At 42.9% G+C, this 57,671-nt stretch carries 53 protein-coding genes, 1 tRNA gene, 5 pseudogenes and 1 CRISPR repeat array (1 of these 60 only partly in view); of the genes and pseudogenes, 29 read left to right on the top strand and 30 right to left on the bottom strand.

The window, feature by feature from the left end; genetic code table 11:
- On the bottom strand, positions 1–230 hold the 5' portion of the coding sequence (locus tag NSTCB13_RS30905; RefSeq protein ID WP_448274848.1) for a hypothetical protein. 775 nt of this gene lie to the left of the window's left edge; the window shows 230 of its 1,005 coding nt (coding positions 1–230); it begins with the start codon at positions 228–230; its stop codon lies off the left edge, out of view.
- Positions 231–717: 487 nt separating this feature from the next.
- Entirely contained in the window at positions 718–2,334 is a 1,617-nt protein-coding gene (locus NSTCB13_RS30900; protein WP_448274847.1) for an ArnT family glycosyltransferase, read from the bottom strand.
- Between the two features lie 758 nt (positions 2,335–3,092).
- On the opposite strand from NSTCB13_RS30900, the gene NSTCB13_RS30895 reads away from it, so the two are divergent.
- Positions 3,093–4,262 carry a hypothetical protein gene (locus NSTCB13_RS30895; protein WP_448274846.1) on the top strand — a complete coding sequence of 390 codons (1,170 nt, stop codon included), beginning with the start codon at positions 3,093–3,095 and terminating at the stop codon, positions 4,260–4,262.
- A gap of 13 nt (positions 4,263–4,275) precedes the next feature.
- Here NSTCB13_RS30895 and NSTCB13_RS30890 read toward each other — a convergent pair whose 3' ends face one another.
- Complete coding sequence (locus tag NSTCB13_RS30890; RefSeq protein ID WP_448274845.1) at positions 4,276–5,583, bottom strand: recombinase family protein; 1,308 nt, start codon at positions 5,581–5,583, stop codon at positions 4,276–4,278.
- Between the two features lie 314 nt (positions 5,584–5,897).
- On the opposite strand from NSTCB13_RS30890, the gene NSTCB13_RS30885 reads away from it, so the two are divergent.
- The 4 genes from NSTCB13_RS30885 to NSTCB13_RS30870 all read left to right on the top strand — a co-directional run bounded on the left by NSTCB13_RS30885 (position 5,898) and on the right by NSTCB13_RS30870 (position 9,218).
- Complete coding sequence (locus NSTCB13_RS30885; RefSeq protein ID WP_448274844.1) at positions 5,898–6,386, top strand: helix-turn-helix domain-containing protein; 489 nt, start codon at positions 5,898–5,900, stop codon at positions 6,384–6,386.
- 397 nt (positions 6,387–6,783) lie between these two features.
- Positions 6,784–7,863, top strand: a complete 1,080-nt coding sequence (locus NSTCB13_RS30880; protein WP_448274843.1) for a Mu transposase C-terminal domain-containing protein — start codon at positions 6,784–6,786, stop codon at positions 7,861–7,863.
- Positions 7,864–7,866: 3 nt separating this feature from the next.
- A complete protein-coding gene (locus NSTCB13_RS30875; RefSeq protein ID WP_448274842.1) occupies positions 7,867–8,673 on the top strand; it encodes a TniB family NTP-binding protein in 807 nt (268 codons plus the stop codon).
- Between the two features lie 29 nt (positions 8,674–8,702).
- Complete coding sequence (locus tag NSTCB13_RS30870) at positions 8,703–9,218, top strand: TniQ family protein (RefSeq protein ID WP_448274841.1); 516 nt, start codon at positions 8,703–8,705, stop codon at positions 9,216–9,218.
- 114 nt (positions 9,219–9,332) lie between these two features.
- Here NSTCB13_RS30870 and NSTCB13_RS30865 read toward each other — a convergent pair whose 3' ends face one another.
- Positions 9,333–9,635, bottom strand: a complete 303-nt coding sequence (locus NSTCB13_RS30865) for a hypothetical protein (RefSeq protein WP_448274840.1) — start codon at positions 9,633–9,635, stop codon at positions 9,333–9,335.
- Between NSTCB13_RS30865 and NSTCB13_RS30860 the strand changes: the two genes are divergently transcribed.
- A complete protein-coding gene (locus NSTCB13_RS30860) occupies positions 9,636–9,761 on the top strand; it encodes a hypothetical protein (protein WP_448274839.1) in 126 nt (41 codons plus the stop codon). It abuts the gene before it with no gap.
- A 94-nt stretch (positions 9,762–9,855) separates the two neighbouring features.
- Positions 9,856–10,116 carry a helix-turn-helix domain-containing protein gene (locus NSTCB13_RS30855; RefSeq protein WP_448274838.1) on the top strand — a complete coding sequence of 87 codons (261 nt, stop codon included), beginning with the start codon at positions 9,856–9,858 and terminating at the stop codon, positions 10,114–10,116.
- Positions 10,117–10,159: 43 nt separating this feature from the next.
- Here NSTCB13_RS30855 and drmC read toward each other — a convergent pair.
- The 10 genes and pseudogenes from drmC to NSTCB13_RS30805 form a co-directional block, all read right to left on the bottom strand.
- Positions 10,160–10,651: pseudogene (gene drmC / locus NSTCB13_RS30850) on the bottom strand (DISARM system phospholipase D-like protein DrmC); the annotation flags it as partial.
- Positions 10,652–10,675: 24 nt separating this feature from the next.
- The gene (locus NSTCB13_RS30845) at positions 10,676–11,215 is read right to left on the bottom strand and encodes a transposase (protein ID WP_448274837.1); all 540 of its coding nucleotides are present in this window, start codon (positions 11,213–11,215) and stop codon (positions 10,676–10,678) included.
- A 71-nt stretch (positions 11,216–11,286) separates the two neighbouring features.
- Positions 11,287–11,727 carry a helix-turn-helix domain-containing protein gene (locus NSTCB13_RS30840; RefSeq protein ID WP_448274836.1) on the bottom strand — a complete coding sequence of 147 codons (441 nt, stop codon included), beginning with the start codon at positions 11,725–11,727 and terminating at the stop codon, positions 11,287–11,289.
- A gap of 230 nt (positions 11,728–11,957) precedes the next feature.
- A pseudogene (locus NSTCB13_RS30835) lies at positions 11,958–12,514 on the bottom strand (ISKra4 family transposase); the annotation flags it as partial.
- A gap of 219 nt (positions 12,515–12,733) precedes the next feature.
- Positions 12,734–12,877 (bottom strand): hypothetical protein, encoded by a 144-nt coding sequence (locus tag NSTCB13_RS30830; protein WP_448274835.1) that lies wholly within the window; start codon positions 12,875–12,877, stop codon positions 12,734–12,736.
- 81 nt (positions 12,878–12,958) lie between these two features.
- Complete coding sequence (locus NSTCB13_RS30825; RefSeq protein WP_334720347.1) at positions 12,959–14,047, bottom strand: glycosyltransferase family 4 protein; 1,089 nt, start codon at positions 14,045–14,047, stop codon at positions 12,959–12,961.
- A gap of 230 nt (positions 14,048–14,277) precedes the next feature.
- Positions 14,278–14,661, bottom strand: a complete 384-nt coding sequence (locus NSTCB13_RS30820) for a response regulator (protein ID WP_448275043.1) — start codon at positions 14,659–14,661, stop codon at positions 14,278–14,280.
- 49 nt (positions 14,662–14,710) lie between these two features.
- A complete protein-coding gene (locus tag NSTCB13_RS30815) occupies positions 14,711–19,747 on the bottom strand; it encodes a PAS domain S-box protein (RefSeq protein WP_448274834.1) in 5,037 nt (1,678 codons plus the stop codon).
- Between the two features lie 51 nt (positions 19,748–19,798).
- Positions 19,799–20,038, bottom strand: coding sequence for a response regulator (locus tag NSTCB13_RS30810; RefSeq protein ID WP_448274833.1), 240 nt, complete (start codon positions 20,036–20,038; stop codon positions 19,799–19,801).
- Entirely contained in the window at positions 20,016–21,767 is a 1,752-nt protein-coding gene (locus NSTCB13_RS30805) for a response regulator (RefSeq protein WP_448274832.1), read from the bottom strand. Before NSTCB13_RS30805 ends, NSTCB13_RS30810 begins: the two co-directional genes overlap by 23 nt.
- A gap of 630 nt (positions 21,768–22,397) precedes the next feature.
- Between NSTCB13_RS30805 and NSTCB13_RS30800 the strand changes: the two genes are divergently transcribed.
- From NSTCB13_RS30800 to NSTCB13_RS30780, 5 genes are all read left to right on the top strand, one after another.
- Entirely contained in the window at positions 22,398–23,465 is a 1,068-nt protein-coding gene (locus NSTCB13_RS30800) for an AI-2E family transporter (protein WP_448274831.1), read from the top strand.
- A gap of 23 nt (positions 23,466–23,488) precedes the next feature.
- On the top strand, positions 23,489–24,364 hold the full coding sequence (locus tag NSTCB13_RS30795) for a potassium channel family protein (RefSeq protein WP_448265644.1): 876 nt from the start codon (positions 23,489–23,491) through the stop codon (positions 24,362–24,364).
- A 68-nt stretch (positions 24,365–24,432) separates the two neighbouring features.
- Positions 24,433–24,693: a hypothetical protein gene (locus NSTCB13_RS30790; protein ID WP_448274830.1), complete on the top strand. Its 261-nt coding sequence runs from the start codon at positions 24,433–24,435 to the stop codon at positions 24,691–24,693.
- 134 nt (positions 24,694–24,827) lie between these two features.
- Entirely contained in the window at positions 24,828–24,956 is a 129-nt protein-coding gene (locus tag NSTCB13_RS30785) for a hypothetical protein (RefSeq protein WP_448274829.1), read from the top strand.
- Between the two features lie 244 nt (positions 24,957–25,200).
- Entirely contained in the window at positions 25,201–25,404 is a 204-nt protein-coding gene (locus NSTCB13_RS30780; protein ID WP_448274828.1) for a hypothetical protein, read from the top strand.
- A gap of 20 nt (positions 25,405–25,424) precedes the next feature.
- On the opposite strand, the gene NSTCB13_RS30775 is transcribed toward NSTCB13_RS30780, so the two are convergent.
- From NSTCB13_RS30775 to NSTCB13_RS30760, 4 genes are all read right to left on the bottom strand, one after another.
- The gene (locus NSTCB13_RS30775) at positions 25,425–25,670 is read right to left on the bottom strand and encodes a DUF7219 family protein (protein WP_448265647.1); all 246 of its coding nucleotides are present in this window, start codon (positions 25,668–25,670) and stop codon (positions 25,425–25,427) included.
- A gap of 154 nt (positions 25,671–25,824) precedes the next feature.
- Positions 25,825–26,016: a hypothetical protein gene (locus NSTCB13_RS30770; protein ID WP_448265648.1), complete on the bottom strand. Its 192-nt coding sequence runs from the start codon at positions 26,014–26,016 to the stop codon at positions 25,825–25,827.
- Positions 26,017–26,271: 255 nt separating this feature from the next.
- The gene (locus NSTCB13_RS30765; protein ID WP_448274827.1) at positions 26,272–27,390 is read right to left on the bottom strand and encodes a tetratricopeptide repeat protein; all 1,119 of its coding nucleotides are present in this window, start codon (positions 27,388–27,390) and stop codon (positions 26,272–26,274) included.
- 127 nt (positions 27,391–27,517) lie between these two features.
- Positions 27,518–27,769 carry a hypothetical protein gene (locus NSTCB13_RS30760; RefSeq protein WP_448265650.1) on the bottom strand — a complete coding sequence of 84 codons (252 nt, stop codon included), beginning with the start codon at positions 27,767–27,769 and terminating at the stop codon, positions 27,518–27,520.
- 280 nt (positions 27,770–28,049) lie between these two features.
- Between NSTCB13_RS30760 and NSTCB13_RS30755 the strand changes: the two genes are divergently transcribed.
- The 3 genes from NSTCB13_RS30755 to NSTCB13_RS30745 all read left to right on the top strand — a co-directional run bounded on the left by NSTCB13_RS30755 (position 28,050) and on the right by NSTCB13_RS30745 (position 30,687).
- Positions 28,050–28,616: a type 1 glutamine amidotransferase domain-containing protein gene (locus NSTCB13_RS30755; protein WP_448274826.1), complete on the top strand. Its 567-nt coding sequence runs from the start codon at positions 28,050–28,052 to the stop codon at positions 28,614–28,616.
- Positions 28,617–29,014: 398 nt separating this feature from the next.
- The gene (locus NSTCB13_RS30750) at positions 29,015–29,509 is read left to right on the top strand and encodes an SRPBCC family protein (protein WP_448265652.1); all 495 of its coding nucleotides are present in this window, start codon (positions 29,015–29,017) and stop codon (positions 29,507–29,509) included.
- A gap of 5 nt (positions 29,510–29,514) precedes the next feature.
- Positions 29,515–30,687 carry a zinc-dependent alcohol dehydrogenase gene (locus NSTCB13_RS30745; RefSeq protein ID WP_448274825.1) on the top strand — a complete coding sequence of 391 codons (1,173 nt, stop codon included), beginning with the start codon at positions 29,515–29,517 and terminating at the stop codon, positions 30,685–30,687.
- A 170-nt stretch (positions 30,688–30,857) separates the two neighbouring features.
- Here NSTCB13_RS30745 and NSTCB13_RS30740 read toward each other — a convergent pair whose 3' ends face one another.
- Entirely contained in the window at positions 30,858–31,271 is a 414-nt protein-coding gene (locus NSTCB13_RS30740; RefSeq protein ID WP_448274824.1) for a response regulator, read from the bottom strand.
- 410 nt (positions 31,272–31,681) lie between these two features.
- Here NSTCB13_RS30740 and NSTCB13_RS30735 point away from each other — a divergent pair, with 410 nt between their 5' ends.
- On the top strand, positions 31,682–32,860 hold the full coding sequence (locus tag NSTCB13_RS30735; RefSeq protein ID WP_448274823.1) for a zinc-dependent alcohol dehydrogenase: 1,179 nt from the start codon (positions 31,682–31,684) through the stop codon (positions 32,858–32,860).
- A 262-nt stretch (positions 32,861–33,122) separates the two neighbouring features.
- On the opposite strand, the pseudogene NSTCB13_RS30730 reads toward NSTCB13_RS30735, so the two are convergent.
- Positions 33,123–33,338 (bottom strand): annotated as a pseudogene (locus tag NSTCB13_RS30730) (hypothetical protein); the annotation flags it as partial.
- A gap of 3 nt (positions 33,339–33,341) precedes the next feature.
- Positions 33,342–34,142: pseudogene (locus NSTCB13_RS30725) on the bottom strand (helicase-related protein); the annotation flags it as partial.
- Positions 34,143–34,342: 200 nt separating this feature from the next.
- Here NSTCB13_RS30725 and NSTCB13_RS30720 point away from each other — a divergent pair.
- Genes NSTCB13_RS30720 through NSTCB13_RS30710 form a run of 3 tightly spaced genes read left to right on the top strand, consistent with a single transcriptional unit; the run spans position 34,343 to position 37,171 of the window.
- A complete protein-coding gene (locus NSTCB13_RS30720; protein ID WP_448274822.1) occupies positions 34,343–36,244 on the top strand; it encodes a Mu transposase C-terminal domain-containing protein in 1,902 nt (633 codons plus the stop codon).
- 5 nt (positions 36,245–36,249) lie between these two features.
- On the top strand, positions 36,250–36,420 hold the full coding sequence (locus NSTCB13_RS30715; protein WP_448274821.1) for a hypothetical protein: 171 nt from the start codon (positions 36,250–36,252) through the stop codon (positions 36,418–36,420).
- Positions 36,413–37,171, top strand: coding sequence for an AAA family ATPase (locus NSTCB13_RS30710; protein ID WP_448274820.1), 759 nt, complete (start codon positions 36,413–36,415; stop codon positions 37,169–37,171). Before NSTCB13_RS30715 ends, NSTCB13_RS30710 begins: the two co-directional genes overlap by 8 nt.
- A gap of 157 nt (positions 37,172–37,328) precedes the next feature.
- Here the strand turns inward: NSTCB13_RS30710 and NSTCB13_RS30705 are convergent, their stop codons facing one another.
- From NSTCB13_RS30705 to NSTCB13_RS30695, 3 genes are all read right to left on the bottom strand, one after another.
- Positions 37,329–38,504, bottom strand: a complete 1,176-nt coding sequence (locus NSTCB13_RS30705; RefSeq protein WP_448274819.1) for a hypothetical protein — start codon at positions 38,502–38,504, stop codon at positions 37,329–37,331.
- 182 nt (positions 38,505–38,686) lie between these two features.
- The gene (locus NSTCB13_RS30700) at positions 38,687–38,971 is read right to left on the bottom strand and encodes a helix-turn-helix domain-containing protein (protein ID WP_190945738.1); all 285 of its coding nucleotides are present in this window, start codon (positions 38,969–38,971) and stop codon (positions 38,687–38,689) included.
- A complete protein-coding gene (locus NSTCB13_RS30695; protein WP_448274818.1) occupies positions 38,964–39,275 on the bottom strand; it encodes a hypothetical protein in 312 nt (103 codons plus the stop codon). Before NSTCB13_RS30695 ends, NSTCB13_RS30700 begins: the two co-directional genes overlap by 8 nt.
- A gap of 514 nt (positions 39,276–39,789) precedes the next feature.
- Between NSTCB13_RS30695 and NSTCB13_RS30690 the strand changes: the two genes are divergently transcribed.
- The 4 genes from NSTCB13_RS30690 (at position 39,790) to NSTCB13_RS30675 (ending at position 43,477) form a co-directional block, all read left to right on the top strand.
- Entirely contained in the window at positions 39,790–40,302 is a 513-nt protein-coding gene (locus NSTCB13_RS30690; RefSeq protein ID WP_448274817.1) for a TniQ family protein, read from the top strand.
- 331 nt (positions 40,303–40,633) lie between these two features.
- Positions 40,634–42,217, top strand: a complete 1,584-nt coding sequence (locus NSTCB13_RS30685; protein WP_448274816.1) for a type I restriction-modification system subunit M — start codon at positions 40,634–40,636, stop codon at positions 42,215–42,217.
- 2 nt (positions 42,218–42,219) lie between these two features.
- A complete protein-coding gene (locus tag NSTCB13_RS30680) occupies positions 42,220–43,329 on the top strand; it encodes a hypothetical protein (protein WP_448274815.1) in 1,110 nt (369 codons plus the stop codon).
- On the top strand, positions 43,322–43,477 hold the full coding sequence (locus NSTCB13_RS30675) for a hypothetical protein (protein WP_448274814.1): 156 nt from the start codon (positions 43,322–43,324) through the stop codon (positions 43,475–43,477). The genes NSTCB13_RS30680 and NSTCB13_RS30675 overlap by 8 nt, the downstream gene beginning before the upstream one ends.
- 15 nt (positions 43,478–43,492) lie before the next feature.
- Here NSTCB13_RS30675 and NSTCB13_RS30670 read toward each other — a convergent pair.
- Positions 43,493–44,307 (bottom strand): IS5 family transposase gene (locus NSTCB13_RS30670; protein WP_448273099.1). Its coding sequence is split into 2 segments (ribosomal slippage): positions 43,493–43,941 and positions 43,941–44,307, totalling 816 coding nucleotides; the frame shifts between segments, so codons are not numbered across the junction.
- A 189-nt stretch (positions 44,308–44,496) separates the two neighbouring features.
- On the opposite strand from NSTCB13_RS30670, the gene NSTCB13_RS30665 reads away from it, so the two are divergent.
- Genes NSTCB13_RS30665 through NSTCB13_RS30650 form a run of 4 tightly spaced genes read left to right on the top strand, consistent with a single transcriptional unit; the run spans position 44,497 to position 49,188 of the window.
- Positions 44,497–45,141, top strand: coding sequence for a restriction endonuclease subunit S (locus NSTCB13_RS30665; RefSeq protein ID WP_448274813.1), 645 nt, complete (start codon positions 44,497–44,499; stop codon positions 45,139–45,141).
- Between the two features lie 18 nt (positions 45,142–45,159).
- Positions 45,160–45,438, top strand: coding sequence for a hypothetical protein (locus NSTCB13_RS30660; protein WP_448274812.1), 279 nt, complete (start codon positions 45,160–45,162; stop codon positions 45,436–45,438).
- Positions 45,395–48,499: a type I restriction endonuclease subunit R gene (locus NSTCB13_RS30655; protein ID WP_448275041.1), complete on the top strand. Its 3,105-nt coding sequence runs from the start codon at positions 45,395–45,397 to the stop codon at positions 48,497–48,499. The genes NSTCB13_RS30660 and NSTCB13_RS30655 overlap by 44 nt, the downstream gene beginning before the upstream one ends.
- On the top strand, positions 48,496–49,188 hold the full coding sequence (locus tag NSTCB13_RS30650; protein WP_448274811.1) for a M48 family metallopeptidase: 693 nt from the start codon (positions 48,496–48,498) through the stop codon (positions 49,186–49,188). The genes NSTCB13_RS30655 and NSTCB13_RS30650 overlap by 4 nt, the downstream gene beginning before the upstream one ends.
- A 52-nt stretch (positions 49,189–49,240) precedes the next feature.
- Here NSTCB13_RS30650 and NSTCB13_RS30645 read toward each other — a convergent pair whose 3' ends face one another.
- The gene (locus NSTCB13_RS30645) at positions 49,241–49,444 is read right to left on the bottom strand and encodes a ribbon-helix-helix domain-containing protein (RefSeq protein WP_208766708.1); all 204 of its coding nucleotides are present in this window, start codon (positions 49,442–49,444) and stop codon (positions 49,241–49,243) included.
- A gap of 212 nt (positions 49,445–49,656) precedes the next feature.
- Between NSTCB13_RS30645 and cas12k the strand changes: the two genes are divergently transcribed.
- Entirely contained in the window at positions 49,657–51,654 is a 1,998-nt protein-coding gene (cas12k, locus tag NSTCB13_RS30640) for a type V CRISPR-associated protein Cas12k (RefSeq protein WP_448274810.1), read from the top strand.
- 821 nt (positions 51,655–52,475) lie between these two features.
- Positions 52,476–52,805: a CRISPR direct-repeat array (repeat unit 37 nt; unit sequence GTTTCCAAAGCCCTCTCGTTAGGTGGTGGGTTGAAAG).
- Between the two features lie 427 nt (positions 52,806–53,232).
- Here the strand turns inward: cas12k and NSTCB13_RS30635 are convergent.
- The 3 genes and pseudogenes from NSTCB13_RS30635 to NSTCB13_RS30625 form a co-directional block, all read right to left on the bottom strand.
- A tRNA-Ala gene (locus NSTCB13_RS30635) sits at positions 53,233–53,305 on the bottom strand.
- Positions 53,306–53,370: 65 nt separating this feature from the next.
- Positions 53,371–54,100: pseudogene (locus NSTCB13_RS30630) on the bottom strand (HAD family hydrolase).
- Positions 54,097–54,984 (bottom strand): class I SAM-dependent methyltransferase, encoded by an 888-nt coding sequence (locus NSTCB13_RS30625; RefSeq protein ID WP_448274809.1) that lies wholly within the window; start codon positions 54,982–54,984, stop codon positions 54,097–54,099. Before NSTCB13_RS30625 ends, NSTCB13_RS30630 begins: the two are co-directional and overlap by 4 nt.
- Positions 54,985–55,295: 311 nt before the next feature.
- On the opposite strand from NSTCB13_RS30625, the gene NSTCB13_RS30620 reads away from it, so the two are divergent.
- Positions 55,296–56,477, top strand: coding sequence for an RtcB family protein (locus NSTCB13_RS30620; protein ID WP_445626714.1), 1,182 nt, complete (start codon positions 55,296–55,298; stop codon positions 56,475–56,477).
- 303 nt (positions 56,478–56,780) lie between these two features.
- Here the strand turns inward: NSTCB13_RS30620 and NSTCB13_RS30615 are convergent, their stop codons facing one another.
- A complete protein-coding gene (locus NSTCB13_RS30615) occupies positions 56,781–57,395 on the bottom strand; it encodes a hypothetical protein (protein ID WP_445626715.1) in 615 nt (204 codons plus the stop codon).
- Positions 57,396–57,671 lie beyond the last annotated feature (276 nt).

Genomic DNA, 57,671 nt, shown 5'->3' with positions numbered 1-57,671 from the left:
AAAAGCGCTTCTGTTCTTCCCCACGCTTGAAGACTTGTGGTTCGCAGTGCCTGCGTTAACGTTTTTGCAACCTCATTTGCAATTTCACTGACCTTGAGAACTTCGATGCGATTGTCCTGTTCAGCTAAATTTCGCAAATACTTCTTCGCCCACGCTTCTGAAAATGGTTGATTTGCTTCTATCTCAATCCTTCTGATTGGTTCTGGTAACGATGAAAGATTTTGCGGCACTATAAACACCCAATTGCTAAATTTAATGAATGAAATATTTCGTAATAAATATTTCAAGCATAGAGAAATCAATCTCGCCAGCAAAACCGCAAAATTACGCAGTTTATCATTTCTTCAAAGTAAGTCGCAGGTTTTTTACACTTTTTGGAAGAACGCGATCGCTATAAGACGATCGTTACCTTTTGGGCAACGATCTGATTTTTTCCTGATAAAGAGACAAGCAGGGGAGCAGGGGAGCATACTTCGACTCATTTCGGCTACGCTCAATGACCAACGCTCAGTAACCGGGGGGGCAGGGAGATGTGGTTCGACTGCGCTCACCAACCGGGAGTGAGGGAGTGAGGGGACAAGGAGATAAACAAAACTCTTAACTCTTGTACAGACGCGATTAATCGCGTCTCTACTGTTAACTCCTAACTCAGCACTGGCTCAACGCCGAGCTTCGCTAACAGCACTCCTAACGCCCTGTTTGCCCCATGCCCCATACTTACAATCTATTGATATCTTTTGTGACTAATTTCCAACCTTCAGCTTGGTCAATTAGCTTCATCGACTCTAGTTGAAGATTGTTGAAATCAGATAGATTCAGCAGGAAGTAGGGTTGGCCGTTGTAGTGCCAATAATATTCTAGTTCACCAACAGAAGCGGGAATGATGGTGCGATCGCTATAATAATCCAACGAGGGACGATGGTAAGGAAAAGATGTGTAAATCTTCCTCGTTGCTGGATTTGCCCGAACAATCATGGCGGCGACTGGTTTAACTGGATAAGCCTCAGATAATTCCCAAACCCAGTAGTTAGATTTCATTAACAGCAGCAGCGAAATATAACTTCCCCAAAACAAAATCTTCAGAAATTGTCCGTCGCCTCGTTCTGCCAAAATAGCTGCTAAGGTCATAGTTAAAGCTACAGCGGCAAAAATCAGTTGTAAGTCTGTTTTTGGTGTTGTACCCGAACTAAAATAAATACTACCAGCAGAAGCAGCCACAGCAAGTATTGCCAAACCAGCAACCCAAGCACGGGGATAAGATGAGAGTAAAGGCGAATTTTCCGTATCTGATAACTGGATACCAAAAGCTAAAGCTAAACTAGGGTAAATCGGGAATAGATACCAGGGAACTTTGGTAATCATCAAGGAAATTACCAGTAGATAAACCCCACTCCATGCCATTACTAGTTTTGCCCAGCTAAGGTTGCGATTTTCCCAGGTTAAGCGGACAGTTTGTGGTAAGAATAATAACCACGGCCATGTGTATTTGAGAAGTTCAATTACATAGTACCAAGGTGGTTCATAATTACCTTCTACAACTGAGCCTCGGCCTAGTGATGGGTTGGCAATACCAATTTGGGCGAAAGTATAACCATAGTGAATTAGTTGGGCACCATACCAACCAGCCACAGGTAGAATGCCAATTAAAATTGCGATCCAGAGATAGTAACAAGTGAGCAATCGTGGCGTATCCCAAAATAGAAATACAATTGCGATCGCACCGAGTAATACGCCTAGCAGTCCTTGAGTTAAACAAATAAACCCAAAGCTAATGCCAACACCAAGACAATAACGTAAATCTCGGCGCGATCGCAACACGCACAACATCATCACCATCAAAAAACTTACAATCGCCCCATCCAACATTGCCAGCCGCCCATGACGCACCACAGGTAGCATTGTTAGATAAATCAAGGCGCTATAAATAGCAGCCCAACGTTGGCGAAATATCTCTCGAGCAATGCAATACAGTAAAGGTACAGATGTTGCTGTTAAAATTGCTCCAGGTAGGCGCGTTGTCAACTCATTTTCGCCTCCTAGAGAATAAGCCCAAGCTATCAGCAAATGCATCAAAGGCGGCTTGTTGTGATATGGTTCGCCTCCTAACGTTGGGTAAAGCCAACGCATTGAACCTGCTGGGGCGTGCCAAATTTCACGAGCAACCTGTGCCACAGTACCTTCATCCCAATCTCGCAGTGGCAATCCTCCCAGATTGATGCTAAACAGTAATACTGCTGCCAACAGCAATACTATTAGCCATACCCAATCAATCCATTTTCCAACCGTGCGATGCTGTCTTTCCAGATGACTCCAAATAAAGCTTCCTTCTTGCATATTCTCTGGTAATCATTTTACTTGCTGGTTTGATTACATAGAGACATCTAGCGAATCTCCAATGTTGCCACCCAGTAACAACGTATGTTTTTAACAATTGCTAGTTTCCAAGATTAACTCAATTTTTTCTAATTAGCGCTATTTTTTGAAAATTTATATTGGTTATTTAAATCACATTTTAGCGAATAAATGATAAAAATAATACAACTAATTATTTATTACCTGTCAGATAGTCCGTAAATAAACTTGTATTTTCTTTTGAAGGTGATGCTTAGTTTAAATTTTATCTATTTACTTTTTAAACCTCATCTATGTTGAAACCTAGAGTTTTTTAAAAAATATATTTTTGTAGGTTGGGTGGAGTGAAACGCAACCCAACATTACCACCAAATTTTATGTTGGGTTACGCTATCGCTGCACCCAACCTACAAAACTACGGTTTTCAAGGTAGACGAGGTTTATCTGGCTAAGTCCATAATTTTTGTAACTGATTGTTACACCAATTAAATTATATGCTGAATAGTTCAATAAATTGTCTGTAAATTTTCCGAAGAGTAATTTTACGAAAAATATATTTATTTTTCAATAAAGCAAATTTACTAATTATTAATTAAAATAATCTCTAGTCAAACTATCTAAATAAACTAATTTGATTTTTTAACTTTAATTAAGCAACTCTTTAATTGAGATATCTATGATATACAATTTTTTAAACGCTTTCTATAACAATAAATAGCTAAAAAATATTGGAGATATCAATGAATTTACCTGTAGTTGTAGATATTACTCTTGGTTTGGTTTTTATTTACTTGATTTTGAGCTTGCTAGCTTCGGAAATTCAAGAACTAATTGCCACATTATTACAATGGAGAGTTAAACATTTAAGAACTTCAATTGAATTACTTTTATCAGGTGGTAGTGAAAGTGAAAAATCAGATATTATTAATGCAATCCATCTAGTACAGAAACTTTATAACGATCCTTTAATTAATACTTTGAATCAACAAGCTAAGGGTAAATTAGAAAAGCATTTCCAGGAAATTACTAAAAAACCTGATAAAATAGTGCTAGAAAAACAAAGCGGCCCTTCCTATCTACCTTCTGAAACATTTGCAGTAACTTTATTAGATACCTTAAAAATTCCCCAGCTAATTAATTACGTTAAACATCCTGGTGAAGAAACAAAAACCAACTTGCAGATGATATTAAGTTCTTATAAAGAACTTAAAAAAGGTATTAATAATCCCAATAGTGCAAGTTACACAAAAATTCAAGAAATTTATGGAGAGATTGACCAGAAATTTATAGATTTTGTTAATAATGAGTTACCTGATGAAGTTCCTAATAATTTAATTAAGAGCCTTAGTGTAATTGCTCAACGTAGTAGGATAAAGATTGGCGATCTCAACGAAGAAGTAAATCAATTTAAAAATGAAGTAGAAACATGGTTCGATCGCTCGATGGATCGAGCGAGCGGTGTTTATAAGCGAAATGCCAAAGGAGTTGCTATTTTAATTGGAATATTAGTCGCTTTTTTAACTAATACTGATACATTCCACTTGGTTAGAAGACTATCGGAGGATTCGGTTATCCGCTCTACTATTACTCAAAGTGCAAGTCAACGAATCGATTATATCAATGATGAAGCAGCCAGAAAAAATATTGAAAAACTATTAGGAAATTCTTCTATACCAATTGGATGGCAAAATATTAATCAACAGTTTGAGTTATTAGATACGAATAAATCGAATCTCATTTACATCAGGATTTCACAGGTTTTTAAATTAATTTGCGGTTGGATAGTGAGTGGTTTTGCTATTGCTATGGGTGCGCCTTTTTGGTTTGATATCCTGAATAAAGTTATCAATGTGCGGAATGCAGGGCCAAAACCTGTTGCGTATACTAAAGATCAACCGTCTCAAAAATAGTGTTTCAATTAAATCAAAAAATAAAAATAACTTGGAGTTTTAATTCTTTATTCTGACAAACAATCTCAATTTGTCTAATAAATTCTCGAAAGTAAAATCTTCGTTCTGTTTCCGATAAATCTAACCAAAATTGTGGTATGGAAACAGCTTGAGCAACAGAACGCAAGTTAACTGGAGGGAGAATTGCCAACTTTGCTTCGAGTGCAGAAATTTCTGTGCGAAGTTTGTAAGCCCTTAACTTTGCTGTTTCGGCATCTAAAATTCCAGTTTCAATTAAAGCGGGTAACTGAGCAAGTATTTCTTGCTGACGAGCGATCGCTTGCCCTAAGCTATTCTTGAATGCATCCAACTGAGGAAAATTCATTCCTGCTACCGCCAGAGGTAAATCACGGCAAACGGTTTCAATGGTATATTCCAACACCTCTTGATAGGGAATAGCCTTACACTTGGGGCTTTGGGGACAGCTAGTAGAACGTAAATAAAGATACTCCTTATCTTGGTTGCGTTGAGTAACACGGGTAACTGTCAGATGCGACTGACACTCAGCACAGACAACCAACCCAGCCAGAGAACGCGGTGCGCTAGCAGTTCGGGATGGTAAACGGCTGTTACGGCGCAAAAGTCGGTCAACTTGGGCTGCTTCTTCCTTAGAAATTATCGGAATATGGGTATTGGAGATAATTTCACCATTTTGGTAAGCTGTATTGCCGCGATAAACTGGATTAGTCAGCCAGCGTCTTCCTGTAGTGACAGAGATTTTCTTGCCGTATTTTTTCGCCAAGTAACGCACTGAACCCCGCAGGGAACCATAAAGTAAAAAGTGTTCAAAAAAATCTTTTACGACTGGTGAAGTACTGCGATCGATGGTATATTTTCCCTTACCTCTGCGATAGCCGTAGGGAACTTTGCCCGGTGGCGGTGCAACCTCAAGACGATTACGGGCGTGTCCTTGGCGGATGCGGCGGCTGCGTTGCTGACGTTGGATTGCGTGTAGCAAATTCAGCAAGTCAGCGCCCAGAGGGTAATTTTCGGAAGTGTAGGGTTGTTCAGTGGCGATTACTGCGATTCCCATGACTTCGAGTTGATTAAGGCGATCGCTAATTTCCTCTACAGTATCTCCCAATTCTTCCAACCGACGAATCAGGAGATAATCTGCTGGTTCAGTTTGGCAATCTTTGAATAATTGTTGTAATTGCGATCGCAAAGAAGAGTTTGGCTTGCCCAAATCTTCATAAACCCGATCCACCTCCCATCCCCAATCGGCTCGATCGGGAGAAGATTCTAATAGCGGATCGGTGTAAGAGTAGGCAATTATTTTCAAAGGTTTAGCACAGCCTCACAAAGAAATGGTATCAGTTGTTTTGAGTTTAGCTGTAGAGCGACAAATTATTTGACCACATAGACAAATTATTTGTCACAATATTTTATTGACTACAAATTCATATATATCAATAGCTTTCGGGGATTAAACCCGCAAAAAACTAATTCAGGGTTTTGCGACAGATTAAGCGTCTTTTATTAGAGTTTACGACTAATTAGATGACAAATCTTAATTTAGCGATAAATTAAATGTCAATTCTTCGCAGTTTCATATTAGTATAAATGTACCCAAATAATCGATGAAAAATCACATCTATGAGTCATTTAGATGTAGATGACCAGTTTGAACTAGAAGATGAAGACAGCTTCCTATCGGATGACGAGTATACAGACATACTCGACTTATCAATGGAAGTTGAGCCATTGAGTGAGAATGATAACTTTGTAGAAGAAGACAAATCAGTTGAATTTTTAGATCAGAGATTTTTAGAAGACTCAGAACTCAGGCTTTCAGGTGAACAAAGACTCAAGCTGGAGATAATTCGCAATCTACGTGAACCCTGCGATCGCCTAACTTACGGCAAAAGGTTGGAAGAAGCAGCGAAAAAGCTTGGTAAATCGGAAAGAACGGTTAGACGTTTGATTAAATCTTGGGAAGAAAAAGGTATAGCTGCTTTAGCGGAAGTTCCCAGAGCAGACAAAGGACAGGTGCGAAAAAGCGAATACTGGTATAACTTGAGTCTCAAGATTTATAAACAAGGGAATAAAGGCAGCGATCGCATGACCCGCACTCAGGGTCGCTGAGAAGATTGAGACTCAAGCTTACGAATTCGCCAAAAAAGAACTAGAAGCACAAATATCAAGGTTAGAAAGTCAAGGATTCCGAGGAGAAGAATTAGATTGGCAGTTAAAGAAGCTGATAAAAATAAAGGAAGAAGCAGAAGGATTTAAGTATTGGTCAAAGTATGGAAAACCTCCCAGCACTAGAACAGTAGAAAGATGGCTCAAACCAGTTGAAGAGAAAAAGCATAAATCTAGTACTAGCCGCAGCCCTGGATGGCATGGTTCCGAGCATATAATCAAAACCCGTGATGGTCAAGAAATATCTATCAAGTACAGCAATCAGGTTTGGCAAATTGACCATACTAAAGGTGACATTCTGTTAGTAGATGAGGACGATGAAGAAATAGGTCGTCCTCAATTGACAACAGTAATAGATTGTTACTCTCGTTGCATAGTTGGTTTCCGTTTAGGTTTTGCCGCGCCAAGCTCTCAAGTTGTGGCTTTGGCGCTACGGAATGCAATTATGCCAAAACGCTACGGTTCGGAGTATGAACTCAGATGTAAGTGGAGTGCTTATGGTGTACCTAAATATGTTTATACAGATGGTGGTAAAGATTTTCGGTCAAAACATTTAGTGGAATGGATTGCGAATGAATTAGATTTTGAACCAATTCTGCGAAGCCAACCTTCAGATGGCGGCATTGTAGAACGACCTTTTAGAACCATTAGTGGGCTGCTTGCTGAAATGCCAGGTTACACGGGGTCAAGCGTTAAAGACCGTCCAGAGGGAGCTGAAGAAAAAGCTTGTATAAGTCTTCCTGAACTAGAAAAACTAATTATTGGTTACATCGTCGATAGCTATAACCAAAAGCCTGATGCCCGAAGTCAAGCCAACCCTCTAACTCCAAAGCAAAGTCGGATTGAGCGTTGGGAAAAAGGACTGCAAATGCCTCCTACTTTGCTGAATGATAGAGAACTTGACATTTGCTTAATGAAGGCAGCAGAACGGGTTATATATGACAATGGCTATCTAAATTTTTCTGGTCTTCGTTATAGGGGAGAGAATTTGGGAGCTTACGCAAGCGAAAAAGTTATCTTAAGATTTGACCCCAGAGACATCACTATGATGTTAGTGTATGGTCGCAAAAATAATAAAGAAATATTTTTAGCCCGTGCTTATGCTGTTGGTTTAGAAGCAGAAAGGCTGTCAGTTGAGGAAGTTAAATATGCACGGAAAAAAGTAGAAAATAGTGGTAAAGGCATCAATAATATTTCGATTTTAGAAGAGGCCATTAGACGTAGAAACTTTTTAAAACATAAAAAAAGTAAGACTAAAGCTGAACGCCGCCGTTCTGAACAAGAAAGGACAGAGCCAATACCACAAAGATATGAAGAGGAAAAAAATGAACAGGTTGAGATATTAATTACTAAACCTGAAGCAGATGAGCCAATAGAAAAAGTGAATTTAAAACTATTGCGTGAAGAGCTAGGGTTGTAAACTATGACAAACGAAGAAATACAGCTAGAAATCGAACGACTTAGACATCCAGATATTTTAAACATTGAACAAGTGAAAAGATTCAGTGCTTGGTTAGATGAAAGGCGAAAGTTAGGAAAACCTGGTAGAGCAGTCGGAGAGTCAGGACTGGGAAAAACTACAGCTTCTCTTTTTTATACCTACCAAAATAGAGCCATAAAAACCCCAAACCAAAATCCAGTTATTCCTGTATTGTATGTAGAGTTAACAGGTAGTTCTTGTAGTCCATCGCTTTTATTTAAAAATATTATTGAAACTCTAAAATTTAAGGCAAAAGGTGGCAATGAAAGTCAGCTAAGAGAAAGAGCATGGTATTTTATTAAACAATGTAAAGTAGAAATATTGATTATTGATGAAGCTCATCGTCTTCAATTTAAAACACTGCCAGATGTTAGAGACTTATTTGATAAAGTGAAAATTGTCCCTATATTGGTAGGGACTAGTAGTAGACTGGACACTTTAATTAGTAAAGATGAGCAGGTTGCTGGGCGTTTTGCATCTTACTTTAGTTTTGAAAAACTTTTAGGAGCCAACTTTACAAAAACTGTAAAGATTTGGGAACAGGAAATCCTGAGACTACCTAAGTCATCCAATTTAGCAGCTAATCAAGAAATCATAACTCTTTTACAAGAAAAAACAGATGGTCAAATTAGATTATTAGATCAAATTCTTAGAGATGCAGCAGTTAAAGCATTAGAATCTGGCGTTAACAAAATAGATAAATCACTTTTGCAGAGTATTGAAGGAGATTATTCATTAGTGGCAAGCTAAAAGCTACATCGTCAAAATTATAAACTCAGATGTCAAACGAAATCTATAATTTTGAAGCTTGGATAAGCACGGTTGAACCATTACCAGGCGAAAGTATAAGTCATTTTTTAGGCCGCTTTGAAAGGGCTAATTTGCTGACTGGGTATCAAATTGGTAAGGAAGCAGGAGTTGGTGCGATAGTAACAAGATGGAAAAAACTTTACCTAAATCCATTCCCGACTCAACAAGAATTAGAGCCATTAGCCAAGTTTGTTGAGGTGGAAGTTGAAAAACTCAAGGAGACGCTACCAACCCAAGGGATGACGATGAAGCCCCGACCAATTAGATTATGTGCTGCTTGTTATGCGGAAGTACCTTGTCACCGCATTGAGTGGCAGTATAAGGAGAAAATGAAGTGCGATCGCCACAATTTACGTTTATTAACAAAATGTACTAACTGTGAAACACCTTTCCCAATTCCCGCAGATTGGGCGCAAGGTGAATGCCCTTACTGCTTTTTGCCTTTTAGTACAATGGCGAAGCGTCAAAAAAAGCTTTCACAATAGCCTGTGAGTTTAATAAGCGATCGCACTTCCACTAATAGCCCAAAGACTACCAATAAGAAAGAGACGGGAATGCTCCACGTCTCCAGGTGATGGGAAATTACCTATGATGTCCTGTTAGGCTACATCTGCCACCAATAAGCCATTAACAGCTATGATGATCAACTGCGCTTGCAAAGGAGTCTCAAAACAGGGTCTTTCATCCCTATTACACGGCTGGGCTACCCATTTACCCTCAAGATTTTGATAAAAAGTACCTAGCAGTTGCGAACCGTTCCAAACTCGATAAAGTTCTCCAAAATCATCGGTAATAGAATCAATCTCTATTTCTGGTGGTGCTGGGTCAGTTAGCTCGTCCACGTAGTCCTCAAACTCTGATGGCATCAAAGTTTGGTCGTCAAATGCCTCTTGTGTAATCATGTGAATAACCTCAGCGATGGGGTTTTACAAAGAGCGATCGCAGACTCTTCCCGGAGAGCGATCGCTTTTATTTTTGTCTACAATTTAATCTACGTGACGCGTAGAATTACGTCAAGCGTAGATTAATAAAACTTAGAATGTTATTAATCTACTTGTAAAGTAAGCTACTAACAAGTAGATAAATCTACATCTAGCAGCGACTAAACTGGTGATGTAGTGTATGTCTGAGAATCAAGTGATTCGTTGGAAATTAAATGAAGTGATGGCGCGAAAGCGGATTAAGAATAAGGATTTAGCTAAGATACTAGGTATAACTGAAAACTCAATTTATAGATTACGTAAGGTTGATGAAATGCCAAGACTAGCGCCGGAACGATTGAATGGCATTTGTAAAGCGTTGAATTGTCAACCAGGAGAACTGTTGGAATTTGTATCAGATGAAGGTGAAGGAAATGTTATTTCTCAGGTTGATATAGTTTGAGTGCGATGGATTTACACTGCACCGTAGGTGATCGCTTAAATAATCACATCCCAGGAATAGGACGTAGGATTTTGTGAGACACCAAACTGTCAAACTGCAAGCGCAACGCTTGGGCTGTTGCTGACTCAGTGAGAAGTACACCTGCTTCAATATTGCGTTCCTGGGCGGCTTCCGTAAAATTAGCTGATGTAATCAGCACAAATTCCTCATCTACAACAATGCACTTGGCATGGAGAGATGATTTTTGCTTAACATCCACTGTCAGCGATCGCGAATCGTAAAACACTTCTGGTAGTCTTTTTCCTATCCAAATATCTCGGCGGAAGGTATCTGCAAATTCTCTCAATAAAATTGACTCTGCTACTTTACTGTTATGAGGGCGTTGGATGTTAAGAAACATCTGTACATATAATTCCGGGTTAGCATCCATGCCTTCTGCAAGTACCTGGAATAATTTCCGTGCTTTCTCGCCTTTATCAATGGCAAAACTGGAGATGAGAACACTTTTCTTCGCGTTGCTAAACAATTCGCGGACAACAACGCTAGTAAGTAGGTCAACCTAATTAAACATAAAACGTTCAACTTGGTACTGACCTTGCACGGCTCTATTTTCTATACCCTCAATAATAGCGATAGCTAATTCATATTCATCGTCAAAAACTCGGCCGGCAAGCTCATCACGTTTGAGATGCAACCATTCGTCTTCAATGCGATTCATTTGTGGGCTATAGGGAGGTAGAAAAAAGATGTACAACCCTTGCTGTTGCCAACGTTGATGCTGCTGGCGAGCCAAAAGACTTTTGTGAATAGAGGCATTATCGTGAATGATTACGGTAATTTGTCCAGTTTCTAGTAAGCGGTGTGCAGCAATTTTCGCTTGCCAATCCATGAGTTGGACATAGGTTGGTGCTTTCAATGTTCCAAGCATCAAAGCGTAATCAAAACTTGATTTCGGTTGCCAAATACCGAAGATGTTGATTCGCCTACCGCGTCGTCTATTTTGTCGAATACGTTTTTGCTCTCCCTTACGCCCATAAGTATAATCAGTGGGACTAGTGCAGTAACAACCAGATTCATCCAAGTACTTTAAACAAACCAATCCTAATTGTGCCCATAGCTTGAGTAATTCCCAATCTTGGCGTTTAGCTTGTAAATATTCTGCATTCAGACTTAAAGCCGGACAGTAGCGGATACGTTTCCAACACCACCCCTTTTTTTGAGTAGTCGCCTGATTTGTTCGGCTCCTAGTTCAATTTGTCGTTCCTCAAATAGCTTTTGACTTAGCTGCCGAGCACTGTAACGGCGATTTTGTCCCAAGCATTCTTCTACTACTTGCCAATCTTCTTCCTGCCAAGTTCTTTTTTTTCCACGTCCTGGCGCTTCCCATAAACCTCCTAACCCTTGAAATTCCCAGCGTTTTATTGTCTGCCTGACCGTTTGTTGTGCCCAACCTAAATACTCTGCAATCTGAGGTACATTCCATCCGTGGGCATTGAGGCGCAAAGCGATCGCTCTTTGTTTGGTTCGACGTGGTACTTTATCTGCATAAGTGAGTTCTTTTAGTGTTAGGTCTTCTTCAGCAGTTAGTATTATTCTTAACGCGCTAGGCATCAGCTATCACTTAATTTCTGCACTCTATCTATCTTACGTTTTTTTGGGTTGACCTACTTAATCTATTGGCAAAGTAACTCCCAGTCATGACCACCGAACCAAATCAACTAAACTTATTCTCAGATATGACCTCCACACCAGCACCTAGAGCAGAGACACTGGTGATGAGCAAAGATGCACTACTGCGGTGGAAGGTGCAGATTTTGGATTATCAACAGAAGGGGAGGGAAAGCTAATCGCTTTATAGCAAGCCATGCACATATTTGACCTTTAGGAGTTCGATCGCGTTTGTTTCCACCATCAACACTTAATTCTTCAACCGTGTCTTCTTGCATCGGTAAGTCAAAGTTCTGGCGATGTACCAATCGTTGTTGACTGCCGCAGGACACTTGCACGCCTGTAAAATACTCGATATCTGCTGCTGCATCTTCATAGCTAACATTGGCACTTACTCGGAGACAGCAAATTTCCAGATACGGACTCAATTGATTGCTAGAAGCAACTTTCAATTTCTCCGCTTGCTTACTTGTGATTGGCAATTCTCCCAAAATACTTTTTAGTCGTCTTTTATACCCTGCTCTTGTGCTCGTAACCGTTTCGATAAAAAAACCCCTACTTCTGGCATGACGTGCTTCTGCATTTGACTTCTTACTGCTTCTTCAATTCCTGCTAAGTTAGTTAGCCTTTCTGGTGATGTGTCTTCGTACAATATTTTAGCGTTGGCGTAGCCCGCCGTAGGCATCGCCTGAATATGTTCTTGAAGTGCTTGCTTTTTTTTTGGAGTCATCGGTAGATAAATACACTCGTCTTACTTATCCTGACTGATTTCCGCCCTCTTTGCAAAAAACTGAGATGCTCCCGATTTATCTGATTTAATATAAGCTGATTTGTAATTTCAAGAATTTGGTATTTTTTTTGTTTATATATTAGCAACTTTTACAATTATCTAGATAATTTTGAGATGCTTTTGGTTTTGGTTAAGAAATAAGGTGCGTTTTCCCTGCAATCATCGGCGGTATTTAATCTTCAACTCCTGCAAAATTTCTCTAATGGTGGACTCTGGCAATAAGTCTTGAAAGGGCAGTCCCAGGCTGTTGGTAAATTTCTGCTTGAGAATCTGCACTCGATTAGGGATATTGGGGATAGACATTATGAACCTCTGAGGGATCAAAACCTGTTTTACCTCCCTTAGAGGCTTTTTTCTTCTATCGGATGAAAGTAGTGGTCGCGCTTAACTTAGTGCCATTCGTACAACAGAGCTGAATTGGAGCCGACCGTTGCGGCTGAATTGGTCTGCCAACACGTTCTGATAGACTGCTTCATAGCCATCCACCATAGAATTTAAGCTGAAGCACTGTTCTACATGTTGGCGACATGCATGGCGATCGATTTCGGCAACCTTCGCCAACGCTTCGATGCACTCCTCAACGGTATGACAAAGAAAACCAGTCTTGCCATGAGTAATGATTTCTGGTGCAGAACCCATCGCCATCGCAATCACGGGCGTTCCACTGACCATTGATTCGGTCATCACCAGTCCAAAGGGTTCTTGCCAAGCGATGGGAAAGAGAGTTGCGACGGCACCCCCCATCAAGGCATTCTTTTGAACATGGTTTGCTTCCCCCAAAAATTCAATTTGCTTACCGTCAATATGAGGTTTAATATCCTGCTCGTAATAATCCGTATCGACGCGATCGATCTTTCCTGCGATCTTTAAGTGCCAACCTGTTCGTTTAGCAATCTCAATTGCCAAATGGGTTCCTTTCTCAGGCGAGATTCGTCCCAGGAAAGCCAGATATGGTGGATCGTCGGGTTTTGGATGAAAGATGAAGGTGGTTGGGTCAACTCCGTTGTAAACCGTAGCTACATAATTTAGTTCCAGATCCATGCGGCGTTGAGAGTTAGAGATACTGATGAAATTTTGGTGTTTATGGTTCACATACATTTGCTCTATCAGTGGGGCAAAAATCCCATGAAGGGTGTGAACTGTCGGGGTTTTTACCAGATTGGCATAGGGCAGGGCTTGAAAATCGATGTGAGAATGGATGATGTCAAATTCGTTTGCCCGATCGTAGACTTTGCTGAGTTGCATCATGTTGTATATCTGCGCCTCGTGAGGCGATATTCCTAACTGCCGGAAAGATTTTGAAATGCTGGGTTCCAGTTCGGCAAGAGTCATTGAATCTGCTGTGGCGAACAATGTAACGTCATGTCCTCGCTGGACTAACTCATTCGTCAACAGTCCAACAACAAGTTCAGTGCCACCATAGGTTAAGGGAGGAACGCGCTCTCCTAAAGGGGCAACTTGAGCAATTCGCATTTGTGATTCTCCTAAAAACTGAGTCTGAAATGTTTATTAAAGCCACCCAAGCAGGATCTGCTTTAGGAACTCTGATTGCCACGCTAACGCTGAAAGATAAGCATTTGATGAGGAAATTCTGAGGCGGTTTATAAGGAAATTCGGAATAGAAAATTTTTACTTTGATACAAGAAAGCCTTCGTGTAATCCCTCTTCCGTCAATTAGTAAGATTCGCCTCCAAATAGGGGAATTACCACCCCAACTGCTTAATGATTTCATCGGCAAGATGCAAAACATTGAACGGCTTGAAGATGACTCCAGCAAGGTCGAAAGGGGACAATTCTAGCCGATCGTCTGACGGGTCGGTTGCAGTGAACAAAATCACTGGGATCGACTGCGTGATTGGGTTGGTCTTTAAAGTTTGCAGCAGAGCCAGACCCTCCCCATCCAGATTGAGATCCAGCAAAATCACATCAGGATGCTGCCCTTTTGCTTGCTCTAGTCCCGCTTGTACAGACTCAGATGTTATGACCGTCCAACCCTTTAGTCGTTCTAGCGTAACTTTAACAATGCGGCTTAGTTCAGGTTCGTCGTCAACGACAAGAATGCATCGATCGCCATAAAAATAGGACATTACATTTAGGGTTACTCCATCGAGTTGGAACACGTTTGATCGTGGAAATTTAGTCTGGTATTGGCAGCGTGAAGTAAAATTTGCTGCCCCTCCCTAATTCACTCTCTGCCCAGATGTGTCCGCCATGCCGTTGCACAATCAGACGACAGATTGACAGCCCTAATCCTGTCCCCCCCTTTTGGCGAGAATCAGACATATTAACCTGTTGAAACTGCCCAAAGATGGTTTCTAGCTTCTCACTTGGAATGCCCCGTCCCTGGTCGGTCACTCGAAATAAAACCTGCTGAGGTTGTGGTTCTACATTAACGGAGACGGTGGTTCCGGCAGGAGAAAATTTGACGGCATTGTTAATTAAATTCACTAGCACTTGCACTAGCCAATCCGGGTCTGCCCAAACCTGAATGTTTCCAGTGGACGATCGCAAATCAACCTGGTTCGCTTCTGCCAAGTTTTGCACGCTGGAGAATGCCTGTTGCACAAGCGTCGCCGCCTCACACCATTGCTTTTTCAGTTCCACCTGTCCTGACTCCAATCGGTTCAGTGCCAGAACATCATTAACCAGTCGCACCAATCGCTCGATGTTGTTGTTGGCAATGCCCAGCATCTCTTTCGCTGTTTCGGGATCGTCATCCAAAACTCCGGTTGCCACAAGTCCCAGCGCCCCCCGGATTGAGGAAAGCGGTGTGCGAATTTCGTGGCTGATGATGGAAATGAATTCACGCTTCATCCGTTCTAACTCACGCTGTTGAGTGACATCCCGCACCGTCAGTAGCCCGCCGTTATGCGTCTCACTGCCGCCGTTGAGCGGCGAATAGCGGGCTTCAATCCACTGGCGCTGTCTGGTTTTGGGGTGGGTAAAGTGAAAGTCGAAGGTCGTGACGGTTTTTTCTATGCCGGGATGAAAGCCTTGCAATGTTTTAGCGTCCAGGAAAACGGAAAACACGTCTACTCCACGTCTGCCCATGACATCTTCCTGCCGCAGTCCGGTCATCTGTTCCATTGCAGGGTTCCAGAAAGTGCAACAGCCATCAGCATCAAAGGCAACAATGCCGTCTACGCTGCTGGTGATTAGCAGGAGCGATCGCTCCTGTTCTTGGCGCAGGGCATTTTGCAAACGCACCTGGGCAGAAATGTCACGCCCCTCAACGATCGTCCAGAGGATTTGATGGGTCTCGATCGCATAGATGGGTTTTGCGGATACATCAAAGGTGTGGAGGTTGTTACTGGCATCGAAAAGGTTGACTTCTTGATGGAAAAGCTGTCCGGCGGCAGCCTGAGCAACTAACGTTTTGGCAATTTCCTGAAGTTCGGCGGTGGCATTCCAGGAAGGGAATTCCCAAAACGGTTTGCCAATGACAGCCTCACGCTCAACGTTCGCGAAGGTGAGTGGATTTTGATTGGTTTCCAGCAACATTCCATCGGGGGTGAGCAAGCCGAGAAACTGGTACATTTGGTCGAAAACAGCTCGGAATTTGGCTTCGCTTTCCTGGAGGGCAATTTCTGCTCGTTTGCGATCGCTGATATCCAGCACAATCGCAACTATGGATTGAATGTGTCCGAAGGCATCACGAACGGGTGACACACTGTTGTTGACCCAAACTTCAGAGCCATCACTGCGGATGTAACGCTTTTCGACAGCAAAGTCAGTTTTCTGGGTGACAAGACGCTGGTATAAATCAAGGTTGTGGGGTAAATCATCAGGGTGGGTAATATTCTGTATCCGCTTGTGTAATAGCTCTTCCCTGGAATATCCTGCGATCTCGCAATATTTCTGGTTGACCAGGATGAATTGACCTGACATATTGCATTGGGCAATGCCTGCGGTTGCCTGATTGACGATCGCCCGGAACCGCTCTTCGCTCTCGTGCAGTGTCTCCTCTGCTTGTTTGCGTTCGGTGACATCTAAGGCAAGTGACAGGATAGATATCAACTCACCTGCCTCATTCCTCAAGACAGAGTTATACCACTCGCAGTAAACGATTGAGCCATCTTTGGTATAGTTGCGGTTATACATCGTTTTGGATTGTGTATCCCCATTCACCAGGGGTGCAATGACCTCTCGGCGAGCGGTTGCTTCATCTTCAGCATGGACAAATCCCATATCGATCAGGCGTTTGCCAAGCACCTCCTGGCTCTTCCACCCAAAAATGCTTTCCGCCTGCGGTGACCACTGCACTACACGCAATTCAGAATCAAACTCCATCACAGCGAGTGGAGAGTTCATGACGTGATACGTCAGGCGTTGGTGAGCGACACGCAGTGCCTCCTCAGACTGCTTGCGAACCGTGATATCTCGATAGAAAATGCCAAGCCCCTCCTCAGAAGGGTAGGCGTGAATCTCCAGCCAGACATCAAACCTGGGCAGCAAGTAGTAGTGATGCTCAAAGTGAACCGGAATCTGCTCCGCCATTGCCCGTCGGTACTGATGCTCTAGTTGGCTACCAACTGATGCGGGCCATTCCTCCCAATGTGTTTTTCCCAGCACTTCTGTAAGTGGTTTACCGTTGATTCGTTGCGCTGCCGCGTTTTGGTGGATAATCCGCCAGTCGCGATCGAGAGCAGTAAACGCATCCGTCATGCTTTCCAGCAACCGATTAATGCGGTCGTAGGCATCCTCAGCCTGCTGTTGAGCCGCCTCACTAATCAGCCGCAGTTCCCGCTCTTTCTGCGCCGCTTCTTGACGCATCCGAGCCATCTTGAGCGTTGCCTCAACTCGCGCCAACAGTTCCCGCGCCGAAAAGGGCTTGATCAGGTAATCATCCGCTCCGGCTGCCAGTCCTTCAATCCGCGCCTCTTCTCCAGCCCGGGCAGACAGCAGAATGATTGGAATCTGTTGAGTGTCTGGGTTCGCCCGGAGCGATTGTAACAATCCAAAGCCATCGAGGCGAGGCATCATCACATCGGTTAAAACCAAATCGGGCATCTGCTGCCGAATGGCGGCTAATGCGGTGACTCCATCTGACACGACTTCTACCTCATACTGTTGATTCAATAAACGCCTCACATAGTGGCGCATATCGGCATTATCGTCAGCGAGGAGGATGCGAGCAGGGAGGGCGGGTGAGTGGGTGGACGGGTAGATGGATGGACGGGTAGATGGGTGGTGTTCCGCTTCACTCATCCACTCATCGCCCCGTTCACTCCTTTCGTCTGGTAGCCAGCGCAACGCTTCCGCGATATAAGGGCTAGCTCTTGTCTCGATTGAGGGAAATGAACGCTCTGCATTAATGAGTTGGGCTTCGCCGTGTTGTAGTTGTAGACGATCGCCTGGCAAATGACTGTATCCACTCGGAATTGACACCGTGAAACAGGTTCCTTGACCCACCACGCTATTGACCCGAATGCTGCCACCATGCAGTTTCACCAACTCCTGCACTAAGGACAATCCAATTCCTGACCCTTCATAGCTCCGTCCTGCTGCCCCCTTTACCCGATGGAATCGCTGAAAGATATGAGGCAGTTCTTCGGCGGGAATGCCTGTACCCGTATCTCGCGCTTCTAGAACGACATGACTCGACTTTTGAAGCGTTTTCCTCTCTTCCCATCGTAGACTGACGACAATTTCACCCTCAAAGGTGAACTTGAAGGCGTTAGAAAGCAAGTTGAGGACAATCTTTTCCCACATTTCGCGATCGACATACACAAGCTGAGGCAGCGGGGGGCAGTCTACCCATAACCGTAAACCTGCACGCTCGATCGCAGAGCGGAATACCCCTGCCAAATCGGTTGTTAACATCGCCAGGTTTGTTGGCTCGTATGCTGCTTCAATCCGCCCTGCCTCAATCCGCGCGAAATCTAGCAGTGTATTGACCAGTTTCAGCAAGCGTTGGGCGTTACGATGGGCAACCTGGAGTTGGTGTTTTAGAGTCGGTGAGTCGGCGGGTAGGTAGGGCGATGGAGTCTCATCTATCCTCCCACTCCCCTGCTCCTCTAAACTCGCCAGTGCATCTTCCAAAGGACCGAGCATGAGTGTCAGGGGTGTGCGAAATTCATGACTGACATTACTGAAGAAAACGGTTTTAGCGCGGTCTAGCTCCGCCAATGCTTCTGCCCGTTTCCGTTCTGCTTCGTAAGCCTCCGCATTGGCAATACTGGCTGAGATTTGCCCTGCAACCAAATCGATGAATCCTCGATAGTTGCCGTCAAACAGCCTGAACGGATTTAAACCAACCACCAAAATGCCCGCTTTTCCGGTCTGACCTGATGCAGCAATGGGTATGGAAACTGCTTGATGCGGCATTTGCTGCCAGGCACCCGTGGGTAAGTTGTCAAAAGCAGCTTCCAAGTCCGTAATCAAGCAGGCTTTTTGGGTTCTGACAACGTCTGCAAGCTGCCAAATCGAATCATCGTCAAACGCAACGGCTTGAGGAACGGCAGGGTGGTCTCGATCGATACTAGATGTCCCTGCCAGAACAATCTGTTGTTGCTCCGGCTCGATGAGATAAATCATCGCAAAGGGAAGATCGTAAGGATCGGTTTCCAGGCAGCTTGCACTGAGAGTGCAGACTTCATCGAAAGTACGGGCATCTGCCGTTCTGGCTGCCAGTTCCCGCAACAGCGCTAACTGACGCTCACCGATAATGCGCTGGGTATCGTCCGTACAGGCGCAAAAAATACCGCCTGTGCCGCCATGATCATCGGGGATGGGGCTGTAGGAGAACGTCACATAGGTTTCCTCTAGATAGCCTTTCCGCAACATGATGAACAACGACGCTTCGTCAAACGTTCCCTCATTTTTGCGGATCGCCGATTCTATCCGAGGTTCAAGTTGATCCCAAAGCTCAGGCCAGACGCGGGAAGCGGGAAGCCCCAGGGCTGCCGGATGTTTGTTTTGGAGGAAAGAACTGTAGGCATCATTATAAAGATTAATCAAGTCTTCGCCCCACCAGATCAACATAGGTTGGCGCGATGTCAGCACAATGCGAAGAGCAGTCTTTAAGCTTTGTGACCAATGCTCAGGTAAACCTAACGAGGTTTGCGACCAGTCGGCGTTACCTTCGGTACACGCGAAGCGCGATCGCATCAGCGCACCCATTTCACCGCCGCCTGCAAACAGTTGGTCTAACACAGCCTGGTCATTAGTCATGGCATGGCTCCTCTTCTAAATACAGCCGTTCTCAGTTCACTTGTTTTCTCCTTAGGGTCTGCTCTTTACAACGGTGAATGAATCAGATAGTTGTCCCAGTCGTTTCAAAATTCTTTGAATCAAATCGGCTTCTACAATTGGCTTCAAGACATAATCATCTGCTCCTACGGCTAATGCCTGATGTAGGGTATTAGCATCGGAATGCGCGGAAAGGAACAACACAGGTAACTGGCTCCAGTGCGGATCGCTCTTGACCACCTGGCATAGTTCAATACCATTGAATCCTGGCATCGAGACATCCAGCAGCAGTAGATCCGGGCAGGTCAGTTCCAGGCATTGCCAGAACAGAGTTGGGGTCTGCTAAAGCCGTTACTTGAAACCCTCTCGGTTCCAGGTTGGCTTGCAGCCGTGTTAATAAGACTGAATCGTCATCCACAACCAGCAGTTTGGCAGCGATCGCCTCGATCGGGTTGAGAAGCTGAGTGACGACCTGGAACACTTCAGAGGGCATCACGGGTTTTTGCAAAAAGGCATTCGCTCCCAGACGAGCCACTTCCACGCGCTTGCTCAAATCACCCTGCCCGCTCAGCACCACTACCGGAATGGTCGGGAACTGACGCTTAAGCTGTGCCAGCAGGGTTAAACCGCTTTCGGTGGTGTTAGAAAAGGTAAGATCCAGCACGATCGCATTCGGCGTACAGGATTGCAGCCGCTCACGGGCACTGATCAGGTCGCTAGCAGTTTCCAGATAAACAGCCCAGTTAGGAGCCTCTGCCTGCATTAGCTCAAGCATGTTTGGGTCGTCGTCGATTATAAAGACTATAGAAGACGCGGAGAGGGAGGGAGAGATGGATAAATTCTTTTCTCCCATGTCTGCTAGTTCCGGTGTCCCTGCGTCTTCGCTACTTGGCACAGCAAACACAGGCGATCGCTGGGTAATGCACCGGAGTTGCTGAAGCAGCGTTTCGAGTTGAGCCGCTGACTCGGATTGCAACGCAGCTGTTGAGGAGTTTAAAACACGTTCGATCTGACGGGCAAGCTCTGCTGCGTGTGGAATGCCAAATGCTCCCAAAGAGCCGATGAGCCGATGAGCAATGGTTTGGGCGTGCTGCCGCTGGTTGGGGTCGAGAGAGTTTGTTGTGAGGTGGGCGATCGCCTGCTCCAGCATTGCGAGTTGTTCCTGCAATCGCTCCTGAAACTCTTGCCACATCTGCTGAATTGTTGCTATTGCTGCGGTATAGTCAGCATCCATACCGCTAGTACTATCACACTGGGAATGGTCAGACTGGGAATGAAGAGTGCCATTCCCTTTTTTTCTCATCTCTTCATCGTCCTGCCGCTCCTCAGGCAATGATCTCAATCGATATCCCAAACCATATAAGGTTTCGATCGGATTAGACGTTAGCCCTGCCATTTGGAGCTTTCGCCGCAATCCACGAATCTGGGTAGTGACTGCCTCTTCGCCCGGACATTCATCAAGCGACCAAATGCGATCGAGCAGCGTTTGTCGATCAAAAATTCGACGTGGGCGTCGTAAAAATAACTCCAACAGTTTGTATTCCTTAGGCGTGAGGTGTAGAGGTTTACGCTGGTAAGTTACCTGACAATGATTTGGGTCAAGCTGCAACTCGCCCCAGCAGAGTACCTCCGTTAACTCAGTGTCGCCTCGTCGTAACAACGCGCGAATTCGGGCAAGTAGTTCCGATCGCTCGTAGGGTTTGGTGACATAATCATCGGCTCCTGCCTCAAAGCCTGCCACACGGTCTGCCGGATCGTTCTTCGCGGTCAGTAGCAAAATGGGGACACGCTGATTCTGCGTTCTCAGTTGTCGACAGAGGCTAATGCCATCCAATCCTGGCAGCATTACATCCAGCACAATCAGGTCATACTGGCTCGTCTCAACTAATGCCACTGCTGATTTGGCATTATGAGCTGCATCGAGCGTAAACAGTTGGGCTGACAAAAAGTCGACTAGGGCGGCTACCGTATCTCGATCATCTTCAATAATCAGAAGTCTCATACATATAACCTTGCAGATTGTGTCTTGCAAATCCCTAATATGAAGGAATACGCCAGGTTAGAGATTTCAGAGGTAACTGAGTTATCTTTCGTTTTATCAGGTTGTTATCAATTCCTCATCCTTCTAAAGCATTAGAAATCGTATTCACGTGGTCCTTTGGTGTGACTTTAGCCGTAATTTGTCCGATTTTGACAACTTACGCCTTGTAATCAAGTCGGACAACTTATGGGTTCTTGTCAATGGCTCAGTTGGTAGGTTAAGTAATATTTCGTCAGTAGTATCAATTGATACTCACGCCCCAGCTATGAATAATTTCATTGACAAATGACTATGATTTCCTCAGAAAGCCCTTAGGTTCTCTTTCTAAGGTGTAGAAGTATCCATATTCAACAAGCAGTGTGGAATTGTTTCAGCAACTCATCCAGCTACTTGGTGGATGCTAAGTAACAAGATCCTTCTTTTTTAGATGTAACAAATAACTGTTGCATCTAACACATGAGGGATTAACGTACAAATAAAATTCCAGGTTAAAGGGAATAGATGGGTGAATGAACGATCGCAGCAAAACTAATTTCCAAACCTGTGTTTAACACCCTACAAAAACACATCAGCCCAAGATGGTTGATGGTTATGATATTTCCAATCCTCATTCTAAATGCTTGGCTAGCGATCAAAACGCTCCAGTACTTTCAACCTCTGGTGGCGATCGTGATTCTGGCAGCACTTCTAGCATTCATCCTGAACTATCCCGTTCAATTTCTTCAGCAGCATGGTAACAGACACAGTGTTGCAGTGGTTGTTGTCTTTCTCCTTACCTTATTGATCCTGATGGGGTTGGGGATTACATTAATACCTAGTTTGATTGAAGAACTCAGCCAGATCGTGGTAACAATTCCAGATTGGATTGAAGCCAGCAACCAACGGCTTGAGAATTTGCAAGTTTGGGCAGAACAGCGACATTTACCCGTGAGCTTGAGCCGGCTTGATACTCCAATTACAAAATTATCCTCGAATGGCTTACAATCTATCGCCAATCCCCTTTTATCCTTAACCATGAGTACGGTTGGGAGCGCCACCGATATTGTTTTCACGATCGTTCTAACCTTCTATTTTCTACTGGATGGGGAAAGCATTTGGAAGGGTATTTTTCAATGGATGCCTAACCACGTCACTACGTTGTGTGAACAATCCCTTGAGCAAAATTTTCAGAACTACATCATTGGACAAATCATGTTAGCTTCTCTGATGGGAAGTTCCATGATGGTGTTATTTCTGCTGTTGAAGATTCCATTTGCTTTCCTGTTTGGATTGGGTATTGGCGTTTTAACCTTGATTCCATTGGGCGATTTTTTGGGCATATGCTTAACAGGTCTGATTATTACTATCCAAGATCCTGTCCTGGGTTTGAAGACGTTTGCTTTGGCGCTTTTAATTGACCAAATCATTGATCAGGCGATCGCTCCCCGGCTACTTGGTCGCTTTACAGGACTAAGATCGGCTTGGATTTTAATTGCGCTATTCATGGGCACAAAACTATTTGGATGGTTAGGACTCATTGTTTCAGTTCCCTTGGCTGGTTTTGTGAAAGACACCCTGCACGAACTTCGGAACGCTTCTGTGGATACCGTTATTGGCTTAGAAGCACCTGCAACATCAGATCATTCACTTCTGGAGAAACAACAAGTGCAGCAACTTTAAAGGAAAAACAAGTTTGATGAGTCATGCTTCAAATACCTAAAACTGCTCGAAAGAAGAAAATCATAGCGAACTTGATGAGTCGCAACCGTCAAAAGATTTGTACGCAAGAGCGCATCAAACAATTAGACCAGCTGCTCGACTGGTATGATGACCTAACTCCTGCGGACACAAAAACTGCACAAACTATCCGTAAAGCCTTTTTGCTGACACTGGAATACGCACCAGAAATCATTCGGGAAGAGCGGTTTTCCCAATTTTTGGCCGATCGCATTGAATCAGAAGATTTTGCGGAGTTAGAGTGGGAAACGCCGGAAGCAGTGATCAATTATTGTGAATTGCTTTACAGCGTTCGCTTTCACAGCGATTCAATGGCAGAGCATGTCCATTGTCTAGAACAAATCCTGTTGCGTTACGCATTGCAGCAGTATGAGCGGCGAGGGGCACACGAGAAGATGTTTCGGCTGTTAAAGTTAGCACCCACGTCGCCATCGATGACCGATGCAGAACTCTGTCGGCTTAAAAACCGCACTTACCTTTATGAAATGCGACGAGTCAATCAAAATCGCCGCTGTCTCTACATTTATCTCGTCTTCCAAATTGTACTGATTGGGGTTGTCTTTCCCCTTCTATTTATTCACGCTGAAAATGAAGCACTTCAACAACACATTGGGCGATCGGCTCAGTCTATATTTCAGAGCCAGCCACAACAATTCCTCTCGTATTTTGATGGGTTGTATTGGGCGATCGTTACAGCCGTGGCAATCGGGTATGGTGACATCGCACCTGTAACCGGGCTAGGAAAGCTTCTTGCAGGAATACTGGGTGTTTTAGGTGTACTCACCACCGGCGTTATTGCAGGACTGATTCTAAATTGGTTATCTGAACGCAGCCTCGATTGAGGCGGTTGCTAACTCATCTATAAGTCAGTAATTGTTGTTTATTTGGTCAAAACACTGTAGTAAGGGACTTGCGAAAAAATAAAGTCCCAGTTTTTGGAGAACATCAAACCATGCGCGTTAATTCTTTAACTAAACCAATGTTTCATAAAGGTCAAACAATTCGTTTTGTGGGTGGAACTGGCATCATTCGTGACTATCAATTTCAGTCAGGAACCTGGAATTATTTAGTAGAGATGGAGATGGAGCCAGAGCTAGAAGTGGGTAGGATAGGATATGAAACCACGATCTGGCTTTCCGAAGTAGATATTGCCTCACTAAATCAATCATGAGATTTCTAAATGATTTTCGTTTTTCATTAGTGATCATAGGATGTGTGAGCGTAGCGTAACGCATCGCCCATTGTCGTTTTGGTGCGTTACTGCTCACTTGGTGCGCGATAACAATACAGAACCTGTGCAAGCAAATGAGCGAACCGACCCCACAGCATCTCATTCAGGTAGCGATCAACCTATTGAAAGCGACGGGGGTGGACTGGCAGCAAGTTCGCAATGTGCAAGACCTCAAAACACTTCTAAACCTATTAGATGATTAGAGCTTAGACCGGAGGCATACTGAGCCTCGATCGCTGTCCGCCAACGATTAATTTTGAAGCACCGATCCTTCCGACCGCGACAAGTTAAGTCGTCTCAAACCCTGAATCCTCTCTTCCGTAGGGAATTCAGGGTAAATGGCTCGTTTTTACACGAGCCGTTGCCATATCCCTTTAAGTCTTGTGACAGGAGCGGTAGCACATTGTTTTGCCTGTAGAGGAAAAGCCTGTGAGTCGGTAGCTATCATTGGTTAACAAGCGGGCTTTGGAGAAACAGGGTGTCGTGCTGCTAGGTGAAAAAGTTGAAATCCTCAAACCTTTGATCTACTGCGGTCAGCGAGGACGGCTGCTTCAGCGAGAAGAGGTGTGTCATGGTGGTTTTTCGGACCGCTGGCTGGTCTTGATCGACACGGAGCAGGAAAGTTTGATCTTGTCTTTAGCCGCTATATAGTTTCGTGTGTGCCGAGAGACCTAAGCTTCTGGTGGCGTTTCCCCAATGCCAAGTGTTTTTTTGCTTGACTCCAGTTGTTTCCACAGGGCTTTGATTTGCTCATAAGCGGCACCAGGGGGAAGTTTGCCGTTGGTTTCGAGCGCACAAATATAGCTTACTTTCTGAGCGAACTCCTGGAGATTGGCGTTAAATGCAAGGTGCTGCGGGCTAAAGTTGCCGTGGTAGCGGCTACGCGGGTAGAGAAAGTCGTCTTTGCTATTGGTCATCGGTCGGTGTCTCCACTAAGCTAGCGTAAGGTAGAGCAGGGTAACCAACATAAGAGTGAATAACATCAAACTTGTGCGCCTGTTCGTACACTCGCATGAGGGTTATGTCGCAAAAACTGTTCAAGGACAAACGATCGGTAGAATTTGCATTCTCTTAAGCAGTAATTTCAAACAGTGCTTCAATAAACTTGGCTTGAGAGACACTATGCCCTTGTTTGACTCCTTTTACCTGTCCTTTCCTGATCATATTCATCGCTTCGATTCCACTCAATGTTCTTTTTTCGCTGTTGAACAACTCGAATCCCATCATCGGTTTCATCGTGCGCTGGAGGATAATTTGGGGCAAAAAGTGCCGCCACTTGTAGCTTGCTTCCTGCAGGGTACAGAGAAGCAGTAAGCATCGGAGGAAGAAAAGGCAAGGCTAGTCCTATTTACCTTACTACCCACCAGTTTTTGCGACACAACCGTAGTGACTGTGTTGCAGTGGAACAGGACAGAGTCATAAGATATGGCTCTATCCTAAAAAGCGAGGTAGATTGAGTTAAATAGCTTTCTGCAATCTTTACACAGATATAGAACGCTGCCTTCTCAACCCTTCCAATCAGTTTGAAAGCTCGTCCCCAGCAAATGCTGCTAGCTGTTGGAGAAGTTGATCGAGATTTTCTGTAGCCTCAAAATCACCATGAGAGCGGCTCAGATCTCTCGCTTGCTGGATATGACCAATTCCCTCCGTCTCTCTGTTTAGCTGAAGCAATACAATGCCTAAGTTAAAATGTGCTTCAGCAGCCTCCGGAACAATCTGAATAACTTCGGTAAAAGCCTTCTCAGCACCAGCAAAGTCACCTTGGCTACTCAGTATGACCCCTTGATCAAAGGCATTTTGAGCTGTTTCAAGGTTGGTTGTTCCAATGTCGCTAGTTAATCTTGGAGCCGTATTTTGGGCTAAATTCTGAATTGAATCTGCAACCGATGTGACCGACGACTGCACATCTCCAGACATCTGCTTTACCGCCTCGGTCATTTCAGGTTGAGCATCTTGAACTGCTCCCTTGACCGACTGAGACACTCCTTGCACTGAATCTGCAATGCTTGAAGCAGACGACTGAACGCTTTCAGACATTCTTTGCACCGCTTCGTTAACGGCAGGTCGTGAATCTTCAACCGTTGTCTTCACCGCATTTACGGTTTGAACGATGGAAGGACGAGTTTGATCAACTGTTTCTGTAACTGAATGAATTGCTTCTGACACTGCCGGACGAGCTTTATCAATCGGTTTTGTAACTGAATGAATTGCTTCTGACACTGCCGGACGAACCTCATCAATTGTCCCTCGAACTGAATCAACTGCCTCTGATATCAAAGGCTGAGCCGATTCAACATTTTGTTTAACGGCATTCACTGTGTCAATGGCAGGCTGCTTGATCTCATCAACCGTTTGCTGAATGTTTCGCTTAACGGTATCAACCACACCTCCTATGTTCTGATCCACCCCTTCAGCCACCTCACGCCCAGCATTCGCACCCGCTACACCACCAGCAACAGCCCCAAATGCGGCTCCTAATCGCCCACCGACTAACCGACCAATAATAGCTCCTGCTAAACCCCCGCTGACAACACCAAATCCTGTTGCTACGGTCTGAACCGGATCTCGTACTTGATTCGGATCGGTTGATGCTTGCTGCTGATTCGGTTGGCAAAAATCCATCGTGTTATCCGACATGTTGTTTTACTCCTTTGAACTTATTTTGGAACTCTTCTCATGTGTACTAAGTAGCTAGGTGAAAATAAATCCTGCAGTCGTAACATCCACTTCAGCCAAATCTTCTGCTGAAGCTGTGTCGTTGCTTTCATTCAGAACCCCAAAACATATCAAACATATCTGAGTAATCTGGATCACAAAAAACACCAGTTTTATTTCCTCGATCGCTGTAAACGAAGAAATTTGATAGATAGTCGATTGGTGGTACTCGATGAACGAAGTAGTAATAAGTGATTGGATAATCTCTCCTCATTACATCTTCATCCTCTGGAAATTCGATACGTCCACTGGATAGTTCATAGCTCTGTTGCCTCCATTCTTCCCAAGTTATGCAATCCATGGTTGTTGAGCCTAAACGGGTTAATGAATTTGCTCTAACTTAGCGAGCAATCCTAAGCAAAGTCTGATGGAATATTGAGGTTTTTAAGTTCGTTCCCTAACCTTCAAGCATCGGTTCTTCTGCAAGCAATCACAATTTCCTCGAAAAACCCTTAGATTTCTTCTCTATTGTTTCGACAAGATGTAGCACTCAAGTACTGAGACTATGTCGCAGGGGAATTCTGTTGGTGAGTAAATCCCAAAACAGACCTGTTAAGTAATTGAACAAGGAGATCAGAAAGATGGCAAATCAAGACCTTAGCACACTAAAAGTCGCAATTCTGGTAACAGATGGTTTTGAGCAAGTAGAAATGACGCAACCCCAGCAAGCTCTAAAGCAGGCAGGTGCTGAAACTCATATCGTTTCCCCTAAGTCCGATCGCGTTCAGGGTTGGAATCATTTTGATAAAGGCGATTTTTTCCCTGTAGATGTCTCCCTAGAGCAAGCTAATCCGTCTGACTATGATGCCCTGCTGCTTCCAGGTGGTGTGGCTAATCCCGATCAACTGCGAGTGAACGATCGGGCGATCGCCTTCGTCAAGTCTTTCGTTGAAGCTGGCAAACCCATAGCCGTAATCTGCCACGGACCCTGGACACTGATTGAGGCAGATGGCGTGCGCGGGCGACGGCTTGCATCGTGGCCCTCCCTCAAAACCGATCTACAGAATGCCGGAGCAGAGTGGGTAAATCAGGAGGTTGTGGTGGATAGCAACCTCGTGTCAAGCCGCAAGCCCGACGATATCCCGGCGTTTAATCGGGAAACGATCAAATTGTTCAGTCAGGCAGGAAAAGTGCGGCAGATGGCGTAACGATCATAATTTCCTCAGAAAACCCTTAGATTTCTGCTCTATTATCTCGGCAAGATTCAGCGCTCAAATGCTGCGATTGGCAATCTGTAGATGTGTTAGCTGTCGTTAATACACTAAGACCGCAGGTAATGCGTCACGCTAGCGCAACGCATCCCAAGGCGTGCTTTAAAGACCTGGGATAGATTGCTCTAACCTTGAAGATCCCCCTAAGTCCCCCTTGAAAAGGGGGACTTTGAGCGGTCCGGTTCCCTCCTTTTTAAGGAGGGTTAGGGAGGATCAAATGGTTTTTAAACACATCCTACAAAAGATGCACCCACTGCATCTGAATCGTTTATTAACCCCCATCAAAAAGCAGAAAACTAGCAGTAGATCAGTGTTACCAAAAAGAGGTAATTGCAATGAACAAACCTATAAAAGTTGAAAAGACAGTCACGATCGATAAACCGGCAGAAGAACTCTACCGCTTTTGGCATAACTTTGAGAACCTACCGCGTTTTACAAGACACCTTAAAAACGTGAAAGTTTACGACGATCGCCGATCGCATTGGATTGTCAGTGCCCCATTAGATAGCAGTGTTGAGTGGGATGCAGAAATTGTTGACGATCGCCCAAATGAATTGATTGCCTGGAAATCGGTTGCAGGAGCAGACATTGATAATGCTGGCTCTGTGCAATTTAAACCTGCTCCTGGCGATCGTGGAACCGAGGTCAGAGTGGTCACGGCATACAATCCACCTGCTGGAGCCATTGGAGATGCGATCGCTACACTCTTTGGCGAAAACCCAAAACAGCAAATTGGAGACGATCTTGCCCGCTTCAAGATGCTAATGGAAGCAGGCGAAATTGCCACAAACGATGGTCAGCCATCGGGACGCCGTAACTCAAAGGACTAATCACAATGAAAGCAGTGTGTTGGTATGGTACGGAAGATGTGCGGGTAGAGACTGTGCCCGATCCCACAATCCTCAACCCGCGTGATGCCATTCTCAAAGTAACCGCCACAACCATTTGCGGTTCTGATTTGCACATTTACGATGGCTACATCCCAACGATGGAACCCGGCGACATTCTCGGTCACGAGTTTATGGGAGAAATCGTTGAAGTTGGCAGCGAAGTCAAGAAGCTGAAGAAAGGCGATCGCACGGTTGTGTCTTCAGCGATCGGCTGTGGTCATTGTTGGTACTGCAATCAGCAGCAGTGGTCGCTGTGCGATAACTCCAATCCGAATGGCTGGCTCCAGGAGAAAGTATACGGACATGGCACAGGGGCAATCTTCGGCTACTCTCATGCCTTTGGCGGCTATGCAGGATCTTTTGCTGACTATATCCGCATTCCCTTTGCAGATTTCACAGCGATTCCGATTCCCAAAGATATTCCGGATGAAAAATTCCTGCCTGTTTCGGATGCGTTTCCCACAGGGTATATGGGAGCAGATTTGTGCAACATTCGCCCAGGAGATGTGGTTGCGGTTTGGGGCTGTGGTCCAGTCGGACAATTTGCAATGAAGAGTGCCTACTTACTGGGCGCAGAGCGCGTCATTGGCATCGATCGCTTCCCGGAACGCCTGCAACTGGCAAGGGACTTCGCCAAAGCCGAGATCGTTAACTACGAAGAAGTGGATGTCCTCGAAGCACTCAAGGAAATGACGGGAGGAATAGGCCCGGATGCCTGTATTGATGCAGTCGGCATGGAAGCCCACGGCAAAGGGCCAGAGGGGCTGTATGACAAAGCCAAACAAGCCGTCCGCCTGGAAACCGATCGCCCGCATGTGCTAAGGCAAATGATGATGGCGTGTCGCAAAGGTGGCACCTTAGCCATCATGGGAGTGTATGGCGGCTTTGTGGATAAATTGCCAATGGGCGCAGCCATGAACAAAGCTTTGACCTTCAGGATGGGTCAGATGTTTGGTCCAAAGTATATTCCCAAGTTAGTGGAGCATGTTTTGAACGGCGATGTTGACCCCTCGGCTGTGCTGACGCATCGCTTGCCTCTAGCTGAAGTAAAGCAGGGCTTTGAGATGTTCAAGCACAAGAAAGACCAATGCATCAAAGTGATGTTGCAGCCGGAATAGGCTCATCTCACTTAAGAATACGTGAATTCCATAAAGGGGTGCCGCGCGCCGCACAGCGTCCCTAATAGCCCAGTTTTCCCTGTCCTTCGCCTACAGAAAGCTGGGCGATCAAACTGGCGTTAAGAATAAACAATGGGGGTTGTGTCACGAGTACGACACAACCCTATTTACTAGGTGCCTAGCTCCCAATTCAAAGCAGATGCGATCGCCCAGTGCAATGTCAGCGGGTCAAAGGGTTTGGCTATGATTCCTTTAACTCCTAGTGTTTCATAATGATGGGGTTCGAGTAATCCAGCCTGTGCAGTCAAAAACACCACAGGTATAAACTGCATTTCCGGCTTAGCCCACAGTGCATCCAAAAACATATAGCCATCCATTTCTGGCATCATAATGTCCAGCAGGATCGCATCTGGTTGTTCAGCGATCGCCTTGAGTAACCCTTCTTCTGCCGATGTCGCGGTAATGACAGTCCATTGGGCTAATTTTTCCAAGCAGGTTTGCACTATCCGTTGCACATCGGGTTCGTCGTCAATTAACAAGATGCGCTTTGATGCAGAGGTCACCATCATCGTCTGTAACAGCACTGTGCCGCCTCTCTTAAAAGAAAAGACTATAAACCATTGAAGTAACTACCTATGAAAGATCAATAGTTCAAGGAAATTGTGAGGAGATTCTGAGCGATTAGCATCACCAGGCTACAACTCTGTTCTACTCTCCGTTCTAAAGATAGGTTACTACCAATATCGTGTCTGGTTAAGTGCTTATAAAACCCAAAATGCGAAAGCTACACTGCTTTCATTTTAAATAAACTCGGAATTTTTCGTGAGATAGATGAGGCGTGTAGTTGAACAGGCTCATTAAGATGCGATCGCGACTCAACAACTCCTGCGAATTCACCATAATTTCCTCAGAAAGCCCTTAGATTTTCCCTCTAGAGTTTCAATAAAGTGCCATAAAAGCAAATTTAGCAAGATAAGCAAGAGAGGAAAAAACTATGAGAGCAGTTTGCTGGCAAGGGGCTAATAAAGTGGGAGTTGACACGGTCCCCGATCCCAAAATTATTAACCCACGAGATGCCGTTATCAAAATTACGTCAACCGCAATTTGTGGGTCTGATTTACACCTCTACGATGGATTCATTCCGACGATGGAGCAGGGCGACATTCTCGGGCATGAATTTATGGGAGAAGTTGTTGAAGTTGGTAGTGAAGTCAAGCGGATTAAGGTTGGCGATCGCGTCGTCAATCCATTCCCGATCGCCTGCGGTCACTGTTTCTTCTGCAAACAAACGCTTACATCTCTCTGCGACAACACCAATCCCAATGGATGGCTCGCAGAAGCGATTATGGGATATTCACCCTCCGGCATTTTTGGCTACTCCCATATGCTAGGAGGCTATGCAGGCGGTCAAGCCGAGTATGCCCGTGTTCCCCATGCTGATGTTGGTCTATTCAAGATTCCAAACGGATTAGCAGACGAACAGGTACTGTTCCTTTCAGACATCTTTCCCACTGGCTATATGGCAGCAGAAAACTGCGATATTAAGCCGGGTGATATTGTTGCCATTTGGGGCTGTGGTCCCGTGGCTCAATTTGCCATTCGCAGTGCCTATATGCTGGGTGCTGGAGGTGTCATCGCTATCGATCGCATTCCTGAACGCCTGGAGATGGCAGAAAAGGGTGGGGCAGAAACGCTCAACTTTGAAAAAGTCGATGTGGGTGAAGCCCTCAAAGAAATGACGGGCGGACGCGGTCCCGATTCAGTCATGGATGCCGTGGGCATGGAATCTCACGGTTTGGGTCTAGAAGGATTTTATGACAAAGCGAAACAAGCTGTACGGTTAGAAACCGATCGCCCGCATGCACTCAGACAAGCGATCGTTGCCTGTCGCAAAGGGGGCACGGTATCGATTCCAGGTGTATTTGCTGGATTTGCAGACAAGATTCCAATGGGTGCTGCAATGAATAAAGCTTTGACCTTTAAGACTGGACAAACACACGTTCATCGCTATATGGGACTGCTGCTCGATCGCATCCAAAATGGCGAGATTGATCCTTCCTTTGTGATCACTCATCGCCTGCCGCTGGATCAAGCCCCGGATGGTTACGAGATCTTTAAGCACAAAAAGGATCGCTGCATCAAGGTCGTACTCAAGCCAGGACAGAGTACCTGAAATTCCAGTGAGGCAACCTGAGAATTGCTGATGATATCGATCGTCTCAGAACTGTCTCATTGCTGGAATGCTTCGGGGCTATTGGCTTCCAACCCCTTACCCTTCAACGCAGTTAATTTGTTAACGACTCAGATAATTTGTTAAGCAACACCTGTCCTTCGCCCACAGAAAGCTGGGCGATCAAACTGACGTTAAGAATAAACAATGGGGGTTGTGTCGTACTCGTGACACAACCCTATTTACTAGAACACCGATTCAGTAATCAAGAGGAAGTAGCAGAATGCTCAGTAGTGTGAGTGAAAAATTTGGCAATGATATGAAGATTGTGAACAACAGCGGTACGGCGAAGATCGAAGAGATTTTTGCGAGAACCAACATAACGAGCTTTATCTGTTTGCCAGCGACCAATATGAAATAAAGAATGCTCAACAGCAACGCGTTCTCGCGTTAATTGACGTTGTTGTAGTTCTCGAAATAACGCGAGAATTTCCAATGAAGCGGAAATAGCATTGCGGAAGTGGTCATCACTCAGCCCCAACCAATCCCGCGACGTTTTCAGCATCTCTTGCAACTGGGATAATTCTTTGGTTAATTCTTCCTTCCGCAGTCGATTCTCTTCCAGTTCTTCGCTAATGACTGATAAATTAGGTAAATCAGCTTGTTCTATAGAAGCAGTAATATTAGTTACTTGATTGTGACGAATACCATCTGACAACAACCGCGATAAATTCTTTTGCACAACTGGCGAAAGCGTTCCCAATTCTTTTTGAATTGTTTCGGTCTTTTTCACCAGCACTTTTAATACTTTGTCCTCTGTGCGTTGCGCTAAAACAAAGTAGTAGCAGTGAACAACAGGCGATCGCTGTAATTTTCTGTCAATACGTCCGTTGCGCTGTTCCATTCTCGACGGGTTCCAAGGCACATCAAAATGGAATAGGTCTGCACAATTGTTTTGCAGGTTTACCCCTTCCCGTGCTGCATCCGTGGCTATGAGAATACGGAGAGGGTGACGCGATGGGTCGGAATTAAAAGCATTTTTAATAGCTTCCCCGCGTTCTTCACCAATACCACCATGAAATACATCAATGCGATCGCGTTCTCTATCTGATCCGGCGATCGCTTCTTGAAGTTTTTGCTCGAGGTAGCGTTTAGTATCTGTATATTCAGTAAAAATAATGACTCGTTTATCTAACCAAGCAGCATTAGGTTTACCCAAATTAGGACAGAGATTTTGTTTAATCCATGCCACTAATTTTTCAACTCGTGGGTCTGCTTGATATCTGTCCATTAAATAATTATTGTCCAATTTAAATAATTATTGTCATGTTTGCATTGAAGAGTCGCAATCGCCAAAAGACCTAACCAATAAGGATTTTGGCGATTTTATTGTGAAATAACTCAATGAGAAATTTTTAAAGTAAATGATGTCATAAATATTATAAAATTTTAAAGTAAATGATGACATATTTTTAAGAGGTGCTTATGCCCAGAAAGCCTACGAGTAAAGGATTTCCACCTTTAGAAATAGAAGACACACCAACAATGGAGGATGAACAGGCAAAGTACCTTCTTGTTAACGAAGATTCAGCAGATTACTTAAAAAAGGTGGACTTGATAGATGCTATTTGTCAAGCACCTAACAAGGCGGCTCGTAGGGATGCGATCGTAGATGCAGCGAAAGCTCTGGGTAAAAGCACTCGAACTATTAAGCGCATGATAGAGAAAGTTGAACAGATAGGAGTTGCAACTCTGGCTGTTGGGCGCAAGGATAAAGGACAATATCGTATTCCCAAGTATTGGCATGATTTTATTGTAAGTCTTCATGAATGGGGTAATAGAGAAGGTTCTCGGATTAATCACAATCAGATTTTTGGCTATTTAAAAGCTTTAGCTTCTAAAGGAGAGGAACTAAAAGACAAGAAATATAATGAGAAATTTAAGGGTTATTCTCAAGTACGGGAAGATTTAATAGCAGGACAGTGTCCTTCTCATGTAACAATTTATAAAATAATAAATTGTTATCTTGAAGAAAAAAATAAGAGAGTACGTCATCCCGGATCGCCCATAGAAGGGCAAATTATTCAAACAACTGAAGGTATTTTAGAAATCACACACAGTAACCAAATTTGGCAAATAGACCATACAAGATTAGATATTTTGTTGGTTGATGAGAAATTTAGAAAAGTTATTGGTCGCGCATATATCACCTTGGTAATGGATAGTTACTCTGGCTGTGTCACAGGTTTTTATCTGGGTTTCGAACCCGCAGGCTCACATGAAGTTGCTTTGGCTCTGCGTCATGCAATTCTGCCAAAACACTACGCGACAGAATACGAACTTCAAGAAAAATGGGAGATTTGTGGAATTCCTGAATATGTAGTGACAGACCGTGCAAAGGAATTTAAGTCAGAACATTTAAAACAAATCTCACTAGAATTAGATTTTAAACGGCGTTTGCGTGCTTTTCCCCAAGCTGGTGGTTTAATTGAATCAATATTCGACAAGATTAATAAAGAAATTTTGTCATTATATGGCGGGTACACTGGTTCTAGCGTTGAAGAACGCCCTCCAGAAGCAGAAAGGACTGCTTGTCTGACGCTGGAAGATCTAGAGAAAATATTAGTGAGGTATTTTGTAGACCACTATAATCACCATGATTATCCAAGAGTGAAAAATCAAAAACGTATTGAGCGATGGAAATCAAAATTGCTAGAAGATTCTGAAATTGTCGATGAACGTGAACTAGACATTTGTTTAATGAAAGTTGCGATACGCAATGTAGAAAAACATGGTTCTGTAAACTTTCTTGGTTGGGTATATAAAGGTGATTGCTTGTTAGGTTACGAAGGCAAACAAGTTTCTTTAAAATATGACAAGCGTAATATTACAAGAGTTCTTGCTTATACTCGCCCTATTAATGGCGAGCCAGGAGAGTTCATAGGTGTTATACAAGCTAGAGATTGTAAAATACAAAGAATATCTCTAGCTGAATTAAATTATAGTAAGAAAAAATTGCGCGATGAAGGTAAAGAAGTTGATAACTCTTCTATTCTGAACGAGCGGTTGTCTAGATTCGAGGATGTTGAACAAACACGAAAGGAGAGACGCGGACAACGCCGCAAAAAAGCTCAACAAGAACACGAGATCAAGTCGAACAAATCAAAAGTAGTAGAGTTATTTCCTGAAAATGCAACACCAGAGCAAACAACAACATCGCAAGAAAATTTAACATCTACTTTTGATGCAGGTTCAGAAAACGCTGTAAATTCAATAGATAAGGAAGTTACGCACAATAAACCCAATCCTAATCAAACAGCCAAAGCTAGACGACGACCTAGAGCAGGTGTGAAAGATTGGAACCAATTTATAAGGGATAATTGGTAAATGAAATGTCGGAGACAAACTTAGCCCACGCCAATCTAGAATCTCAGCAGCAGGTAGCTGTAAGTTCTCAACCTGCTGAGGAACAAAGGCGATCGCCTGAAGTACAAGCTGAGGTTGAGCGGATTGGTAAAGCTAACACTTACCTTCCCCTAGACCCGCGATACCGAATTGTTTGACTGGCTTGATGATCAGCGTGATGCAAAACTCTGTGGTTACATTACCTCTGCTACGGGTTCTGGCTTATTTAAAGCTTGTCAACTGTACAGGACGCAGTATGTCAAACGACGAGGGACGCTTTTAGAAATTCCTGCAACTGTGATTTATGCAGAAATTCACCAACATGGTGGGCCAACAGATTTATATTGCTCCATTATGGAGGAAATAGGCCATCCACTTGCTCATGTTGGAACATTACGAGATTTGCGATCGCGGGCATGGGGAACTCTCAAAGGTTATGGAGTTAAAATACTTATAATCGGTAATGCCGACTACTTAACTTTGGAAGCCTTTAATGAGCTAATTGATGTTTTTACAAAACTGCGAATCCCCGTTATCTTAGTTGGGACTTACTATCTAGGCGATAATATTCTTGAACGGAAAAGTCTCCCATACGTGCGCGTTCATGACTCATTTTTAGAGTCATACGAATTTCCTAATTTAACTAAAAAAGAAATAATTGAGGTTGTGGACGACTGGGAAGAAAAATTTCTCCTAGAAAGCAGCCGATTAAATCTTACTCAAATTGATAGTGCAATTTCTTATTTGGAACAGAGATCCAAAGGTTTGATTGAGCCTTTGTATGATTTGCTTCGCAAGATTGCAATACTGAAAATTGATGAACCAAATTTTGAACTTAATCAATACGATTTGACCCAACGTTTCGGTAAACGTAAACAACCAAAAGTTAAATTTGATAGGAAAGGCTAAAATGTATCCTTTGCTTAAATATCAAGATATTCGGGAATGAGATATAAGCTATGAAGCCAGAAATCAATAATTTTAGAGGATTCTGGCACTTAATCTGCTAGTCGATACTTCCCTTAGCGACAAAACTTAGTGTTTGTTCAATAGACTTTAGCGCTGATTAAATATCTGTACTCAGTGCATCTGCCTCAGCTTTAATCACAGCCACACCCTTACCAATTTCCGTCAGGGATTTTTTTATAGTTCTGATTCGTCCCAAAGCTGTGCGGATCTGCTGAATCTGTTGTTCAACAGCATTCACATCCAGTTCTGATTCAAAGGTACGCAATTTATTTAACCTTTGTTGAATTACCAAAAAGCGAATAGCAATGATTAAAAATGGATGGGTTGTGGCGATCCAATAACCTGACTCAGAAACTCCCTCTGCCCAATCACCGATTTCCTGCGCTAATCCCTCGCAGGAATAACTTAAAAAAATTGCCGAGTTTGCAGAACGCCGCACCATTGCTGACTGTAAATGTTGAGTGATTGCTTGGCGACCAAAAGGCTTTGAGGGTCGTTTTCTAGCTTCAATCACTATTGACAGTTCAATTACAGCTAACGATTTACTGGTGAACTTTAGGAGAATATCGCCAGTATCCCCATCACGACCAATATGCTCCACTTCTACTCCACTCAATTTTGACCAATTTCGTAGTTCGACAACAACTAATTCTTCATAGTTGATGCCTTTTGCAGTTGTCTGCTCAAGTACTTGTTGTGTCACCTGTTGATCTCGAATTTCTCTGGTCAGTTTTTCCACTTGTTCGGTTAATGGTTTGACAGACTCAGAAACCACATCTTTAACTGCCGCAGCCAGAGTGCCGTTTTCCTTAGTAGCATTTATTAATGCTGCTTTAAATGCGCCTTGAATGGAATCAGAGCGTTTACCATCTAACAGTTGACGTAATGAATTGAGAAAGCGGCCAACAACAGAAGTTTCTCTGGCAGGATCAATTTCTTGTGTAAGTAAAGTGCTGACGCTATTGAGTTTTTCAGTGAGGATGGCTGAAGTCAGATTAATTTGATTTTGGAGTGGGGCTAATAATTGCCCATTATCTGTTCCTACTTGATTAATTAATTCCTGCTGGAAAGACTCTGCAATTACCTTGACTGCCTGCTGAAACTCCACCAACAAGGATTCCATCTGCTGCTTGATTAATTCGTTGCCATGACGAGTTTGAGCAGTTTGCAAGCAAAGAAATCCTAATTCAAAAGCATCCCGGCAAATATCCTCGTATTCTGACTGGGGAAATTGTTGTAAATAGCTGATTGCATTTTTGAGAGGGATTGCCATACGATGAATCAAGACATGGCTTTGGGTCAATTCAATACTAGAGGGCAGGTAATAGGAGTCATTGGTCGAGCGGTTCATGGAGCAGGGGTAGGCTGGTGACGATAAATTGCACCCTACTACCTATTTTTTATGTCAGTCAAGGTGATGAAGAAAAGTTTTGTCAATTTGCAAAAACTGAAGAATTAATTTGGGTGTTGAGGGTTATGCCACTGTTCCAACAGAGGGTTAATTACTTCGGCGTTGGCGAAAAGAAAATCAGCTACAGCCATAATTCTCTGGTAAGGTAATCCAGCTTCTCGGCGGCTAGCTTGTCCACCCAACCAGTGATAAGCCGTCGATTTAGAGATGGCACAGATTTTTGCTAATTCTTCATAACCCAATCCCCAACGATAACTAAAGTCTTGGGGAGACATGAACATTTGGTTGTGCAATTCTAGCAACTGCTGATGTTGTTGAGCTTCAGACATGATTGCCCTGAAGCCTTTCCAATAATGAATTATCCAAAGGTTCGATATCTTCCTCGAAAGCGAAATCGCAGGTGCAAATTTCACGAGAGGGACTGCGCGGATCAAAAAGAACTAGATAGTGTAATCCGGTGGCAATACAACTAGCTTGTTGGGTGTATATGACTCCGATGATGCGACCAAAGTCACCATTGGGTACTTGAAACCATCGTACCCATTCACCGAGATGAAATTTTTGCTGAGGTAATTCGCTGGGAATAACCTCCGGTAAGGCCACTGGCGGTATTTGGGGGAATATATCAGGCATAGGGTTTTCTCATATCTCAAAAATTAGGCATTTTTAGACTGATTGCAAACATTAAATTAATTTTTCTCAATATTGTTACTTTAACAGATGAACCTTGCTACACATTATTAAACATTGTTAAACATTTTCCAGTAATATGATGAACTGGCGATAAATATTTCTAGAGCTGATGAGCTAGAGCGACACGTACAAACTTCTATATAATCTCCCAAAGATATCCACAAGAATTAGGTGAGGTAGGCACAAGAAGAACACCATCCCCATTACTGATCTTGTCGTGAGGATAGTTATTAAAACAGTTGAGGATTTGGGTGTCTAAAAACTCTCAAGCAAAATTCCTGAAATTCCTATTTGCACTTTTTCCTAGTCTTGTTCGGTTAACCGAACAAGACTCTAAGCATCTAGGATTTCAACCAGCTTGCTGCCAAGATACCTAACCGATCTGCTATGGCAGTTGTTCAATAGTTTTATTTTCCTAGTTGATGGCAAGCCCTTTAGGTATTGAAATGTAGTTATGGAGCCAGAAGCTGTTCAACATCCGCCTTGGTATATTGAACCCCAAGAAGGGGAGAGTATCAGCCACTATTTTGGTAGATTTAGGCGACACGAAGCGGTTTGTGTATCATATCCAGGGAGTTTAAGTAAAGCCGCAGGAATTGGCCCAGTATTAGCAAGGTGGGAGAAATTTCGATTTAATCCGTTTCCTAATGAAAAGGAATTAGAGGCAATTTCTAAATTAATTGGCTTGGGTGCAGATCGAATTGCTCAAATGCTCCCGCCCAAGGATGAGAAAATGAAAATGGAGCCAATACGCTTGTGTGCTGCGTGTTATGCAGAGCAACCATTTCATCGATTGAAGTGGCAGTTTCAATCAACGGTGGGGTGCGATCGCCATAAGCTGCGTTTGTTATCAGAATGTCCTTATTGCAAAGAGCGTTTTGCTATCCCCGCTTTGTGGGAACAGGGGGAATGCAAAAAATGTCATGCCCCTTTTAGAAGTATGGCAAAGCGTCAGAAGCCTTACTAAGTTAAATCACTGCAATCTAGTTATTGTGGTTCAAATTTTTAGTCATTTACTGTACAAGCATTAACAGCGCTTCACAGTTAGCAGTTGTTTTTAATAACCTCTAACAAAAATAAAGCCAATCAGCCGGGTATAAAATACCTTTTTGCCTTCCAGTGGTAACATGAGTGATTGTCTGTAAAAAGACATTTATTTAATTGATGGGTTAAACAGAGAGTAAGTTAGCAAAAAGTTCATTAATGCTGACTTTGTTTATACTCGCTATCAATAAGTGCTAATACCCACGAAGTAAAGGCAAATTTCTGCTCATCATAAAGTCAGGGATTCTACTGTTATGGCAAAACTCACCCTTCCGAAGCTGGAACGTCACCTTTTTGCGGCGGCTGATATTTTGCGCGGGAAGATGGACGCTTCTGAATATAAGGAATTTATTTTTGGGATGCTGTTCTTAAAGCGGGCTGCTGATGTGTTTGATGGGCGCTATCAGCAAATTGTCAAGAATTTTATGGATAAAGGAGAGAGCGAGGAAACTGCTAAGGAAAGGGCGGAAAATCCTAACCGCTACATTGCAACTGATACAGAAGCTTATACGTTATTTGTACCGATAGAATCTCGTTGGAGTACCATAGTTAATACCTTTCATCAACAGATAGGTAATAAACTTAATATTGCTCTACACAAACTTGCTGATGCTAATCCGGCGGTGTTACGGGATGTTTTTGAGCATATTGATTTTAATAAGCAGGTGGTTGGCAAGAGTACGTTAAGCGATTTGCAGTTACGTCAAATGATAGAACATTTTGACAAGCGATCGCTACGTAATGAAGATTTAGAATTTCCCGATTTACTGGGTGCGGCGTATGAGTATTTAATTTATTTCTTTGCTGACTCTGCTGGTAAAAAAGGCGGTGAATTTTATACTCCCCGTGGGGTGGTGAAGTTAATGGTGCGAATTGTCAACCCCCAAGAAAGGATGGAGGTTTATGACCCCTGCGTGGGTTCGGGGGGAATGTTAATTTTATCTAAGCAGCATATTGAAGAACATGGTGGAAATTCCCGCAATTTGAGGCTTTACGGCCAAGACAATAACGGGGGAGTTTGGGCTATCTGCAAGATGAATTTATTGCTGCATGGCATCCCCAATGCTGTGCTTCAGAATGACGATACCTTGATGGTACCCATTAAAGATGGGGGAGATTTAAAGCATTATGACCGAATATTGAGTAATCCACCGTTTTCGCAAAACTACAGCCGGGGTAATAAAGATAATGAAATGGAGTTTAAAGACCGATTCCGCGTTTTTTGCCCTACGAGTGGAAAAGCTGATTTAATGTTCGCCCAGCACATGCTAGCGGTGTTAAAGCAAGATGGGATTATGGCGACGGTAATGCCTCACGGGGTATTGTTTCGCGGTGGAGAAGAGAAGAAAATCCGCAAGTTATTTATTGAAGAAGATAATTTAGAAGCGGTGATTGGCTTACCATCACAATTATTTTATGGGACTCCGATTCCGGGGTGTATTTTGGTGATGCGTCCTACAGGTGCGAAACCAAAAGCGACTCAAGGTAAGGTGTTATTTATCAACGCTGATGCGGAATTTCAGGCTGGACGCGCTCAAAATTCTTTGCGTCCTGAACATATAGAAAAAATTGTCTCGGCTTATGAAGATTTTACAACTAATGCCGATTATGCTGGGATTCCTGGTTATGCGGCGGTAGTGACTCAACAACAATTGGCTGACTACGAATATAACTTGAATATTCGGCGCTATGCTGATAATACCCCACCGCCAGAACCTCAAGATGTACGAGCCCACCTTTTGGGTGGTGTACCAAAGTCTGAGGTGGATGCACAGCAAGAATTATTTACTAGCCACGGTTTTGACCCGATGACTTTGTTGCAACGGAGGGAAGGGTAAACATGGAAGAATATTTAGATTTTCAGCCGACGTTAACGGAACGCGCCCAAATTAAGCAGCGCATTGAAACAAATGCAGGGATTGTACAGCAGGAGGAGGAACTGCGGCAAGTTACTCTCAATTGGTGGCAGGAACATCAACAGGGTTTAATTGATTTGCCTAAAAACAAGGAGTTGATGAAACTGCGGGCAAAATTTTTACAGACTTTTGAGGCGGCGGTGCGTCCCATTGGTTTGTTAGATAGGTTTAAGACTATGGGAGTTATTGCCAGCTGGTGGGAAGATGCTTATGAGGTTTCTGCGGATTTGAAACGTTTAGCAAATTTGGGTTTTAAAGGTTTGATTGATTCTTGGGTGGATACGATTCGGGATGCTTTAGAAGATACGGAAAGTAAGCAATCTGGTAATAAGTTTGACCCTTTGAGTCACAAAATTGTCCCGGCGCTGGTTCCCCAGTATTTGCAACAGTTGGAAGATGCTGAGGCCGATGTGGTGATGTTGGAGCAGGAGAAGGAAGCTTTTGAACAAGGGGAGGAAGGGGAAGCGTCGGAAGATGGGGAATCTGTTAATTTTGTCAAGCAATTAGAAGAACAACTGAAGGAATTGAAATATGCAATTAAGGATGGTCAAAAACGGCTGAAAGAATTACAGGGAACTGACCGCAAGAAGGGGTCGATTAAGTATGAGAAAAAAAAGGGGTATGACACAACTGCTTTAGAAGAGGAATTGGCTAATCTGCAATCAATGGTGATACCAAAAGAACAGGAAATTGCTGAGATTGAGGTACAGTTACAACCTTACAAGGATATTTTGGAGAGGTTGAAGGAAGCACGTAAGCGGGTGCGGGAGTTGAAAGGGTTGCTTGTAAAAGAGTTGGAAGCCGCGAGTGCAGCTTTAAGTGAGGAGAAAGCGCAGGGGTTGGTGTTGGATTTGTTTAAGGCGGATTTGTTGATGCAATTGGAGAGATATGTGAGTGAACACCGTCAGATGGTGATTGCTGCGGTAGAAAATTGGTGGGATAAGTATAAGGTGACGTTGGCGGAAATTGAGAAGGAGGAACAGGAGGTTAATTTACAGTTGAGTGAATTGTTGAGGGGGTTGGGGTATGTCTAGCTATACGGAATCTTTGCCGGATGGTTGGCAACTTAAGAAAATTAAAGAAATATCCGAAACCTATGCAGGTGGAACTCCTTCCCGTAGTTCATTTGGATTCTTTGGGGGCTTTATACCTTGGGTAAAGTCATCCGAACTTAAGAGCTGATTCGTAAACAAAAGCTTAAGAAGCCATCCGCTTGATCATCAGACGAATCAATGAGCCATAAATCATAGCTTCACTTAACTCTGTGTACAACTCATAATCCTTACTCAAACGCCGAAATCTATTAAGCCAGCCAAATGTCCGTTCCACAATCCATCGTTTCGGCAATCGCTCAAATGTTTTCGATATCCTTTCAATCACCTCAACACGAACCTTTTCTCCGCAAACTTTCTTGACTGCTTGAGCAAAGTTTTCTCCTGAATAGCCTTGATCTACCCAAACAACTTCCAATTTGGACAATTCTTTAACCGCCTCATGCAGTACAACCACAGCACCTAAACGTTCTGACGCATTGGCTTCAGTTACTAAAACACCAATCAACAACCCTTGAGAATCTACAACTATATGTCGCTTACGCCCTTTAACCTTCTTACCACCATCGAAACCGTAGACCTCCCCTTTTTTTCCGTGGTCTTCACTGACTGAGAATCTGCGATCGCCACGGTAGAATTTTCATCTCGCCCTAAATCTTGTCGCAGTTGATAGCGCACTTGGTCGTGAATCTGCTGCCAGATGCCTTTACGCTGCCATTTTTGAAAGTAGCCATACACTGTTGTATATGGAGGAAGGTCATGAGGTAGCATTTCCCATTGACACCCAGTACGTTGCACGTAGAAAATTGCATTCAATATTTCTCGTAAATCTACTTCTACAGGATGCCCAAATCCCTTTGGCGTAGGGAGAAGAGGCTTGAGAATCAACCATTCAGCATCGCTTAAATCACTTGGGTAGGGTTTGCGGTGTGGATTCTCAATCGTAGGTATACGGCTCATCGACAACAACATAAATTACACTCGATTTAGCCTATAACCTTAACAAAGCCGGATTCAGCTTTCTTTAGATTTTCTTTACGAATCAGCTCTAAAGCCGGACTGCTGCACGACCTCCTCACACGCGGTATTGACGATCGCGGCGAACTGAGAGATTATACACGTAACCCTGAATTGTTTAAGCGATCGCTCTTGGGGATAATTCCCAAAGATTGGAAATTCACGACCATCGGTGATTGTCTGAAAGATGGAACAATTATCGACGTTCAAGATGGTAATCATGGTGAACTCCATCCTAAAGCTGAAGATTTTGTTGCGGAAGGTGTTCCTTTCTTAATGGCTAATGATTTAGTAGAAGGTGAAATCGATTTTGAAAACTGTCATAAGATTACTGATGAACAATACTATTCACTAAGAATTGGTTTTGCTAAGTCTGGAGATGTACTTCTAAGCCACAAAGGAACTATCGGTCAAACAGCTATTATTCCATCTGGTACTCAAAACGTTATGCTTACACCCCAAGTCACGTATTATCGCGTATCAGAAAATGGGAATTTATTAGCTGAATTTTTACTTTGGTTCTTTCGATCTTCCTACTTTCAGCATCGTCTTCAGGTGCTTTCAGCACAATCAACTCGTGCTTACATTGGCATTACCCTTCAGAAAACTTTAGCAATATTAATTCCACCTCGTAATGAGCAAAAACACATTGTAAAAATTTTTAGTAACTATGAAGAACGCATTAAAGTCAGAAAGGCTTACTTAGAAAAACTCAAACTTTTAAAAAAAGGCTTAATGTCAGACCTATTAACCGGACGGGTGCGCGTCAAAATTTAACCAAAAAAGGAAAAAAAAATGGGGTCGGGACTTGAATACACACATGCAGAATTACCCACAATAGAACAACTCCAAAAAATGCGACAACTTCCCGGCGGTTTAGGCTGGGAATACATCGAAGCCAACCATTTAGCAGCAATCCCCGAACAACGGGACAACTACCACGAAGTTCTCTTACTTCCCCGACTCCAGCGCCAACTGCGAGAAATCAACCCCGACCCCCAACGGACAACCCTGGCTAGACGAACGCCGCATCAACCAAGCCATCAGCCAACTGCAAAACCTTGGCCCCGGTAAACTGATGGAGAAAAACGAAACCCTGACAAAACTTCTCCTCACAGGCGTGAAAGTCGAAGGACTCACAGGTAAACAAACCACCATCAACCTGATAGACTTCGATCACCCGGAACGTAACGACTTTCTCGCCATCAGCCAATTCCGCATCGACCCACCGGGAGTAAAAGGCCCCAAAGGTCACTATCGCCCCGATATCATTTTGTTTGTCAACGGTATCCCCCTCGTCGTCATCGAATGCAAAGCCCCAGGTGCAGATATGCTTAAATCTGGGATTCAAGACTTGCTACTTTACTCCAACCAACGCAACAGCCTGCAACCCGAAGGAATTGAGCGTCTATTTCACTACAATCAATTGATGATTTCCTGCACCTCCGGGCGGGCTGTGGTGGGTACGGTGGGGAGTCAACCCAAGCATTATCTCGAATGGAAAGATACCAGCCCCTTTGATTCCAACTTCATTGCCCAGGTTTTAGACATCACCAACCCTACCCTTCCCGAAGAGGAATTAATCTCAAGTGCATCTAATTACTTATTACCTGAATCTACCCCTACTAACGAAGATGAGACTTTAGCAGCAGTCAAAAGTGGCGAAAAGTTAGAAGATTTAATTGATATATCTAAACTTAACCGCCGCCAGCAACTCATCGCCGGAATGCTTCACCCTGCCAGCTTGTTGGACATCCTGCGCCACTACATTCTGTTCACAACCAAACACAACCGCCGCATCAAAATAGTCCCACGCTATCAACAATTCAGAGGCGTATCCAAAGCCGTTGACCGTTTAATACACGGTAAAACAAAAACAGAACACGGTAGCCAAGACCAGCGCGGCGGTATTATCTGGCACTACCAAGGCTCTGGTAAAAGCTTGGATATGGTGTTTATCCTCCGCAAACTGCGGACAATTACTCAACTTCAACAGTTTAAAGCCGTCATCGTTACCGATCGCACAGATTTAGAAGACCAACTATCAGAAACAGCAACCCTTTCCGGTCAAACTTTGCAAGTCGCCCAAAACATCAAAGACTTAGCGAACAAACTGCGACAAACAGGGCCGGGTATTGTTTTTGGTATGGTTCAGAAATTTAACAAAATTAATGAAGCGAAAGAATACGCTGATATTGAAGAGTTAAACAATGCTCTCAATCCCTCCGAAGGCATTTTACTATTAATCGACGAAGCTCACCGTTCCCACAGCAACACCCTTCACGCTTACCTTTCCAAAGCTTTACCCAACTGCGCCAAAATTGGTTTTACAGGGACTCCCATTATCTCAGCAAAGAAAAAGAAAACAAAAGACATCTTTGCCCATGACGAAAATGCCTATATTGATGTCTACAGTATCCGCGATTCCCAAAAAGATAATGTCACCGTTCCTATTTTCTACGAAGGTCTGGAAACAATGGGAGCAGTCAAAGGAGCCACTACTCTAGACCAACTTTTTGAGGTGCTATTTCAAGACTATACCGCAGAAGAACGCGCAGCGATTAAATCCAAATACGCCGGAAAAAAGAACGTCCTCAACGCTAAAGAACTGATGAAGGACAAGGCTAGACATATCTTACGCCACTATGTCACCCGGATCATGCAGGGTAAATTTAAAGCTCAGGTAGCGGCAAGCGATCGCCAAGCTTGTGTTTTGTACCAGCAATATCTTACCGCAGCCAAAGAGGAACTGATTCAAGAATTAGAATCAAAAGCCGTTATTTTGCAAAATCTGACATTAGAATCAGCACCAGCCGAATACCGCACCCTTGTCCAAGCTTATCCTTATCTAGATACCATCAAGCGCCTGGAATTTGCGGCGATTATCTCCGCCGATAGCAAAAAAGACCCCCAAGCCTGGAAACAATGGACTGATGAAAACAACCACACCACCTACAAAAACCGCTTCTGGAAAAACTTAGATGAAGACGGTTTAGCTTTTTTAATTGTGAGTAATAAATTGCTGGTAGGCTTCGACGCACCTTTAGAACAAGTGCTATATGTAGACCGCAGCTTAGTAGAACATGATTTATTACAAGCGATCGCTCGTACTAACCGCACTGCCGAAGGTAAAGACTATGGTTTGATTGTAGACTATTACGGTATCGATATCGCCGCCGCCATGAGTATCTACGACCAAGAAGATGTGGATGGCGCTTGGTTTGATATCCAAGAAGAACTACCCAAACTAGATGAAGCCCACCACCGGGCAATGAACTTTTGGCAAGAACGCAACTTAAATATTGACGGTGACAAAGAAGCTTGTGTAAATATCCTAAATCATGACGAGCGATCTCGCGCGGAATTCTACCAACTGCTACGGGAGTTTCTGCAAGCAATGGATGCCTTTTTACCTCGTCCCCAAGCTTTGCGTTATCTCAAAGATGCGAAAAAATTGGGAGAATTAAAGAAATTAGTCGATGATATTTTCCAAGATGAACGCCCAGAAGACGCTAAAGAAAAAGTTCAAGCACTGATAGACCAACACATCCAATCTCAGGGTATTAACCTCAAAGTCTCACCAGTAAATATTTTAGACCTCGACTTTGAGCAACGGGTACAACAAAGGCGTTCCGTGCAAACTCGTGCGGCTGAAATGGAACACGCCATCCGTTACCACATCCGCACCCATCTAGACGATGACCCAGTTTATTATCGCAACCTCAGCGATAAACTAGAAGAGATTTTACAACGTTTTGGTACAAATTGGGATGCGATCGCTACAGAATTTTTAAACCTAGCGCAAAAAGTCCGAACAGAACAAACCGAAGTTAGCGAAAATCAACCATCAGCCCGAATTCGCCCCTTCTTCAATGCTCTCATAGATGCGCTAGACTCACCAACACCAGAAATTTCCATCCAACTCCAAACCTTTAGCACCGAACTGGTAGACTATATCTACAGCCAAAGTTATGTAATCGGCTTCTGGAACGATTTGGTAGCCAGAGAAAACCTCTGCAAGAATATCTGGCTGAAATTAGAAGATTTAAATGTCTTCCCAGATAGTAAACTGGATGGTTTAGCAGACCAAATCACCCAATTAGCCGAGCGACACGATGCAAATCGAGGGCGATGAAAACCATTAATGTTGGAGAACTCTCCTTTGAACTGCGCGAAAGCCCCCGTCGTCGCACAGTTGAAATTACTATCGAACGCGACGGTCAACTAATCATAACAACACCACCTCAAGTCCCAGTAGAAAAACTAGGACAAATTATCGAACAACGCCGCTTCTGGATTTATAGCAAACTGCTGAAAAAATCAGCAATAAAACAGCCAACTGAACAAAAAACTTATTTACCTGGCGAAGGCTTCCACTATTTAGGACGCAGCTATCGCCTGAAATTAGTAGATAGCGCAAACAACCCACTTAGACTTTACCAAGGACGCTTTGAACTTTTGCGATCGCATCAAGAGCAAGGCCGAGATTTATTTATTCAGTGGTATCGCGGTCATATTCAACAGCATTTAGAATCAATTACTACATCTATCGCTAACAGAATCGGCGCAAAACCTACTTCTATCCAAGTGCGCGAACTTGGTAATCGTTGGGGTTCATGTAACCCGAAAGGTGATATTTATTTCCACTGGCGTGTTGCTCTGCTTCCTAATGCGATGATTGAATATGTCGTAGTTCATGAAATGGTTCACTTAGTTCAACCCAACCACAATAGAGATTTTTGGGACAGGGTAGAGCGAATCTTACCTGACTGCGTGGAAAGAAAAGATTGGTTAGCGAAAAACGGCGCAATTTTTAGCTTATAAATTGCGATGAGGAGTAACAGTCTGTCAAGGAAAATCATTTCCCTATGCTGGCTTATTGTTGCGGTGGATTCTGCTTGTTTTGTCGCTCCTCAACTGCCTTACTCACAAGCCGCACAACAAGATTACTGATGGGACGGTCTTCTTCCTCAGCCCATCTCACCAAAGCCTCGTGGATATCTTTGGGGAAATATATGGAAGTTTGTACGCGATCGCTCTGACTCATCAACACTACAAAGATTTGTTGCCAGTTCATCATACTCCCGTAACCTTGGAACAAGGCTCAATAATGTTTAACAATGTGTGACAATGTTTTGTGGTAGATTGAAAACATTATTGAACTAGTGCGACAATGCCGAGGTTTTTGGATAGCGATCGGGTCAAGTGGCGATCGTCATCTGACGAAAACTAATAAGTAATTAGTTCTAAGTACACAAATAAAATTATTTATTGAGTGGAGATTTGGTAACTATGAGCCGTAAGAATGATTTCAAAGGTTCAACCCTCAAAACTATACGATGTCATCTAGGGGCTAGCGAAGATGTACTTCGTAAAGTATGGGAAGAAATGACTCAAAAAAATACTCCTCTAATTATTAAATTATTAAAAAGTGTAAGCGAACAGCCAGAATTTGAAGCTAATAAGAAAAGCGGAAATATAACTAATAAAGAAATCACAAAATTACGTAAATCTATAACAAAAAATTCTGAGTTGGAGAAACAGTCAGGTCGTCTTGGCTCATCAGCAGACTCTTTTGTAAAAGAGGTTTATTCTTCATGGCTTACTTTATATCAAAAGCGAAAAAACCAGAAAGAGCGTAAAGAGTACTTTCTCAACAATATACTCAAGAGTGATGTTGAACTTGTAGAAGAAAGTAATTGTGATTTACAAACAATACGTTCTAAAGCACAAGAAATACTTAGTCAACCGGAAGAATTCTTAAAACAAATTAATAACGCAAATAAAAAAACAAAATCCAGCCCGAAAAGAAGTAAAAAAAACAGTGGGAAAGAAAATACTGTTACAAAAGAAGATGCCAATAAAATTATTCCAAAAACATTGAATGGGATTTTATATGAGATTCACAGAACAACACAGGAAGTTTTAATACGCTGTGCAGTTAGTTATTTGCTAAAAAATTATAATAAAGTCAGTGAAGTAGAGGAAAATATCAAAAAACTTGAAAAACGTCGTACTGAAAAAGAAGTCCAGATTAGACGTTTGGAGAAACAGATTCAAAATAACCGATTGCCTAACGGTAGAGATATAACTGGAGAAATATATAATGAGGCATTTGATAATCTAAAAAATCAAGTACCTAGAGATAATGAAGAATATAAAGAATGGATACATAATATATCAAAAAAGATATCCAATTTTCCATATCCCATAGATTACTTGTATGGAGATTTGACTTGGTATAAGAATGAAAAAGGACAGATTTTTGTTTACTTTAATGGCTGGTCTGATTATCACTTCCAAATTTGTTGTAATCAACGGCAACGTCATTTTTTTGAACGCTTTCTAGAAGATTATAAAACTTTTAAAAAAAGCGAAAATGGTGAAGGAAAGCTTTCAGGTAGCTTGTTTACACTACGTTCCGTACAGTTGTTATGGCAACAAGGTGAAGGCAATGGTGAACCGTGGAAAGTTCATAAATTATCGCTACATTGCACCTATGATGCTCGTCTATGGACAGCAGAAGGTACTGAGGAGGTGAGAAAAGAAGAGACTGCTCAAGTGCAAAAACGAATAAGTAAAGCAGAGGAGAATAAAAATTTAGATAAACAGGAACAAAAAAAACTGAAAGCAAATCAATCTTCGCTGTCTCGACTTAATAATTCATTCACTCGTCCTAGTAAGGCAGCTTATCAAGGTCAATTTAACATAATTGTTGGCATCAGTTTTCATCCTGTTGAATTAGCAACGGTTGCTATAATTGATACAAATACCAAAAAATTACTTGTATGTAAAACAGTAAAACAGTTACTAGGCAATGCTTTTAATCTGTTAAGCCGCAGACGACGACAAGTGCATTTAAGGAAAGAGAGAGAAAAAGCTCAGAAAAAAGATTCGCCATGCAATATGGGTGAATCGGAATTAGGGGAATATATTGATAAATTATTGGCAAAGAGAATAGTAGAAATTGCTAAGTCTTATCAGGCAAGTTGTATTGCGCTACCTACATTAAAAGACATAAGAGAAATTCGCACCAGTGCAATTCAAGCAAAAGCTGAGACAAAAATTCCAGGGGATGTAAAGGGTCAAAAATTATATGTTAAAGAATATAACCGTCAAATACACAATTGGAGTTACAACAGACTCCAAGAATCCATAACGTCGAAATCTGCTGAATTAGAAATTAGTATTGAATTTGGCATCCAGCCCCATTATGGTACTCTGCAAGAACAAGCCAGGGATTTAGCATTTTATGCTTACCAATGCCGAATTAATGCTATTAGCAAATAAAATTTCTAATCAAAAAGTAAGATTTAATACAATGCGGTTTAGTTAAGCATTTTTTCCTTGTCTCTGTGTCCTTTGCGCTTGGATTGCCGCAGGCTACCCTCCGCGTCTACGTTAAAAAAATTAAGTTTGACAAAGACTTTTAGCGCTAACTGAAGCGTATTGTGATTTAATAGATGTTAAATCGGTGCCTTCATATATGCTCTTTTGAGCCTTAACTGTATGATGCTAATACAGTATTAACCCCTTTATGTAAATACTGTTGGAATGGGTTAGTTTAGCGTTTGGGAAAACGTATTCTTTCTGACCCTGGTAGCTGCCAACTCTACCTATGCGGTCATCTAAATGTTTGTTAGCAGTAATTGCTTGGGTAAGCTAATGCTGCTCTTAGATGAGAAAGTACTCGCACCGAGACGCATGGGAAGTATAAGGTGTTAGGGTTCCAAACAGCCCAGAGCCTTTGCTCTTGACATCAAACTCTTTTAGCTTGGTGTTAGGTGCCAGAGCGGCCTGTACTACTAAAATCTTAGATTTTGGTTTTACTAGGAGTGTCATTACCTCTTACTTTACAACAAAGTAAGGGTACGGGTATACCGTCACGGTGGCTACCGAACTACCACCCCCTAATTTTTATTTTTGGCAGGTCGAAGCGGGGGCAAAATCCCTGGGGTGCTGCCAAATGTTCAAAACTCTTGTCTGCACTGGTTATTACTATTTTAGTCATGAAGAAAATTTTATTCATTGACTGTAGAAAATAGGAATTAAAGGAGGCTTGTCAATTTTGCCTCCAGAAGTCCTTGTTGGCAAGAGTTTTCACGGGTGCGGTTTCCAAAGCCCTCTCGTTAGGTGGTGGGTTGAAAGTGTTATTTAACGAGATTTTACCATGAGAGACGCATTAGGTTTCCAAAGCCCTCTCGTTAGGTGGTGGGTTGAAAGAGTGGCTTAGATCCGAGTATTGGATACGCGCATAAAGAGTTTCCAAAGCCCTCTCGTTAGGTGGTGGGTTGAAAGATGCGCGACATCCTGATGAAGTCATCCCCGGAAGGTTTCCAAAGCCCTCTCGTTAGGTGGTGGGTTGAAAGTTGTGCCGATCGGTTAAATCTGATTGTTAATCCTGGTTTCCAAAGCCCTCTCGTTAGGTGGTGGGTTGAAAGTTGTGACCACCGAAGTAGCCGCTTTGGTTATATAATTTTGTATTAGGGTGGTTTGAAAGGAGCGCTGCGATCGCACGCAAGACGCAGCTATTTTATAATAGTAATGCCTCTGCTTGAACGAAAACAAGAAAAGAAGAGGTAGTATATTTTTGTAATTAAACTGCAAATAAAGCGCTTTAAAGTTAGTCTTGCAATTCAAGAGTCTTGGGCTTGCTGTAATCTTTTAAATTAGAAAACATATATTTGTCCGAGTTTTACAGGCTGATTTTGGACAATAATTCTTTAAAACTGGTTTCAACTCTGGACAATAATTCTTTAAAACTGGTTTAATTGCTGAAAGTCCCGGAAATGCCTAACTTATGTCCTTAAATTTTGTAAAATTGGACAATAATTCTTTAAAACTGACAATAATAATTTAATGGACAAATGGAGAATAACGGATTCGAACCGATGACCTCTGCGGTGCGATCGCAGCACTCTACCAACTGAGCTAATTCCCCTTAATCGGTGCTAAGTCAAGAGTAATATTACTCATTAACTCAAAACATTATCACCATAGATTATTCTAACATTCTGTTACCGATGGTTGAGGCTGTTTTTGGGAATAAACTTTTTGCACCCGTTCGAGTTCCAAATCACTGAGATAATCAACAGTCCCAGTTACAGCAGCGTTGAAGCATGTGGAATGGATAAGTATTCGCTACACCAACAACTTGCATTTGCGATCGCTTCGCCGCTTCGATACCTGCTGGAGTATCTTCGATTGCCAGACATTCTTGTGGTTGGAGATTCAAGTCGGGATATTCTTTATTTAAGCGTTTTACTGCCAGTAGATAACCATCGGGTTCTGGTTTACTGGTAGTGATGTCATCACCTGCGACAATGATTTTAAAATGTTCAGCTAGTTTAGCGCGATTGAGTACCAGTTCTATTTCTGTGCGAATCGCGCCACTAACTAATCCTAGTTTCAGATTGCGCGACCGCACCTGATATATTAAGTCTTCTACACCTGGATATAAAGGCAGTTTCTTTATTTTTTCTAGTTCCACCGTATAAGCTTGGGCTTTGCGGTACAGCAACTGAGTTAAATAGTTTTCATTGGCTACTCTACCACGATTAGCGAGTAGCTGCCCAAAACAAGCGCGATCGCTGCGTCCTAAAGAAGCTTGACGCTCGCTCACCTTTTGGGGTTGGAGATTTTCTTCAATGAGAATCTCATCGATCAGTTGCAGGTGGATTGGCTCATCGTTAATGATGACACCATTAAAATCAAAGAGAACTGCCTTTAAACTCATGCCATTATGCCAAACGCTGGAGAACCAAGTCCCTCCAAATCATTATTATCTACTGATGTGGGAGTATAATGACGGACATTTTCGGTTGCTATTGGTTTTATGCCGCTAGTTACCTGATTTATCCACCATACATCCTGCGATCGCACTGCTTCAAATCCGGCTGCACCCATATTCGCTTCTGTACTACTAGCAGCATATTCACGAATATATGGCTCCTCAAAAACATCATTTAGCCATTCTAACTGGCGCAGAGTCTTCTGATTCCCATCAAGAATTAATACTTGTCCTCCAGTTACCAGCAACCGGAAGCTTTCTCGCAGAATTGCTAGAGACACCGCATCTGGTGTTTCATGGAATAGCAAAGAAGCTGTTACTAAGTCAAATGTTGCATCCCTCAAACCAGTTTTTTCAGCATTTCCATGTCGCCAGACTATCTCCAAGCCAGCATTTCTAGCTTTATCTTCCGCTCTTACCAGCATATAAGGTGATAAATCCAAGCCAATAACTTCCGCTTCGGGGAAAGCCCGCTTTAACATTAAAGTAGTGGAACCAGTACCGCAGCCTAAATCAAGTATGCGTCGTGGTTTTACCTTCACGGCATCAACTAAAGCTTGACGGACAATACCTTCATTAGGCGGTAGAACGTATTGAGTAACCGGATCGTAAGTAACTGCTGCATCGGAATTGAGATACCCGCCAGCAATCCCGTGAAAGTTTTGATTACTGTAGTACGCCGGAATTATGACATCATCTCGTCGATAGCGATCGCTCTCTTTCTCCCAATTAATACTATCAGCGTAACGCTGTAATCCATCTTCATCAATCAAAAGACGCACTACAGGGGATAAAAAACGTTCCCAGATTGTATCTTGACGCACTGCCATATTGTGTCAGAACTTTAAGGAGCTATTTAAACACAGTGATTTTCTTTACAAATTTTAATACATTAGAGAAACATTTGCTTTCTCCCTGTGGTGATAGATTGACGTTTGTAATCATTTTTGTTACATTTATAATACAAAGTTTAACTCCTAAAAGTAAGTTCTTCAGCTTCACGAAAATTCAAGGAGCCAAATGAAAGACAATACAACATATAAATTGCTACAACTAACTAGGTAATGGGTTATATGTCATACCGATAATTATCACTGCCCTATACCCAATCTAAAATTTAAAATCCAAAATAGAAAAAATTATGCCCTACGAAAAGTTAGAAATTACCACACCAGCACCCGTCTTATCTTGGGCAAATCACTCTTTGGGCCCAGAAGAAACCAAGATGGCCAAGAATGTGGCATCATTACCATTTGTATTTAAACACGTGGCATTAATGCCAGATGTTCACTTAGGAAAAGGTGCTTTAGTGGGTTCTGTAATTGCAACCAAAGAGGCAATTATCCCAGCTGCTGTCGGTGTAGATATTGGTTGCGGTATGAGCGCTATCAAAACAGCATTTACCGCCGAACAACTAGAAGGTAAACTAAAGAAAATCCGCCTAGATATTGAAGCAGCAATTCCGACTGGATTTAACGAAAATAAAGACGTTGAAAAATCCGTCAGCAATTGGCAACACTGGGATGATTTTAAAGAGTTGCATCGCGGCGTGCAAGACCTACAAAGTAAAGCTATGAAACAGATGGGTTCTCTCGGTGGAGGAAACCATTTTATTGAAGTGTGCCTCGATACAGAGAATCAAGTTTGGCTGATGCTGCATTCTGGTTCGCGTAACATTGGCAATAAACTTGCCCAGTGTCATATTCACACAGCCAGAGAATTAGCAAAAATGGCAGGTAATAAATTGCCTGACCCTGATTTAGCTCACTTTGTCGCTGGTACGCCAGAATTCCAGGCATATTGGCACGATTTACAATGGTCACAAAACTATGCGCGTGTCAACCGCGATGTGATGATGGCGCGTTTTAAGCACATAGTTGAGAAGCATCTCGCCGGTGGGAAGGCAACTAAACCTTTATTGCAGGTTAATTGTCATCACAATTATGCCGAAAAAGAAGTGCATTTTGACGAGGATGTATACGTTACTCGTAAGGGTGCAGTCCGCGCCCAGACTGAAGATTATGGGATTATTCCTGGTTCGATGGGGGCAAAGTCTTTCATCGTTAAGGGTAAAGGTAATGCCCATAGCTTCTGTTCTTGCTCTCACGGTGCAGGGCGTTTGATGTCTAGAAATAAGGCAAAAAATGTCTATACACTTGATGATTTGATCGAGCAAACAAATGGTGTAGAATGCCGCAAAGATGAGGGTGTGTTAGATGAAATTCCTGGTGCTTATAAGCCGATAGAACAAGTTATGGCAAATCAAGCGGATTTGGTTGAGGTTGTCGCCACACTCAAGCAAGTTCTTTGTGTGAAAGGGTAAATTAGATAGGGTGGGCAATGTCCACCTTTTTTATTTTTTAAACGCAAAGGCACGCGGAGGTAAGCGCAGAGATACGCTGAGGCATAAATGATTGTTTTAAGTGAATCGACTGAAGAAATAGAGCTATCTGCTAGCGCTAGCGAAAATAAATTAATGACTGAAACTGCCCAATTCTTACTTAATGTAGAGATTGTTGGGTGGTATTATTTATTTATTAAAGTATAAATATATGATAAATTACTAGTGTTTATGGTAAGCTAAAAATATTATCCATTTACATCTTTATTAAACTCTTATATTTTTTCATTTGGGATAATTATTTGAATCATTGAAATACACTTTTGTTGTTTTTGAAGGGCACTTTAATACACCACTTGTGTACTCTGGTAAAGATAAATTTTTTCTAGAAAGATAGGCGGTATTATTCTCTTTGCAAATAACACTCACCATTTTCAGTTGCTTGCTATCAGGGACTTTAACTGCAAAAACAGCACCAACATATAAATTAAGTGTAAAGCCCGGAAAGCCCCAATGACCTTTACAAGCATCTTGAAATGCATAGACGAAAATACTATCAGTAATATAATTAATATTAGTGTTACTCTTAACATTTTGCGCTCTAGTGTAGTATCCATAACAGCTTTGTGGATCGCCAATAACCCAATCTTTGAATGATGGTTCTTGTCCTTTCTGATCGGTAATTATCACAAAACTTTTCTGCTTTGCAAAAACAGCTTCTTGAGTAGTAATCATTGATATTAACTTTTTTTTAGCGTTGATAGTTATTCTGTCTATCTTTTCATTCATCGCTTGGTTTCCACCGTCTTCACTTGAGCATCCAGTCAAGAACAAGCTCAGGAAAGCAATACTAAAAATTAATAATTTATAAGGCGAATAAATAATTTCTTTTTTAGCCATAAAAAGTAATTACTAACAAAAGTAGAGATAAATAGTTTCTAGTCAAGCACTCGATTACCAGAGTGTCTGACTAGAAAATTTATTTAAATTTTAACTAGGTTATAACAAAAATGTCATTATTACCAATTGTTGGTCTAATTGAAGTGAAGACTCAACAACTAAGTTTATACGGCAATTTAGAGCAAGCTAGAGGATGGTTTCATCAGAGCAAATGGCAAAATTAAAAGCAGAGTATCGTCAAAAAATGCAAGCAGAAGCAACCGAGCAAGGAGCTAG

This window comes from Nostoc sp. DSM 114160, assembly GCF_053470305.1.
Note: the sequence above shows the minus strand (reverse complement) of the source record. Positions and strands in the feature narration are given on the sequence as shown.

Coding starts and splice junctions, on each gene's coding strand:
- NSTCB13_RS30900 (WP_448274847.1), bottom strand. CDS start 2,334: ATGCAAGAAGGAAGCTTTATTTGGAGTCATCTGGAAAGACAGCATCGC.
- NSTCB13_RS30895 (WP_448274846.1), top strand. CDS start 3,093: ATGAATTTACCTGTAGTTGTAGATATTACTCTTGGTTTGGTTTTTATT.
- NSTCB13_RS30885 (WP_448274844.1), top strand. CDS start 5,898: ATGAGTCATTTAGATGTAGATGACCAGTTTGAACTAGAAGATGAAGAC.
- NSTCB13_RS30875 (WP_448274842.1), top strand. CDS start 7,867: ATGACAAACGAAGAAATACAGCTAGAAATCGAACGACTTAGACATCCA.
- NSTCB13_RS30870 (WP_448274841.1), top strand. CDS start 8,703: ATGTCAAACGAAATCTATAATTTTGAAGCTTGGATAAGCACGGTTGAA.
- NSTCB13_RS30865 (WP_448274840.1), bottom strand. CDS start 9,635: ATGATTACACAAGAGGCATTTGACGACCAAACTTTGATGCCATCAGAG.
- NSTCB13_RS30855 (WP_448274838.1), top strand. CDS start 9,856: ATGTCTGAGAATCAAGTGATTCGTTGGAAATTAAATGAAGTGATGGCG.
- NSTCB13_RS30840 (WP_448274836.1), bottom strand. CDS start 11,727: ATGCCTAGCGCGTTAAGAATAATACTAACTGCTGAAGAAGACCTAACA.
- NSTCB13_RS30830 (WP_448274835.1), bottom strand. CDS start 12,877: ATGTCTATCCCCAATATCCCTAATCGAGTGCAGATTCTCAAGCAGAAA.
- NSTCB13_RS30825 (WP_334720347.1), bottom strand. CDS start 14,047: ATGCGAATTGCTCAAGTTGCCCCTTTAGGAGAGCGCGTTCCTCCCTTA.
- NSTCB13_RS30820 (WP_448275043.1), bottom strand. CDS start 14,661: ATGTCCTATTTTTATGGCGATCGATGCATTCTTGTCGTTGACGACGAA.
- NSTCB13_RS30815 (WP_448274834.1), bottom strand. CDS start 19,747: ATGACTAATGACCAGGCTGTGTTAGACCAACTGTTTGCAGGCGGCGGT.
- NSTCB13_RS30810 (WP_448274833.1), bottom strand. CDS start 20,038: ATGCCAGGATTCAATGGTATTGAACTATGCCAGGTGGTCAAGAGCGAT.
- NSTCB13_RS30805 (WP_448274832.1), bottom strand. CDS start 21,767: ATGAGACTTCTGATTATTGAAGATGATCGAGATACGGTAGCCGCCCTA.
- NSTCB13_RS30800 (WP_448274831.1), top strand. CDS start 22,398: ATGATATTTCCAATCCTCATTCTAAATGCTTGGCTAGCGATCAAAACG.
- NSTCB13_RS30795 (WP_448265644.1), top strand. CDS start 23,489: ATGCTTCAAATACCTAAAACTGCTCGAAAGAAGAAAATCATAGCGAAC.
- NSTCB13_RS30785 (WP_448274829.1), top strand. CDS start 24,828: ATGAGCGAACCGACCCCACAGCATCTCATTCAGGTAGCGATCAACCTA.
- NSTCB13_RS30775 (WP_448265647.1), bottom strand. CDS start 25,670: ATGACCAATAGCAAAGACGACTTTCTCTACCCGCGTAGCCGCTACCAC.
- NSTCB13_RS30765 (WP_448274827.1), bottom strand. CDS start 27,390: ATGTCGGATAACACGATGGATTTTTGCCAACCGAATCAGCAGCAAGCA.
- NSTCB13_RS30760 (WP_448265650.1), bottom strand. CDS start 27,769: ATGGATTGCATAACTTGGGAAGAATGGAGGCAACAGAGCTATGAACTA.
- NSTCB13_RS30755 (WP_448274826.1), top strand. CDS start 28,050: ATGGCAAATCAAGACCTTAGCACACTAAAAGTCGCAATTCTGGTAACA.
- NSTCB13_RS30750 (WP_448265652.1), top strand. CDS start 29,015: ATGAACAAACCTATAAAAGTTGAAAAGACAGTCACGATCGATAAACCG.
- NSTCB13_RS30745 (WP_448274825.1), top strand. CDS start 29,515: ATGAAAGCAGTGTGTTGGTATGGTACGGAAGATGTGCGGGTAGAGACT.
- NSTCB13_RS30735 (WP_448274823.1), top strand. CDS start 31,682: ATGAGAGCAGTTTGCTGGCAAGGGGCTAATAAAGTGGGAGTTGACACG.
- NSTCB13_RS30720 (WP_448274822.1), top strand. CDS start 34,343: ATGCCCAGAAAGCCTACGAGTAAAGGATTTCCACCTTTAGAAATAGAA.
- NSTCB13_RS30715 (WP_448274821.1), top strand. CDS start 36,250: ATGTCGGAGACAAACTTAGCCCACGCCAATCTAGAATCTCAGCAGCAG.
- NSTCB13_RS30705 (WP_448274819.1), bottom strand. CDS start 38,504: ATGGCAATCCCTCTCAAAAATGCAATCAGCTATTTACAACAATTTCCC.
- NSTCB13_RS30700 (WP_190945738.1), bottom strand. CDS start 38,971: ATGTCTGAAGCTCAACAACATCAGCAGTTGCTAGAATTGCACAACCAA.
- NSTCB13_RS30695 (WP_448274818.1), bottom strand. CDS start 39,275: ATGCCTGATATATTCCCCCAAATACCGCCAGTGGCCTTACCGGAGGTT.
- NSTCB13_RS30690 (WP_448274817.1), top strand. CDS start 39,790: ATGGAGCCAGAAGCTGTTCAACATCCGCCTTGGTATATTGAACCCCAA.
- NSTCB13_RS30685 (WP_448274816.1), top strand. CDS start 40,634: ATGGCAAAACTCACCCTTCCGAAGCTGGAACGTCACCTTTTTGCGGCG.
- NSTCB13_RS30680 (WP_448274815.1), top strand. CDS start 42,220: ATGGAAGAATATTTAGATTTTCAGCCGACGTTAACGGAACGCGCCCAA.
- NSTCB13_RS30675 (WP_448274814.1), top strand. CDS start 43,322: ATGTCTAGCTATACGGAATCTTTGCCGGATGGTTGGCAACTTAAGAAA.
- NSTCB13_RS30660 (WP_448274812.1), top strand. CDS start 45,160: ATGGGGTCGGGACTTGAATACACACATGCAGAATTACCCACAATAGAA.
- NSTCB13_RS30650 (WP_448274811.1), top strand. CDS start 48,496: ATGAAAACCATTAATGTTGGAGAACTCTCCTTTGAACTGCGCGAAAGC.
- NSTCB13_RS30645 (WP_208766708.1), bottom strand. CDS start 49,444: ATGATGAACTGGCAACAAATCTTTGTAGTGTTGATGAGTCAGAGCGAT.
- cas12k (WP_448274810.1), top strand. CDS start 49,657: ATGAGCCGTAAGAATGATTTCAAAGGTTCAACCCTCAAAACTATACGA.
- NSTCB13_RS30625 (WP_448274809.1), bottom strand. CDS start 54,984: ATGGCAGTGCGTCAAGATACAATCTGGGAACGTTTTTTATCCCCTGTA.
- NSTCB13_RS30620 (WP_445626714.1), top strand. CDS start 55,296: ATGCCCTACGAAAAGTTAGAAATTACCACACCAGCACCCGTCTTATCT.
- NSTCB13_RS30615 (WP_445626715.1), bottom strand. CDS start 57,395: ATGGCTAAAAAAGAAATTATTTATTCGCCTTATAAATTATTAATTTTT.